This window comes from Paenibacillus sp. J2R1T-4 (assembly GCF_059692235.1).
In genome coordinates this window covers 1-57,671 of the sequence record NZ_JCAUBA010000013.1, presented here as the reverse complement: position 1 = coordinate 57,671, position 57,671 = coordinate 1, and the positions used below count along the sequence as shown (strand labels likewise).

The 57,671-nt window shown below is 45.1% G+C and carries 57 protein-coding genes, 1 pseudogene and 1 riboswitch; of the genes and pseudogenes, 7 read left to right on the top strand and 51 right to left on the bottom strand.

The annotated features are described in order from the left end of the window. Window positions 1-178 precede the first annotated feature (178 nt). The 14 genes and pseudogenes from AC58QD_RS20890 to AC58QD_RS20825 all read right to left on the bottom strand — a co-directional run bounded on the left by AC58QD_RS20890 (window position 179) and on the right by AC58QD_RS20825 (window position 17,441). Window positions 179-1,681 carry a restriction endonuclease subunit S gene (locus AC58QD_RS20890; RefSeq protein ID WP_497336858.1) on the bottom strand — a complete coding sequence of 501 codons (1,503 nt, stop codon included), beginning with the start codon at window positions 1,679-1,681 and terminating at the stop codon, window positions 179-181. A 1-nt stretch (window position 1,682) separates the two neighbouring features. Further along, the gene (locus AC58QD_RS20885) at window positions 1,683-3,152 is read right to left on the bottom strand and encodes a class I SAM-dependent DNA methyltransferase (RefSeq protein WP_497336856.1); all 1,470 of its coding nucleotides are present in this window, start codon (window positions 3,150-3,152) and stop codon (window positions 1,683-1,685) included. A gap of 34 nt (window positions 3,153-3,186) precedes the next feature. Then, the gene (hsdR, locus tag AC58QD_RS20880) at window positions 3,187-5,541 is read right to left on the bottom strand and encodes an EcoAI/FtnUII family type I restriction enzme subunit R (RefSeq protein WP_497336854.1); all 2,355 of its coding nucleotides are present in this window, start codon (window positions 5,539-5,541) and stop codon (window positions 3,187-3,189) included. A 304-nt stretch (window positions 5,542-5,845) separates the two neighbouring features. Next, window positions 5,846-6,856, bottom strand: a complete 1,011-nt coding sequence (locus tag AC58QD_RS20875; protein WP_497336852.1) for a hypothetical protein — start codon at window positions 6,854-6,856, stop codon at window positions 5,846-5,848. Further along, entirely contained in the window at window positions 6,853-7,278 is a 426-nt protein-coding gene (locus tag AC58QD_RS20870) for a DUF6508 domain-containing protein (RefSeq protein ID WP_497336850.1), read from the bottom strand. Before AC58QD_RS20870 ends, AC58QD_RS20875 begins: the two co-directional genes overlap by 4 nt. Before the next feature lie 341 nt (window positions 7,279-7,619). Continuing rightward, a complete protein-coding gene (locus AC58QD_RS20865) occupies window positions 7,620-8,849 on the bottom strand; it encodes a chloride channel protein (protein ID WP_497336848.1) in 1,230 nt (409 codons plus the stop codon). 166 nt (window positions 8,850-9,015) lie between these two features. After that, entirely contained in the window at window positions 9,016-9,204 is a 189-nt protein-coding gene (locus AC58QD_RS20860) for a recombinase zinc ribbon domain-containing protein (protein ID WP_497336846.1), read from the bottom strand. Continuing rightward, complete coding sequence (locus AC58QD_RS20855; protein ID WP_497336844.1) at window positions 9,128-9,448, bottom strand: recombinase family protein; 321 nt, start codon at window positions 9,446-9,448, stop codon at window positions 9,128-9,130. Before AC58QD_RS20855 ends, AC58QD_RS20860 begins: the two co-directional genes overlap by 77 nt. A 196-nt stretch (window positions 9,449-9,644) precedes the next feature. After that, window positions 9,645-10,382, bottom strand: coding sequence for a pyruvate formate-lyase-activating protein (pflA, locus tag AC58QD_RS20850; RefSeq protein WP_497336842.1), 738 nt, complete (start codon window positions 10,380-10,382; stop codon window positions 9,645-9,647). Between the two features lie 36 nt (window positions 10,383-10,418). Beyond that, window positions 10,419-12,689, bottom strand: a complete 2,271-nt coding sequence (gene pflB / locus AC58QD_RS20845) for a formate C-acetyltransferase (RefSeq protein WP_497336840.1) — start codon at window positions 12,687-12,689, stop codon at window positions 10,419-10,421. A 135-nt stretch (window positions 12,690-12,824) separates the two neighbouring features. Next, window positions 12,825-13,267: pseudogene (locus AC58QD_RS20840) on the bottom strand (bifunctional acetaldehyde-CoA/alcohol dehydrogenase); the annotation flags it as partial. A gap of 622 nt (window positions 13,268-13,889) precedes the next feature. Further along, window positions 13,890-14,591, bottom strand: coding sequence for a CPCC family cysteine-rich protein (locus AC58QD_RS20835; RefSeq protein WP_497336838.1), 702 nt, complete (start codon window positions 14,589-14,591; stop codon window positions 13,890-13,892). A gap of 81 nt (window positions 14,592-14,672) precedes the next feature. Continuing rightward, on the bottom strand, window positions 14,673-15,335 hold the full coding sequence (locus tag AC58QD_RS20830; protein ID WP_497336836.1) for a DUF3986 family protein: 663 nt from the start codon (window positions 15,333-15,335) through the stop codon (window positions 14,673-14,675). Window positions 15,336-15,515: 180 nt separating this feature from the next. Continuing rightward, window positions 15,516-17,441 carry a DNA cytosine methyltransferase gene (locus tag AC58QD_RS20825; protein WP_497336834.1) on the bottom strand — a complete coding sequence of 642 codons (1,926 nt, stop codon included), beginning with the start codon at window positions 17,439-17,441 and terminating at the stop codon, window positions 15,516-15,518. 212 nt (window positions 17,442-17,653) lie between these two features. Here AC58QD_RS20825 and AC58QD_RS20820 point away from each other — a divergent pair, with 212 nt between their 5' ends. Then, window positions 17,654-17,902 carry a hypothetical protein gene (locus AC58QD_RS20820; RefSeq protein WP_497336832.1) on the top strand — a complete coding sequence of 83 codons (249 nt, stop codon included), beginning with the start codon at window positions 17,654-17,656 and terminating at the stop codon, window positions 17,900-17,902. Here AC58QD_RS20820 and AC58QD_RS20815 read toward each other — a convergent pair. The 3 genes from AC58QD_RS20815 to AC58QD_RS20805 all read right to left on the bottom strand — a co-directional run bounded on the left by AC58QD_RS20815 (window position 17,899) and on the right by AC58QD_RS20805 (window position 20,721). After that, on the bottom strand, window positions 17,899-18,735 hold the full coding sequence (locus AC58QD_RS20815; RefSeq protein ID WP_497336830.1) for a recombinase zinc beta ribbon domain-containing protein: 837 nt from the start codon (window positions 18,733-18,735) through the stop codon (window positions 17,899-17,901). The two genes, AC58QD_RS20820 and AC58QD_RS20815, sit on opposite strands and share 4 nt — an antisense overlap. Before the next feature lie 353 nt (window positions 18,736-19,088). Further along, window positions 19,089-19,448, bottom strand: a complete 360-nt coding sequence (locus AC58QD_RS20810; RefSeq protein ID WP_497336828.1) for a hypothetical protein — start codon at window positions 19,446-19,448, stop codon at window positions 19,089-19,091. Between the two features lie 85 nt (window positions 19,449-19,533). Beyond that, entirely contained in the window at window positions 19,534-20,721 is a 1,188-nt protein-coding gene (locus AC58QD_RS20805) for an HNH endonuclease (protein ID WP_497336826.1), read from the bottom strand. Between the two features lie 234 nt (window positions 20,722-20,955). On the opposite strand from AC58QD_RS20805, the gene AC58QD_RS20800 reads away from it, so the two are divergent. Continuing rightward, window positions 20,956-21,261, top strand: a complete 306-nt coding sequence (locus AC58QD_RS20800; protein ID WP_497336824.1) for a hypothetical protein — start codon at window positions 20,956-20,958, stop codon at window positions 21,259-21,261. A 68-nt stretch (window positions 21,262-21,329) separates the two neighbouring features. On the opposite strand, the gene AC58QD_RS20795 is transcribed toward AC58QD_RS20800, so the two are convergent. From AC58QD_RS20795 to AC58QD_RS20750, 10 genes are all read right to left on the bottom strand, one after another. After that, entirely contained in the window at window positions 21,330-21,734 is a 405-nt protein-coding gene (locus tag AC58QD_RS20795; protein ID WP_497336822.1) for a DUF7662 domain-containing protein, read from the bottom strand. A gap of 45 nt (window positions 21,735-21,779) precedes the next feature. Then, the gene (locus AC58QD_RS20790) at window positions 21,780-22,139 is read right to left on the bottom strand and encodes a hypothetical protein (protein ID WP_497336820.1); all 360 of its coding nucleotides are present in this window, start codon (window positions 22,137-22,139) and stop codon (window positions 21,780-21,782) included. A gap of 34 nt (window positions 22,140-22,173) precedes the next feature. Beyond that, on the bottom strand, window positions 22,174-22,476 hold the full coding sequence (locus tag AC58QD_RS20785) for a hypothetical protein (RefSeq protein WP_497336818.1): 303 nt from the start codon (window positions 22,474-22,476) through the stop codon (window positions 22,174-22,176). A gap of 149 nt (window positions 22,477-22,625) precedes the next feature. Beyond that, on the bottom strand, window positions 22,626-22,763 hold the full coding sequence (locus tag AC58QD_RS20780) for a hypothetical protein (protein WP_497336816.1): 138 nt from the start codon (window positions 22,761-22,763) through the stop codon (window positions 22,626-22,628). A 41-nt stretch (window positions 22,764-22,804) separates the two neighbouring features. Beyond that, window positions 22,805-23,182, bottom strand: a complete 378-nt coding sequence (locus AC58QD_RS20775) for a hypothetical protein (protein ID WP_497336814.1) — start codon at window positions 23,180-23,182, stop codon at window positions 22,805-22,807. Between the two features lie 130 nt (window positions 23,183-23,312). After that, complete coding sequence (gene rlmD, locus AC58QD_RS20770; protein WP_497337055.1) at window positions 23,313-24,974, bottom strand: 23S rRNA (uracil(1939)-C(5))-methyltransferase RlmD; 1,662 nt, start codon at window positions 24,972-24,974, stop codon at window positions 23,313-23,315. Window positions 24,975-25,080: 106 nt separating this feature from the next. Beyond that, window positions 25,081-25,989, bottom strand: coding sequence for a diacylglycerol kinase (locus AC58QD_RS20765; RefSeq protein WP_497336812.1), 909 nt, complete (start codon window positions 25,987-25,989; stop codon window positions 25,081-25,083). Window positions 25,990-26,030: 41 nt separating this feature from the next. Next, window positions 26,031-26,819, bottom strand: a complete 789-nt coding sequence (locus tag AC58QD_RS20760) for a sirohydrochlorin chelatase (protein ID WP_497336810.1) — start codon at window positions 26,817-26,819, stop codon at window positions 26,031-26,033. 194 nt (window positions 26,820-27,013) lie between these two features. Continuing rightward, on the bottom strand, window positions 27,014-27,163 hold the full coding sequence (locus tag AC58QD_RS20755; RefSeq protein ID WP_497336808.1) for a hypothetical protein: 150 nt from the start codon (window positions 27,161-27,163) through the stop codon (window positions 27,014-27,016). A gap of 44 nt (window positions 27,164-27,207) precedes the next feature. Beyond that, window positions 27,208-27,498 (bottom strand): YerC/YecD family TrpR-related protein, encoded by a 291-nt coding sequence (locus AC58QD_RS20750; RefSeq protein ID WP_497336806.1) that lies wholly within the window; start codon window positions 27,496-27,498, stop codon window positions 27,208-27,210. A 330-nt stretch (window positions 27,499-27,828) separates the two neighbouring features. Here AC58QD_RS20750 and AC58QD_RS20745 point away from each other — a divergent pair, with 330 nt between their 5' ends. Next, on the top strand, window positions 27,829-28,335 hold the full coding sequence (locus AC58QD_RS20745) for a tyrosine protein kinase (RefSeq protein WP_497336804.1): 507 nt from the start codon (window positions 27,829-27,831) through the stop codon (window positions 28,333-28,335). 530 nt (window positions 28,336-28,865) lie between these two features. On the opposite strand, the gene AC58QD_RS20740 is transcribed toward AC58QD_RS20745, so the two are convergent. From AC58QD_RS20740 to AC58QD_RS20710, 7 genes are all read right to left on the bottom strand, one after another. Further along, window positions 28,866-29,366 carry a hypothetical protein gene (locus tag AC58QD_RS20740; protein WP_497336802.1) on the bottom strand — a complete coding sequence of 167 codons (501 nt, stop codon included), beginning with the start codon at window positions 29,364-29,366 and terminating at the stop codon, window positions 28,866-28,868. A gap of 31 nt (window positions 29,367-29,397) precedes the next feature. Next, window positions 29,398-30,657 carry a Glu/Leu/Phe/Val family dehydrogenase gene (locus tag AC58QD_RS20735; RefSeq protein ID WP_497337054.1) on the bottom strand — a complete coding sequence of 420 codons (1,260 nt, stop codon included), beginning with the start codon at window positions 30,655-30,657 and terminating at the stop codon, window positions 29,398-29,400. Between the two features lie 220 nt (window positions 30,658-30,877). Beyond that, window positions 30,878-31,783, bottom strand: coding sequence for a TIGR01777 family oxidoreductase (locus AC58QD_RS20730; protein ID WP_497336800.1), 906 nt, complete (start codon window positions 31,781-31,783; stop codon window positions 30,878-30,880). Between the two features lie 202 nt (window positions 31,784-31,985). Beyond that, a complete protein-coding gene (locus tag AC58QD_RS20725; RefSeq protein ID WP_497336798.1) occupies window positions 31,986-32,621 on the bottom strand; it encodes an SdpI family protein in 636 nt (211 codons plus the stop codon). Beyond that, window positions 32,618-32,896 (bottom strand): autorepressor SdpR family transcription factor, encoded by a 279-nt coding sequence (locus AC58QD_RS20720; protein ID WP_497336796.1) that lies wholly within the window; start codon window positions 32,894-32,896, stop codon window positions 32,618-32,620. The genes AC58QD_RS20725 and AC58QD_RS20720 overlap by 4 nt, the downstream gene beginning before the upstream one ends. Window positions 32,897-33,129: 233 nt before the next feature. After that, complete coding sequence (locus tag AC58QD_RS20715) at window positions 33,130-33,252, bottom strand: hypothetical protein (RefSeq protein WP_497336794.1); 123 nt, start codon at window positions 33,250-33,252, stop codon at window positions 33,130-33,132. 45 nt (window positions 33,253-33,297) lie between these two features. Then, window positions 33,298-34,395 (bottom strand): ParM/StbA family protein, encoded by a 1,098-nt coding sequence (locus AC58QD_RS20710; RefSeq protein WP_497336792.1) that lies wholly within the window; start codon window positions 34,393-34,395, stop codon window positions 33,298-33,300. Between the two features lie 190 nt (window positions 34,396-34,585). Between AC58QD_RS20710 and AC58QD_RS20705 the strand changes: the two genes are divergently transcribed. After that, window positions 34,586-35,626, top strand: a complete 1,041-nt coding sequence (locus AC58QD_RS20705; protein WP_497336790.1) for a peptidoglycan DD-metalloendopeptidase family protein — start codon at window positions 34,586-34,588, stop codon at window positions 35,624-35,626. After that, window positions 35,626-36,078, top strand: coding sequence for a bactofilin family protein (locus AC58QD_RS20700; RefSeq protein WP_497336788.1), 453 nt, complete (start codon window positions 35,626-35,628; stop codon window positions 36,076-36,078). The genes AC58QD_RS20705 and AC58QD_RS20700 overlap by 1 nt, the downstream gene beginning before the upstream one ends. A 506-nt stretch (window positions 36,079-36,584) precedes the next feature. Here AC58QD_RS20700 and AC58QD_RS20695 read toward each other — a convergent pair. Genes AC58QD_RS20695 through AC58QD_RS20685 form a run of 3 tightly spaced genes read right to left on the bottom strand, consistent with a single transcriptional unit; the run spans window position 36,585 to window position 37,927 of the window. Beyond that, window positions 36,585-37,367 carry a dioxygenase family protein gene (locus AC58QD_RS20695; RefSeq protein ID WP_497336786.1) on the bottom strand — a complete coding sequence of 261 codons (783 nt, stop codon included), beginning with the start codon at window positions 37,365-37,367 and terminating at the stop codon, window positions 36,585-36,587. Window positions 37,368-37,424: 57 nt separating this feature from the next. Further along, window positions 37,425-37,583 (bottom strand): hypothetical protein, encoded by a 159-nt coding sequence (locus tag AC58QD_RS20690; RefSeq protein WP_497336784.1) that lies wholly within the window; start codon window positions 37,581-37,583, stop codon window positions 37,425-37,427. Then, window positions 37,580-37,927, bottom strand: a complete 348-nt coding sequence (locus AC58QD_RS20685; RefSeq protein WP_497336782.1) for a winged helix-turn-helix transcriptional regulator — start codon at window positions 37,925-37,927, stop codon at window positions 37,580-37,582. Before AC58QD_RS20685 ends, AC58QD_RS20690 begins: the two co-directional genes overlap by 4 nt. 168 nt (window positions 37,928-38,095) lie before the next feature. Here AC58QD_RS20685 and AC58QD_RS20680 point away from each other — a divergent pair, with 168 nt between their 5' ends. Together AC58QD_RS20680 and AC58QD_RS20675 are read left to right on the top strand one after the other, a co-directional pair. Next, window positions 38,096-39,304, top strand: a complete 1,209-nt coding sequence (locus tag AC58QD_RS20680) for an MFS transporter (protein WP_497336780.1) — start codon at window positions 38,096-38,098, stop codon at window positions 39,302-39,304. A 92-nt stretch (window positions 39,305-39,396) separates the two neighbouring features. Further along, entirely contained in the window at window positions 39,397-39,522 is a 126-nt protein-coding gene (locus tag AC58QD_RS20675; protein WP_497336779.1) for a hypothetical protein, read from the top strand. Window positions 39,523-39,589: 67 nt separating this feature from the next. Here the strand turns inward: AC58QD_RS20675 and purD are convergent, their stop codons facing one another. The 14 genes from purD to AC58QD_RS20605 all read right to left on the bottom strand — a co-directional run bounded on the left by purD (window position 39,590) and on the right by AC58QD_RS20605 (window position 57,234). Continuing rightward, a complete protein-coding gene (purD, locus tag AC58QD_RS20670; protein ID WP_497336777.1) occupies window positions 39,590-40,858 on the bottom strand; it encodes a phosphoribosylamine--glycine ligase in 1,269 nt (422 codons plus the stop codon). 49 nt (window positions 40,859-40,907) lie between these two features. Further along, window positions 40,908-41,636 (bottom strand): IMP cyclohydrolase, encoded by a 729-nt coding sequence (locus AC58QD_RS20665; protein ID WP_497336775.1) that lies wholly within the window; start codon window positions 41,634-41,636, stop codon window positions 40,908-40,910. A gap of 70 nt (window positions 41,637-41,706) precedes the next feature. Continuing rightward, the gene (locus AC58QD_RS20660; RefSeq protein ID WP_497336773.1) at window positions 41,707-42,900 is read right to left on the bottom strand and encodes a phosphoribosylaminoimidazolecarboxamide formyltransferase; all 1,194 of its coding nucleotides are present in this window, start codon (window positions 42,898-42,900) and stop codon (window positions 41,707-41,709) included. Window positions 42,901-43,823: 923 nt separating this feature from the next. After that, complete coding sequence (gene purN / locus AC58QD_RS20655; protein WP_497336771.1) at window positions 43,824-44,501, bottom strand: phosphoribosylglycinamide formyltransferase; 678 nt, start codon at window positions 44,499-44,501, stop codon at window positions 43,824-43,826. After that, complete coding sequence (purM, locus tag AC58QD_RS20650) at window positions 44,498-45,538, bottom strand: phosphoribosylformylglycinamidine cyclo-ligase (protein ID WP_497336769.1); 1,041 nt, start codon at window positions 45,536-45,538, stop codon at window positions 44,498-44,500. The genes purN and purM overlap by 4 nt, the downstream gene beginning before the upstream one ends. Before the next feature lie 641 nt (window positions 45,539-46,179). Then, complete coding sequence (purF, locus tag AC58QD_RS20645; protein ID WP_497336767.1) at window positions 46,180-47,667, bottom strand: amidophosphoribosyltransferase; 1,488 nt, start codon at window positions 47,665-47,667, stop codon at window positions 46,180-46,182. After that, window positions 47,652-49,895, bottom strand: coding sequence for a phosphoribosylformylglycinamidine synthase subunit PurL (gene purL, locus AC58QD_RS20640; RefSeq protein WP_497336765.1), 2,244 nt, complete (start codon window positions 49,893-49,895; stop codon window positions 47,652-47,654). Before purL ends, purF begins: the two co-directional genes overlap by 16 nt. Beyond that, on the bottom strand, window positions 49,873-50,565 hold the full coding sequence (gene purQ / locus AC58QD_RS20635; RefSeq protein ID WP_497336763.1) for a phosphoribosylformylglycinamidine synthase subunit PurQ: 693 nt from the start codon (window positions 50,563-50,565) through the stop codon (window positions 49,873-49,875). The genes purL and purQ overlap by 23 nt, the downstream gene beginning before the upstream one ends. Before the next feature lie 71 nt (window positions 50,566-50,636). Continuing rightward, window positions 50,637-50,888, bottom strand: a complete 252-nt coding sequence (gene purS / locus AC58QD_RS20630; protein WP_497336761.1) for a phosphoribosylformylglycinamidine synthase subunit PurS — start codon at window positions 50,886-50,888, stop codon at window positions 50,637-50,639. 84 nt (window positions 50,889-50,972) lie between these two features. Beyond that, the gene (locus tag AC58QD_RS20625; protein ID WP_497336759.1) at window positions 50,973-51,866 is read right to left on the bottom strand and encodes a phosphoribosylaminoimidazolesuccinocarboxamide synthase; all 894 of its coding nucleotides are present in this window, start codon (window positions 51,864-51,866) and stop codon (window positions 50,973-50,975) included. 39 nt (window positions 51,867-51,905) lie between these two features. After that, window positions 51,906-53,201 carry an adenylosuccinate lyase gene (gene purB, locus AC58QD_RS20620; protein ID WP_497336757.1) on the bottom strand — a complete coding sequence of 432 codons (1,296 nt, stop codon included), beginning with the start codon at window positions 53,199-53,201 and terminating at the stop codon, window positions 51,906-51,908. A 64-nt stretch (window positions 53,202-53,265) separates the two neighbouring features. Beyond that, entirely contained in the window at window positions 53,266-54,468 is a 1,203-nt protein-coding gene (purK, locus tag AC58QD_RS20615) for a 5-(carboxyamino)imidazole ribonucleotide synthase (RefSeq protein ID WP_497336755.1), read from the bottom strand. Then, the gene (gene purE, locus AC58QD_RS20610; protein WP_497336753.1) at window positions 54,465-54,950 is read right to left on the bottom strand and encodes a 5-(carboxyamino)imidazole ribonucleotide mutase; all 486 of its coding nucleotides are present in this window, start codon (window positions 54,948-54,950) and stop codon (window positions 54,465-54,467) included. Before purE ends, purK begins: the two co-directional genes overlap by 4 nt. Window positions 54,951-55,219: 269 nt before the next feature. Further along, window positions 55,220-55,321, bottom strand: a riboswitch (purine riboswitch). A 116-nt stretch (window positions 55,322-55,437) separates the two neighbouring features. Then, the gene (locus AC58QD_RS20605) at window positions 55,438-57,234 is read right to left on the bottom strand and encodes a polysaccharide deacetylase family protein (protein WP_497336751.1); all 1,797 of its coding nucleotides are present in this window, start codon (window positions 57,232-57,234) and stop codon (window positions 55,438-55,440) included. Window positions 57,235-57,671 lie beyond the last annotated feature (437 nt).

Sequence of the window (57,671 nt, the reverse complement as noted above, 5' to 3'; positions counted from 1 at the left end):
AATTGAGAATTGAAAAGAAAGAATAGCGGCGGGTTTAGAGAGAGGCTGTTGCTGGTTCAAGTGGATAAATAGCTGGTGTAGGTATTACCAAATAAGCTGGATTAAAAGAGTGTATCCCCCTCACGTAATTCTACAAATTATTAAACAGAGGGGGACAGTCATCATATTGTAGCTTGTACTACTTTACTAACTGCTGGCAATAAGGCATTAATTCTACTATCTTGGCCACAATACGCTTCTGTTCTTCAAGTGGAGGAAGAGGCACTAGAATATTTCTGATTTTATCCAAGTTCAGGTTCGGTTGTGCTGATCCCTCAGCTCCTGTACGTGACATGTCATAATTATACATTTGGAAATATAGTATATACTCTCTAAGATTACTATCACTATAAATATTTTCTAATGCAGCACACGCTTGATTAATCGCAGCATCTATTAACAATTCAGAAATTTGACCTCTTGTTTTCCCTTGTCCGTACATTGCTATTAGTAATGTATGTTTAGAATAAATTTTTAAACTGGTGCTTTCAATTGCAAGTCTTGTTATAAAATTATTTGCTTTTTTTATTCTCAACTCACCTGTTTGAGAACTTGTTATCCATGGAATAACACCTTTTTCATGAAACAATGGATTTGTTTTTGACGGTGTCATTCCAGTTGAAACGTTAAATAAATTGCCTAATCTAACCCACTTCCAACTGTCTGGAATCTCAAAAGGAATCTCATCCTCTGTTATTTCTAGCAATGGTTTTTCTCTCTTAATCTTGCCTTCATAAATCAGTTTAGCTTTTTCTGCTTGAATCTGCTGATACAGTTCTTCGGCAGGACCCTCTTCATCTCGTTGTTCAACCAGTTTTCCTTGGATAGCATATTGCAAAATGGATTTCTGCATATCCCTTGGAAACTTCTTATTAAACATCTCTAATTTAGAATAGGCTTCATCGTATTTTTCAACATAGGGCATTAACTCTTCAGTCTTTGCTACGATTCGCTTTTGCTCATCGAGTGGAGGGAGTGGAAATATTACGTTTCTTATTGCATCTATAGAAATACTTTCTTGCGCTGTTGCTTTTTTATATTTAGTAAGCTCTTTATACCCTGCCTTACTTCGTAAAAAGAGCAAAAGGTACTCTTCCATAATATACAATTTGGGATTATTATATATTTCAATTTTCCCAACATTCGAGCCTAAATGTGCTTTAAAATCACCTTCAAAAATCGCAATATTTCCTATACTCCCAACATATGGAGTTAATAAACATTTCCTTGTAATTTGACTTCTTTGCAATTCATTGGATACTAGTTCTGGAATAAATGATTCAAATTCTAATACCAAATTACCATTTTGAACATTTTTGCCTTTAAACAGAGGTATTCCTTCCATGGATAAATTGGGTGCTATATTTTTTGTATACTCAAAACCAGCAAGTTTAGTAACAAATGCAACTTCATTAATGTATACCCATTCCCAACTCTGGGGGATATCAAACGGTATCTCATCCTCATTAATTACTGGCAGTGGCTTTTCCTTCTTTATTTTTTTATCCTTTATAAGCTGCTCTTTTTCCGCCTTTATCTGCTCTAGCAGTTCTCTTGCAGTGCCCTCTTCTTTTCTCTGTTCAACCAGCTTCCCTTGCATGGCTAATTGCAATATACTGTGTCTCAAGTCCTGTGCATTCATCTTATTTACCTCCAAGCAAAGAAGTAATCTGCTCTAGCACATGGTCGATTTCAGCATTTAAAGAAGCTTTCTTTTCTTGATACTGATGAATAAGATCCATTGGCTCTAAAATCACTTCTTCCTCATGGGGAAATCCGCACAGGTCAATGTTATAGTTTAAGGCCGCTATCTCACTAACTGTATATTTCTTAGCTTTTGGGAATCCATCGACTTCGATTTCTTCTCGGTTATCCCACCAAGCTAGGGCTGGATTGAAATGCTCCAGCTTCATCGGTTTCGTCTTGGAAAAGTTCTTATAGCCTTCTGGAATATCAAGACGATAGAACCATGTTTCCTCCGTTGGGTGCGTGTTGTCAAAGAACAAAATATTAGTTGTAATCGACGTATAGGGAGCAAATACGCTATGAGGCAACCTCACAATCGTGTGGAGATTGAACTCGCCGAATAATTTCTTCTTAATATTGACTTTGGCATTATCTGTGCCAAACAGGAATCCATCGGGCAGGATAATTCCACACCTACCGCTTTTCTTCAGTCTGAACATGATGATATTCATGAACAAGTCGGCAGTCTCAGAGCTTCTAAGGTCTGATGGAAAATTGGCTTTGACGCTGTCTTTTTCGTTGCCACCATATGGAGGATTCATAAGAACCACATCGAACTGTTCCATTTTTCTATATTCTTTGTAATCCGTTTCTAACGTGTTACCATGAATGATATTGGGATTGTCAATATCATGCAGAAGCATATTGGTGATACATAGGATGTGTGGGAGGGCCTTCTTCTCAACACCGTAAACAGAGTTATTATAAATCTCTCTGTTTTCAAGGGAGTTTCCAACCTGCTTCTCTAAAGCATTTAAAGCAGAAACTAAGAATCCACCCGTACCACAAGCAAAGTCCCCTATTTTTCCACCTAATATTGGCTTAATCACTTCTACCATAAAATCGGTTACCGCTCTTGGTGTATAGAACTCCCCTGCATTTCCTGCACTTTGCAGGTCTTTTAAGAAAGATTCATAAATCGTACCAAAGGCATGTCGTTCTTCGTATTCTGTAAAATCAATCTCATCAATGATATTTATAACTTGCCGCAGTAACACGCCATCCTTTTGATAGTTGTTAGCATCTTCAAATGCATATTTCACAATGACCTGGTTCATAGGCGTTTCATCATCAATTTCAAGATTCTTAAGGGTTGGGAATAGCGTATTGTTTACAAAGTATAATAAGGCATCGCCAGTAAGTGCTTGCCCATCTTTCTCATCTACAGCCCAATCTCTCCATTTTAAGCCTTCGGGAATAATCGATTTGTAATTATCATCATACAATTCCCATGCTTCTTCTTTTGCATCATATATTTTTAGAAATAGAATCCAGACGATCTGTTCGATCCTTTGAGCATCGCCATTAACCCCTGCATCATTTCTCATAACGTCTTGAATTCTTTTTACGAAATTGGTTATTGCCATTCTTTTTTACCCGCCTCATGTGTTGGTTATAGTTTTATGCGTAATAAATCTCGTTCTCTAATTCCTGAACCGCCTTTTGGTAAGCTTCCTTCCCACCAAAAGCCTTGACTATTTTCATCGGGCTGCCAAACTTAGAAAATTCCTTAAGTTGAAGAACTTTGGTTTCTTCAATTTCCTTAATGCCTTCATTGGCATACTTATCAAGCAGTGTTTCTAATACCTGCTGTGCTAATTCAGAGTACTTGTAAAGATAATGACGTTTTTTTACATTGTTTGCTCTTTCAGCCTTGGTTAGAGGTGGTTTGTCATAGGCTAAATGACAGATCAAATCAAAATCATCCAGTTCTGTTTTGCCCAGTTCTTCTCTTACCGCATCCAGCAAAACGCCTTCATCTTTTAATTCGTCAATGATGGCTTGCTTTTTCTGAGCTTTTGTCCAAGTTCTAAGAAAATCATCCAGTCTTTCATACTGTTGCAAGATATTTTTCTTAGTATAATCAATAAGGCTCTCGGTGATTAATTTGCCATCCTTATCCATATATTGAACTCTTTCTGAAAGGACTTTTACGCAAACATCGCCAATGTAATACTTTTTAGGCTTGTCGTCATCATCAAAACCATCCGTATTGTAATCCCCTTTTGTTTCCCTAACGCCACTTTCATTAGTGTTACTCCCTGTATCTACAGGACTATCTCCGTTTGGCTCCGTTACTGGCTCATCTCCATTGATGTCTAATACAACTTCTGGCTTCCCATCAAATGTTGGGTCAGCAAATAATCTGCTGGCATTACGAAAATCCATAATGGTGAAGTAGGTCTTGCCGTATTCTTCTAGAAGCCTCGTTCCTCTACCGATAATCTGTTTGAATTCAGTCATGCTATTAATATTGTTTTCCAACACAATCAATTTGCACATTTTAGCATCCACACCAGTGGTCATTAGTTTGCTGGTAACTGCAATAACAGGGTATGTGCTTTCTTCGTCTATGAAATATTCTAGTTGTGCTTTCCCTTCATCATTATCTCCGGTGATCCGCATGATGTATTTATTATTTTCTGAATATAAATCCTTGTTTGCGTTGATGAGCGCCTGCCTCATCCGCTCTGCATGTTCAATATCCACGCAGAATACGATGGTCTTACTAAAACGGTCTGTTTTCTTCAACAACTCCGTAATTTTAGATGCAACCACCCGGGTTCTGTCATCAATAACCAGATTTCTATCATAATCTTTGACATTGTATTCCCGATCTTCAATCTCATAACCATGTTTATCCATCTTGCCAGCTTCGGGTCGGTAGCCTTCAAGGTCTTTATCTAAACCGATTCTGATGACTTTGTAAGGGGCTAAATAGCCATCATCAATGCCTTGCTTAAGGGAGTATTCATAAATAGGTTCACCAAAGTAGGTTAAACTAGATGCTTCTTTAGTTTCAATGGGCGTTGCCGTACACCCGAAATGAGTTGCCATTGAAAAGTAATCGAGAACTTTTCTCCATGCTGACTCTTCTCTGGCACTTCCTCTGTGGCACTCATCAATAACGATTAAATCAAAGAAGTTCGGCTGGAACTGTAAATAGGCTTCTTTACCGTCGTCCCCTGTAAGCTGTTGATAAAGCGCTAAATAGATTTCATAGGAGCTATCGAGATTTTTGTTTGTGACTTTTGTCATCTTGCCACTAAAGGGTTTGAAATCTCCGGAAATGGTCTGGTCAACCAGCACATTCCGATCTGCCAAGAATAAGATCTTTTTCTTGATTCCCGCTTTCCATAACCTGTAGATAATTTGAAAGGTTATAAAGGTTTTACCGGTACCAGTAGCGCTGACTAAAAGCACACGATTTTGTCCCTTGGCAACTGCATCTACTGTTCTATTTATAGCGACTCTTTGATAATATCTTGGCGTTTTGTAATTCGGAATATAGTAATAAGGCTCAAGCAGTGCCTTTTCTTCGGTTTGAGTAATGCCTTTATCGATTAAATATCTTCTAAATAAGTCCTCTGGAGAGGGGAATTCCTCAAGGCTTAATTCTCTTACTTCACTAGTGATCAAATTTTGCTCAACAAAACCATCACCATTTGAAGCATAAACATAATAAACATCCAATACTTTGGCATAGCCGATGGCTTGTTGTAATCCGCCACCTATCGGATGATTATTGTCTTTTGCTTCCACAATCGCTAAAGGGAAATTACTTTTATAAAAAAGGACATAATCCGCTCGCTTCTGTTTACCCCTTGCGGTTATGTTTCCACGAAGAATAATACGTCCTGCTGTAAAAGCGTATTCTAATCGCACTTGTTTTTTAATATCCCAACCTGCATCAGTGATTGCTGGTGTAATATATCTGGCTTTGATATCTTCTTCAGACAAATCCCTCTTTCCCATTGGTTCAGTCCCTTTCCCTGATTTTATCTAAATAGAGAATTACGAGTTCTTGTCGAACATGCTATATTAGCCAACTATTGAAACCATTTTATTGTTTGTTAGCCCAAAATAGAATTTCATTAATAATCACTTCGAAAAGCAGCCTGAATAGTCCTTTAGACTTATTCCACAATTAAACTAGAAATTCCTTTATCCGACAGGTAATTTCCATTATTATACACGACACCATTGACACCAACCTGTCAGCAAACATATGTTCGCAAGAAAAAGCCCGCCGCATGATGAGTGATGGGCTGAGGAATCGTTATTGCCACGTTCTACCGTTTAGTAATCCAGCAATATTTATCGATGATTTTTCAACTTTACTTCCTAATATCTCATCGATATCAAAGAATTTTGTGCCCTGCAATGGATACTTACTTGATTTAACAAAATTTGTCTCAGCAAAATCATCAACGCAGAAAAACTTATGATCCTTTTTAACATCCCAACCATAGCTCTTCGAACTATAAATCGCACCTATTATATTTTGTTCTTGCTCAGAGGTTACTGGAGAAGTCAGTGATTTTATTATTAATTGACCATTCACTTCATCTGCCTCAATAATATTGATGATTTTCCCAACAGCTCTAACCGCCTTGTCTTTATACAACCCTAAATATCCATGATCCGAATAGCCCCTAGCAGCGGGGTCATAGTAAAGTTTATATTTCAAATTATCATTGAATGTCATTCCCACGGTAACTGCTCTCATCATTCGATCTCTGTTAGTCAACAAACCTTCATGAGAACAATACTCTCGATAATCATCTAGAATATCGTTGAACTCAAAATCGCGGTAATCAATTACATCGCTTATAAGGGAAATAATCCGTTCAAAAGTTGAATGTATATGCTTTATATTTTTCCTAAATGCATTATTTTCCATTTCAATTGCGTTCTTGATTTCAATTTCCTGCTTACCCGACATCGGGAATGGGCTAAGAGTGAGCATGATTTGATAGTCTTCATTTTTGAAGGTCTTCAAGTGGTTACTCACTTGTGTAATATCGAAGTCTTTTCCTAGCTTGGTTTCAATGACGATATTAAAACTGTTTTGATTAATTTGTCCATCAGGAACAGAATGTTTACTTTTGAATTGCATGTCGAAAATGATTGCACTTTCAAAGTTTTGAATTTCTTCCCCAATTAAACTCTTCAGGAATGTGTGAAACTTGCTTGAAGAGTAATGATATAACCTGGAAAACAGTAACATTGTATTGCCGGTAGATACGTTTTCTTTAGAATGATACCTCTGGAAATAATGTATCTTCATAATGATGACTCTCCCTCTGCTTGTTCTTTGTAATGCAATAATTCCCTAAGCTTGATTAATATCCAGTGAAACGCCTTGTTCTCAGCGGCCTTCGCCCATGACCCCTCGCAAAATCTTTCTGCTCGAACATAATAGGTCAGCACCGCCCTTGCTGTATCCATATCAGCGATATCATTAATCGACTCGATTGGGTCACTCTTCAAATCCAATACTCCGTCTATTCTTTCCATGTAATCTTGCAGCATAATGCTGCTGTCGTATACATCTCGAATGAAGTTTAGTAATCCATTCTGATAAACAGGATAAGCCATTGGATATGTATCTCCATCAAATTTCTCATTGGTTTGCCAAGTACAATAGCTTACGGGTTCATTTTCAAAGTAGTCGATATATTTGATTAACGTGCAAAATTGATCCGCCACAGTGTCACCTCAGTCTATTTGACGATGGTAATTGCCCTACCACTATTATAGGCTATTAAGATCGCAATAGTCTGTCTCCGAGTATATGTTCGCAAGAAAAAAACGCTGGGGGATATTACATCCAACCAACGTTCGAATTTTTCAATGTTTTCAACTCAAGCTTCGTAAACATCCTTCCGATATATCCTTACCACGCACTCCACATGTGTCGTATGCGGGAACATATCCACCGGCTGCACGCATTCGGTGCGATGCCCTCCGTCCTCGAACAGACGGAGGTGCGGGCTAGTGTCGATGCGTTTCACGACACTTATTCTGATCTTGTCCCCAAATGCGCAGCCTTAAGCTATTCTCTGCTTCATCTTTAATAAAAATATTGGTAAATATGCTGCAATTAACATTGGTATTATTAGCTTTACTTGGAATATCATAATCAGAAGTAAAAACACTGCTAATGGTTTTCGGAGTACTGCACTTGTGAGTGAAGTCGTGACAATGGCAACGGATGTTACAGGATCTATTGGAAACAACATTGCAAGTCCATATCCTATACTTACACCTGCAAAAATAATAGGAAAAATATGTCCTCCACGCCAACCAGATGCTAAACAAAATTCTGTTAAAAATAACTTCACAATACCTGCTGCCAATAATAAATAAATAGACATATCAGTCCACTCTGCAGCTAATTCTGTTAACCCATGTTCCCCGGAAAATAAAGTACTAGGAAGAACAGTACCGATTAATCCTAGTACTAATCCACCAATAACAGCTCTAATTATTTTATAATTTTCAAGCGGTTTGAACACATTGTGCAAGGAATTCCTAAAAAAACCATATAGTTTAGCAAGCGATATTCCTATAAGGATTAGCGGGATAATGGCTATTATTTCATGAACGCCTATCGTAGCTGAACCAAAATCGGCTAAAGCAAAATTTCTGTTATCTATTTTGGATAAAAGTATAAATACACCAAAACCTGCAGCAGTAGTTATTGAATATACAATTGTCTTTATCCACTTTATATGTTTTGGATCTTTTCTTTCTTCAACGAATGTATTTGCTCCAAATAGTGGTGCCCTAAAAACCATGCCAATTGCAGTCTCAATACTATACTCTATGATGATATCTCCATGCTCATTTAATACAGATTTTTTCTTAACTATAGATTTAATAAGATCTCCTGCCCATGTTGAAAGGCCACCTATAACGCCAACTAAAGCGGCCTCGGGACCAAGACTGGCTCCAAAAGAAAGAACAATAATTGCTATTATTGCGCTTTTATGCACTGATTTGTAATCAACTCTTTTGGTTTTCTTGAATTCTGCTAATACCTCATCCGTTAAACGCGGGTAATTACCAATGTATTTTTGGCATAAACCTATCAAAACGCCTCCAACTACACACACGATTATGGTCCAATTTCTAACATCAATCACATTCGGTAAATAATCCCATAAGAAGTGAGTCGTTAAAGAAAGAACAGCGAGAAAACTCCATGTCAGAAGTCCTATGAACCCTCCTATAACGATGCTATATAGAATAAAAGTACCTGCTCCTAAAAACTTCATTCCCTTATTGCCCCACTTTCCTAATAAGCACAGATCCTGATGCATTAATAATTTCTGACGTTGCCACAGGCAGGGTTCGTTACAGTTTAATTATTTCTTATCAATACCGGTGTTATACGTCTCAGCAGAGCGATAGTTTGTGTCGAACGCTGAGTGTAGCACTCTTCTATAAAAATAAAACCGCCAAAAAAATGCGCTTGAGTTCCACCAACGAGTCCCGATCCAGCGCATTCACCAACAATTGACGCAAATCCGCTAACACGGACTCTTCCAACTCGTCATGTCGGATGAAATGAGAAGGGCATCCCTTGCTGCCGCGCTTCTGATAAGTAGCGCAGACAGCCTTCGCGGTCATTTTTATAATTCATGCCCTTTCCACAATGAGTACAGTAAGCAAGGTGGGCAAACAACGACTTTTTACCCCGACCGCCAAACCCTGTTCTAGCCTTGAACGCCATCCGTTCCTGTACAGCGGTGAACTCTTCGCGTGAAATAATCGGGGGATGCGCAATCTCTACGACAAACCATTTGCCTTCATCAATCTGCTGACGTAACTTATATCCCTTCTCCTGATGAAACAGTTTATTGTCCCTGTCCACACTGGAACCGTCCCTGTACCAAGATAAGATTAACACAAATGATAAAAGCAAGGAACTTCGTCTTGGATACCTCTGACTTCGCTTCATCTTTCATCCCCATTTCCTAGGTTTAAATGATTTTAAGATAATGCGTGCCTCTGGGCACGCCACATAAAAAAAAACGCGCAATTGTTGCGCGTCTTAGATAATACGGTAACTATGAACGATATGACGCAAGTTTTCGAGCGTCCTCGATTATTTGCCCTGCAAGTTCGACTTCCCGATCGCTCGGCGTTGGTACTCCTTCTAGCTCATAAACCCGTCCAAGCTGCTGCCATTTATATACGCCCATACGATGATATGGCAGTAATTGGAATTTCTCAACATTAGCAAGCTGTCCCATAAATTCACCTAATGCGATCAAATCCTCAGGTTGGTCTGTAATACCCGGAATAAGCACATGCCTGATCCAAGCCGGCTTATTACGCTCTGACAACCATTTAGCGAATGTTAGTATCCGATCGTTAGGCTGTGTAGTAAGCCACTCATGCTTTTCTTTATTGATTTGCTTCAAATCAAGCAATACAAGATCTGTATAATCGATAAGTTCGGAAGCGTTAGTCGTATCGCAATATCCTGAACTATCCAATGCTGTATGCAAGCCAAACCTTTCCTTGCAAGCTTTAAACAGTTGAGCGACGAATGGAGCTTGAAGGGTTGGTTCTCCTCCTGTAACTGTGATCCCCCCGCCAGAACCCCTGTAGTAAGGTAAATAGGGCTCTATTTCCTGGAGGATTTCATCGACAGTTACTTGTCGCCCTGTTGCGGTATCCCATGTGTCAGGGTTATGGCAAAACCGGCATTGCAGTGCGCATCCCTGCATGAACAGGACAAAGCGCATACCGGGGCCGTCCACAGTGCCGAACGTTTCCATGGAATGAATGCGACCTTTCATGCAGGCCACGCTCCTTTCGATGATAGATTCAAGTTATTAGATTTCCCCATGGAACGTGCGGCTAATGACATCCATTTGTTGCTCTCTTGTCAACTTAATGAAATTTACGGCATAACCCGATACACGTATCGTAAGCTGAGGATAATTTTCTGGATGCTCCATCGCGTCCATAAGCTGCTCTCGATTAAAGACGTTGACATTGAGATGATGACCGCCGCTTATCGCATAACCGTCCAGCATTGCAGCAAGATTGTTGTAGCGTACATTGTCTTCTTTGCCGAGTGCTTTAGGAATGATCGAGAATGTATTCGAAATACCGTCCAAGCTGTGTTCATAAGGAATTTTTGCGACCGAAGCCAGTGAAGCGAGCGCCCCTTTTCGATCACGTCCGTGCATAGGGTTGGCACCTGGAGCAAAAGGCTCACCAGCTTTGCGGCCGTCTGGCGTACTTCCCGTTTTCTTTCCGTAAACGACGTTTGAAGTAATCGTAAGCACTGACAATGTCGGAATCGCATTACGGTACGTTTTATGCGTGCGGAGCCGGGCCATAAATCCTTCTACCAGCCCAATAGCTATTTGGTCAACACGGTCATCATTGTTGCCATATTGCGGGTATTCACCTTCGATTTCGAAGTCAATCGCAATTCCCTTTTCATTACGAATAGGACGAACTTTCGTGTGGCGTATGGCGCTTAAGCTATCGGCTACAACTGATAATCCTGCTATACCGCATGCCATCGTTCTTACGATATCTCTGTCGTGAAGTGCCATTTCAATTCGCTCATAGCAGTACTTATCATGCATGTAGTGAATGACGTTCAGTGTATTCATATACAGCTTTGCAAGCCAATCCTGAACGATCTCGAAGTTTGCCTTCACTTCTTCATAATCGAGCACTTCCGACGTTAATGGTTTAATAGCCGGACCGATTTGAACGCCAAGTGTCTCATCTACGCCACCGTTCATCGCATAGAGCAGTGCCTTAGCAAGATTGGCACGTGCACCGAAAAATTGCATTTGTTTCCCGATACGCATAGCAGATACACAACATGCAATTCCATAATCGTCTCCAAAATGCGGACGCATAAGATCATCGTTTTCGTACTGGATCGAGCTAGTTTCGGCCGAGACGCGTGCACAATACTTTTTGAAGCTATCTGGCAACGCTGTTGACCAAAGAATCGTCAAGTTAGGTTCAGGCGCAGGTCCGAGATTGTAAAGCGTATGAAGGAATCGGAACGAGTTGCGCGTCACATGTGATTTCCCGTTTAGCCCCATGCCGCCGACAGCTTCAGTTACCCAAGTTGGGTCTCCGCTGAACAACTCATTGTAATCTGGCGTACGTAGAAATTTCACAATTCTCAGCTTCATAACAAAATGGTCTACTAGCTCTTGAGCATCGTGTTCTGTTATTGCGCCTTCTTGTAGATCACGTTCGATAAAAATGTCTAGGAAGCTGGATACACGTCCAAGACTCATCGCTGCTCCGTTTTGTTCCTTAACTGCGGCAAGATAGGCAAAGTATAGCCATTGTACAGCTTCATGCGCATTGGCAGCAGGTACAGCAATATCGTAGCCATAAGTAGCAGCCATTTGCTTCAATTCGGCTAAACTGCTTATTTGCTCGGAGAGCTCTTCGCGAAGTAAAATTACATTCTCTATCATAGCGTCTTCTTCTAATTGGAGAAGTTCTTCTTTCTTAGCTTTAACGAGGCGATCAACACCATATAGTGCAACTCTGCGATAGTCCCCGATAATCCGACCACGACCATAAGCGTCTGGCAAACCTGTGATGATACCGGCTTTACGCGCAGCGCGCATATCAGTCGTGTAAGCATCGAAAACACCTTGGTTATGCGTTTTCCGCAGTTTGGTAAATATGCGCTCAATCTCTGGCGATAGCTTATAACCGTAAGCTTCACAAGCATCAGCTGCCATTCTTACTCCGCCAAATGGCTGAACGGCACGTTTCAATGGAGCATCGGTTTGCAATCCAACTATCTTTTCTTTAGCCTGATCAATATATCCGGGTTCATGCGACGTAATGCTGGATACTGTATTGACATCAATATCGAATACGCCGCCTCTATCCCGCTCCTCCTTGAGCAGTTCACTAACCTGTGCCCACAGCGCTACAGTATTTTCCGTTGGGCTTGCTAAGAAGCTTTCGTCACCTTCATATGAAGTAATGTTTCTTTCAATAAAAGATTGGACGTCGACCTTTCCCTGCCAGTTTCCTGCTGCAAAACCTCGCCATGCCACTTGTGTTCCAGTCTGCTTCATGATTTCCTGTTCTGTCTTAGCCATGACTTAGCACCTCCATTTTGTACATCAAGATTGATACTGAGATAAGCGATAATAATCGTTCTTGTCATGAATAGTTCGGGTGAAATGACAATCGATTCCATGCTCGTTAAAGGTGGATTCTCTCATCTTCAGCCGATGAAAGGCAAAGATGATCGGATTGCGCGTTTTCGTTGCAATAAGGGCTTTATACATCGTAGTTGAAGTTGGGTTTGTAGCAGGCGTTACCTCAGCAATTATTCCGACAAGCTCAGCTACAAGGCGGTAATTTCCGAATGCGTTCTCCTCAATTACACCAACTGTTTTGTTGTACTTGATGCTATGGTAAATATATTCCGTCGCAGAGCTGTTTTTCGTTATTTTGTCTTCATAAACTCCACGGCCAGTTTCGTCAACAGACATCTTCGCAAGCAACATATGTTTATCCAGTCCGGCAAGCGCCATGGATTGGACAACCCGGTCGATCTGCTCCTGATTCATAGATAGGAACGCTTCCTGTGCAGCTCTTGCTTGCGAGACTAGTCGGTTCACTGTTCTTGTGCGGAACTTTCGCAGTCTAATTTGACTACTTTAACAGCCATCGACTTCTCCTCCTTGGAGATCTTCTTAGGCATCTTGCATCCTTGATGGCTTAATGATATCGAAATCACTATTTGCCAACCGTGACATTTATCACAATGAACTGTATTTATCTGCAAAAAATATATTTATGAGAAGAAATAGTCCATATTCGTTCAAAATTTGTTCAAATGGAGATTTAGAACGAAGTACTGCCACAGTGGGGAAAGCAGAGAAGGCTAAAAGACGAGTTGAAGAAAAAAGACGGAGTACGCCACGTATAAGCATGGTTATGTTTATCTTCGATGTATATCTGTTAGCAGGAACAGTGAGAGGAGCAAATCTGTAACTGATTTGCGGTATCCCATCTGCTGTAACTTTGATTCTTTCAACCAATCTATGAAGCATATCGGAAGTAAGGCTACACCGTTTAATGATGGTAACTAACCATTTTACAGTTCTCCCTAGTCCGTCTCTTAACAGGAATAGGTTATAATTTTAAAGCATTATTGTACGCACAAGACTTTAACAAAAAACTAATACAGGGTCGATAATGGTTATACTGACTGAAGATGCGAAATTGGGCTTAATCGTCACCCACCCCCTCAATAAAAAAACGCCTCAGAGATAATCCCTGAAGCGTGATTACTTACAAAACATTTTTATGTCATCTAAAGCTGAATGAGCATGTCCTCTAACAAATTTACTCTCATCATTCAATGCATCATTAATAAGTGGAATAATCAGTTCCTTATTAACCGTTCCATGTATCCTCGCAATATGACCAAAACAAAGAATTGCTATTCCTCTAATATTTTCGTTTTTATGCTGACTATATCGGACCATCAGGTCTTGTACAAAATCTCCATCGTCCGCATTTAATGCTAGTGAAAGTAAGCCTTTTACTATTGTATCGGGTTTATCGGAATTAATTTGGTTTATTATTTCTTGATTTTTCTCTATGTTGTTGCTGTAGAGTTCTGTACTCTCGTGAACAATATCATCCAATACCTTCTCAAGAGAAGCAACTTCATTCCATTTGTGTTTAACTGATTCATCAGTAACAGCATTCAGTTTCTCAAACTCATTTATTAAGGCTTTCTTAGTCAATATTTCTTTCTCTGATTGCCTTAAGATGTTTCTACTATCTCTGTACATTATGTAATTTTTTTTAAAATTTTCCCTAGCCTCCGTTAAGGAATAATCAGCATTTGGACCGCCCCAAACTTCGTCTGCATGGGGGTCATCTTGCCCATCATCCTCCCAATTACATAAACAACAAATTTCCCAACCTCGTCTTTCTTCTAGTGTAGGATAACCACAACAGGGACAATTAAATCGGTTCATATTAAATGCTCCTTTTTATTCACCTATCCAAACATCGCATTCTTTTAGATTAAATGTGGAATCGAAAGTGGAATTACCATATTATTGTCCTTCAAATAAATTATTTGAACTATACGGAGAGTACCTCTTCATAACCCATTCATGAAATACTCGAAAAGCCGAACTTGAATCAGATACAGAAAAAATAAACGCGCCCTGTACTTCTCTACGGCTTAACTTTGAATCGACAAGAAATTTGTCATCCTCTTCATTTAAGAATATATCATAAGTTCTATCTTTATTTTTGAATCCCACAGCATGGATATCAAGCCCCTCCTTAAAAAAGCCTAAGTGAATTATGGACGGCTCTAATTCAACTTTTTCTTTGAAGAGTGGATTTTGTAGTTCTTCATCAAAGTTGCTTACATCAATTAGATACCCTTGAAAATATCCATCTACCAAGAAACTAAGACGCTCAATTATTAAATTTAGTTTGTCGAATGGAAAATTTTTAATTTGCCCTAAATTATTATCAGAATACTCCCATATGATATGTTCTAAGATTTTTGCATGCGTGTAGCTAATTGCTCTAGAGATTTCTCTATCTAAAGGTTTATCAAGAGTTTCTTTGATTACTACCCTCACACCATTGTAGTAATCCCAAAATAATGGAAAATCAAAAAAAGATTCTTCGCTCAATTTATGTATAAAGGTGTTATCTACGCAGTTATAGTTATTCATTAGTACTTGTAATTCGTTCTCCATAAAGCCCCCTCCGATTTTTTTACTCTATATAAAAATTCCACTCAAAAATGAAAAACCCTTCCAGTCAAAGGAAGGGTCTGAGCACCGATACATCTTGTTATTAATCTCTCCTCACGAGTAGTGAACAGCTCTCCACATGTGTGGAGACGGTAAAAGGGATATAAATGAAACCCAAACTAATCATGATGAAATAGTTATTGCACTTTTTTCATTATATTCGATTGTTGATTTTATTATTGAATTTCTAACAATTTCATCTTCTAAATAATTGTTATTAAACAAGCCTTCTGGTTTTATTTTCCCTTTCATTAAATCTATTATTATAGGGTAATAATTTCTAAGTTCTTCAATTGCATCTAGATCAATTACATTTACATTAATAAAATCCTTGCCAATTTCAACGTCAGCTCTTATGGAATATAATCTATTCGCTATTTCATCAAAATCATTATTTATACCAAAATATACCATGGGGACTTCATATCTATTTATCAATAAGTCTTCAAGTACATAATTTTTTCCTTTTGTACTAACTTTAAGTTGTAGTCCTGCACTAACACCTCCACCTCCATTTGTATTTTTATTTATCTGAAGCAACTCCGACTTCGGATCATTTTTATTAATCCATATTATGTCTCTTTGAGGATTACTTGAGTCAAATTTTGTTCTGTGTTTTTCTCGTGTAGTAAGCAAACCTGTTCCAATAGCAGTATAATTATCAAGTGATTTAACTTTGCTATTTCCCTTACGTCCTATGGTTGCCCACTTTCGATTAATTTCCTTATATGTATTACATCTCCTCACAATTATCGCTTCAGCAATATTCCCTAATAGTCTCGTGGCAGTATTTATTGGATTTTGTTCAGCAATATATCTTAAATTAAGTATTCCTTCATCATTTAATTGAATATAACCAAGTTCGTCTTTAAGTATATCAAATAATTTTCTACCATAAATGGCATTTGAGATTGATGGGTTTCTATTACCACTTATCCAATCAGAGTATAATTGGATATGATTTGGAGAAATTGTCCCATCAATGTGTTGGATTGCTACGACTAGTCTTCTTTGGTTAGGAACTTCAATATTTCTAGTTATTATTTGCTGTCCAGTCCTAACAAGGCTATTTTTTTCAATTCCTTCATCCTGTATTTTTGAAAACTTCATTTTCAATACATCAATTATATTAATTGCAAGTCTTTTGATTACAGTAACTGAGGAAGATAATTCAATAAGTTTAAATAATTCATATAAACTCAAATTATTAGGAAAGAAATAGTCATTAAAATTTCTTAATAGTAAATATTCATCAATTGTTAGTGTTCTAACGCCGTAATTATCTCTTAATAAGGTAATACTGCTGTTAAATGGCCTTACAGAAGACGGGAGTACAGCCTTACCTCCAATACTATATTCCAAAAGTTTTAAACCTTCTTTTTCTTTTTTAACTTGATAAATAAAATATTTCTTTACAGTTGCATCGTTAATAAAAGAATATTCTCTAGGCAATCGATAAAAACGGTCTTCTTTTTTTTCCATTACGTCAACTATATCCCAAATTGTTTGTTTTAAAAATAAAGGATCTGGAAAGGAAAAATTTTCACATAAATCTTTATTGTCAAAACCGATTATATATAGTCTTTTCCTATTTTGAGGAGTATTACCATATTCCATATCATTTAAAACTTTATACTGTATATAATAACCACAATATTCCAATTTCCGCTTAATATCTTCAAATCCTTTTCCTTTAACTAATGATAAAATCCCTTCTATACTTTCCAATAATAATGCTTTTGGTTTTTTTAACTGAATAATATTTATTAGTCGATCAAACAGATTATCTCCTTTATTAAGTTCATTTCTGCCTGAAATGAAAGGTTGAGCAGGTAATGATGCAGTTAAAATATCAAAATCCGGAACATCTTTAGTGCATACCTCATTAATATCCTTTTCCAATAAAAAAGTATAGGGGAAATTAGCCCTGTATATCTTACAAGTATTCTTATTAATTTCATTTGCCCAAATGACTTGTGCCCCTGCCTCTTTAAAACCTTTAGAGATCCCACCTATTCCAGCAAAAAAATCAACTACCTTATACCCCACTTCAAAAACCCTCCTATAAAGTTATATAGAGAGATATGCAACCCTATTTACGACACTTTACTAAGTGTACTCTTATTTGCTAATAGTTCCAATTAAACTTTATTAAATTCATCAACTCCCGTAAAGCAAATCCAAAAATTTATTATAACTTGCCATCCCTCCCTATCAGAGTTAACATACACACACTCGAACAATGGGAAGGAGACAGCACTATGGTAGATTGGCCTGAATGGTTTCAGAAAGCATTAAGCAGAAGGTTTGATGAACACGCGAACAATTCAGTGAAGAACCATGACATCCATAAAGTCAGACAGAAGCTAGATCAAATAACGGAAGAATTGAAGAAGCAGCTAGAGCCAGATATGTTTTTAAAATTTTCAGAATGGGAAGAAACGGTTAACCATGGAGTTTACCATGCCATCTGTCGGAATAGGGATACTATCATTCTATTTGGAGACTAGCCGATATGTTCCTCAATCTCCAACCCGCTTTTCAATGTAAATACAAAATGCGTTGGCGAGAGAATAGTTATCTTCTCTACCAGCGCATTAAAAATTTCATCATCAAATTGTTCTAATAAATCCTGCCGCACATTTATTACTTGTATAATTTCGTGTACCCGTTGTGTAACTTTTGCTTTTTGATCATTATCTTTCTCCAGCATCGCTTTCTTCTGCCGGAGTTTGTCTAACTCATGGGATATTCTTACATTCTCCTCATTGTAAACCGTCTCATCAATATTATCCCGAAGCTTCAGGTTTACCAATCCCTTGAGATCCGCTTTTAATTGTTCGATGTTCTGTTCTACTTTAATCAGCGCCTCATGCCCTTCCCTTTTGGAAAGTATCGCTTCAATGTTCATATTCAAGGTTCGGATAAATCCATCCTTGTTTTCATGCATCCTATTGAATACCCGTACAAAGGCATCCTGTAACACATATTCATCTACCGCTTTGGCATCACAAGCTTCTTTGCCTTCGTTAACATAAGTTCGGCATTGCCATACTACTTTCTTGGATATGTTATTGCTGTTCCATGTTCGCCTTTTGAAATTAGCTCCGCAGCATCCGCAGAATACTTTGCTGCTAAGCGCATACTTGCTGGAGTATTTCTTTCGGTCACCCATGATATTTCCTTTTAATAATGCGCGGCGTTCTTTTTCATTTTGTACCAGTTCGAACATCTCTTTGGGTATGATCGGCTCATGGTTATCCTCGATCAAGTATTTCTGTTCCTGGCCATGGTTCTTAACTCTCTTATGGCTTAGAAAATCGACTGTTACCGTTTTTTGCATATGAGGGAAAAAGTGATCAACATCTGCTAAGTCTTCGGATAAAGGATCAATTGTAATATCATCAAAGCAATAAAAGCATTTTCTTTTTTGATAACCGTTAAGCGCATCACGTCCTGAAGTGACATCTATCCTTCGCAGATTATTGTTAATGTAAAAGAGATTCGAATTTTCTTCAAATTTAACTTGTATAAGTGACGGTGCAATCCCTATTGACCATGCAGTTTCAACTAATCTCCATCTGGCTTCAACTTCAAAATTGAAATTAGTAAATTGATTGGTTTCCTGAAGTTTGAATAAATCATCTGTTATGACAATGCCCTTTTGCTTTGTCTTCCTGTCACTCTCGAAAAATTTTACTGGGATTCCCCTTGGTTCACAACATGGAATGCATCCAGAACATTTACAAAACCATATTTTACGGTTTGCTGGATCAGTTGCTCATATGTAATTTCTCCATCAATAAATTGCCGACAAGCATTGAGCATAGTACTCGATTGGGAAGTGGTTTGTTTCTCATTAAGCTTCAAATGTTCAATGAGATTATTAGAAAATGGAACTGCGAGTTCTTCTAAAGTGATGAAGGACTTGCCACTTGGAATTAGTTCAATTAATGATTTAGCCATTGAAAATTTATACGATGCGCTATTTCTGCCGAACAGAATTACTGCTCTCCAGAATGATTCTAAGGAAGGATATTCTTCTTCAAATCTCAAAATTGATCATCCTCTATTAATTTATCAATGACTTGTTCCGCTATCCAATTGAAAATTTGTTAAGAGATTGGTTTATGTAACTGATTCAACAGATTACATTTTTACAGGCATTTATCATGTTACTTAACTCTTCAATACTAAGCTCCGGTTTATGCTTGTGAATGATAGCGTGACAATTGGCACATACTGGTCTTAAGTCTTTAATAGGGTCTAATTTATACGTTTTTCTAATAGAATACAGCGGAACCAAATGATGTACTTGAATAAAACCACGTCCAACTTCTCCATAGAAAACCTCGAAATCAAAACCGCAAGCGATGCATTTTGCTCCATGATGGGCAATACATTTTTTACGAGCCTTGGCATTTCGTTCGTATTTGTTGATATGTATTTTCTTTACTGCCCCTTCGAAGTAATCTTCTGCATTCATTACTTCCTCGGGAGTAATAACATCCAAATAGATAGTACTTTTTGATTTATTGTTCTTTTTCAGAAATGCTGTCCACAGTTCTTCTAAATGAGGCAATACTTCATCATGTATTGAGATACCAGAGGACATGCTGCTCCAGTTTACCTTAGACAATACTCCTTCCTCTAAAATTTCCCTTGGTAGTATAGGTTCCTTGGCATAATTAAGAATCACTTCAAAGTCTACATCGATATAAAGTGCTGTCTCTCCGTGTTTCGCCCGTTGCCGATCCCAGTGAACATCATAATAACATTTACTAGTTGCTCTCCCCGATGCAAAAATGCCTCTTGGTTCTTTACCAAGTTTTATAATAAAGACTCTGTCTCCGATCTCGATTCTCTTTGTATTTCCACAACTCCATCTACCAACGAACTTTCCTGTTTCGTTTAATTCATTAATGCACTCATCAATATCAGACCAAGTCCAGTTTTCCGGATTCCAAGTCAATAAGTATGCATTAAACGATGCTATTACGGCATTTTTTGTAACCATATTTTGCGAATCATCTGAGATATTGTTTCGAGAATATCTTAGTGGAATTGAGATGTTCGTATCTTTTAAAACAATATTAAAACCAAGTTTGATTAAAGGACCATTCGTATGTTTGCCTCCTGAAAAATCATTAAAATTTCTTCTTCCAGCTATTTCATCCGCAAACCTAAGTACTTCTTTGGGAGGATATCTTCTATTTTCGTATAATAAGTCATAACCAGTAGAACTTTTTAATTCGTCTTCAGTTAGTCTACCAATTTCTTTCAGAGCGCTAAGAACATGATCTATTTTGATATGCTTAAATGTAGCCACCTTGTTTATCCACCGATCCATTGAAGAGATATACATATTTATTCCACATTCTAACTGAATTTTCCTTTATTCGACATTTTATTTCCATCATTATACACCCTCCTACCGACATTAACCTATCAGCAAGCGTATGTACGTGAAAATAAGAAAACCTATGACTACATATCGCCAATATTGTATAATTATTAGGAAGATTAAGAGGATTTTCAGGTTGCAGAGATAGGGGGATATAATATGGATAGACTTATCTGTGAGGCTATAAAAAACATGCAGATCATCATATTCGAATACGATATGGGAGTTAGAACAGTTGAACCCTTTCGTCTTGGAATATCAACTCAGCAAAATAAAGTACTTCGTGCATTTCAATTGAAAAACTCGAATAAACCTTACATTGAACAGAACTGGAGACTCTTCGATCTTTCAAAAATAAGAAAGATAGAGTTGACAGGGGATTTGTTTAGTGTAATAAGACCAGGATATGGTGCCGAGGATAAAGAAATGATTAAGCCATATTTTTGTGAAGTAAATAGATATTAATTATGAGGAGTTCTTTATTCGATTGTATTGCTAATAAACTATACATTAAGCCAATCAAATTTGACCATTTATCTTCTTTTAACTAGCGATTTTGCATAAGATAATGACTCTACAACATTTTCTGCTTTTTCACCTGCTAGTACTTTTTCAAGCTGTTCGATTAACCACCACAGTGAATTCTTTAAATCGTTGTTTTCCTGAAGCAATGAAGCATTTCTATAGTATCGATTAATTACAGAATCATTAATGAATGTTACACTTTTACCAAGTTCTAAAGACTTAATTTTCCATCCTGCCATTAACCATGAAAAGGGCTGTACCTGATTATGAGAAGATCCATTATCCCACCAACCTCTGTTCTCATAAGCGGTAGGCGGCAGGTCATCATTTAATATTTCTTCAATTTCTTTATATGAGAGCGTAATAGTAACATCATCTCTCAAATATTTGTTTAATGGATCATATTTGCTCATAGAATCCCCTCCTGTATATGAAAGTGAACTTTTAACACCTATCCCTTAAATTAATCTGCTAATTGCTCCGACTAATACAACAATTCCCATTAATAATATGATCATCGGTGCACATCCACTTTTTTTCTTATTTTTATATGCATTCTTTTGGAGCGATTCCTTGTACGCACTACTTGAATAATAATTATTCTCGCCTTTTGAATTGTACTCGTTGAGACCTACTTGATATCCCTTTTCATAATCCCTGTAAAAATTTTCACTAAACCCTTCAACTAAGTATTTTCCTAATTTATACCTACCATCATGCCATCCTACCTCCCAACCTTCTCCTTCGTAAATAATCCTGTCTTGTTTTAAGACATTTACCTTTGTACTCCATCTTCCTCGTTGAACTTTTTTTGTCATGGTAACCCCCTTTGAATGTCAGTTTTTATTTGCTTTAAAAATCTGAATCATCGAAATGATCAATTTGTATTAAAAGTGAGACTATATCCTTTGCTATTTGACAGCCCTCATCAATTGTTATTGAGTTAAAATGTCCAGCTTTAAATCTGCCTTCTTTTACAGGTCTCATAATAATTTCAAAAAGTTCTTTGGATCTTTCACTCTTAAAATCATCTACTCTTAACGCTATTAAATGAGAGACATAAACATTTTCTAGACGATGTATAATTCCATGATCATAAACTGCCAATCCCTCGACTGCTAAATATACTCTTTCCCACGCTGGATGATGTTTCATATGATAAATTCCTCCATTATTGTAAGGTCATGAAGCTAGTATTTTATTCAATGTCTGTTCTTTGTTCTTTAAAGTGTTGCAGTTCTTCTTGTTCTCGACGTATCAATTCTTTACTTACTTTACCTATTTCGCTATCAGGAATATCACATTCATTCATTCATGAATGCCTCTAGCTGCATTCTCAGATAATTTTCTCGAATTCTTCTAATCTTAGGATTTTGAATTCGACTTATTTCTTCTTGGTTCAACACTTCTTTAAATTGATCTTCATAACTTAAATAATCCATATTCGCAAAAACCTCCCATTGACGACTCCGTTTTATTTTCATTAGTAAAGCGCTTCTTTAAGTTCAACTATCTTCATTTGTAACAAATCATAAACAGATCCATAAAATATTCTCTCTCCAAACACTTCACTTTTTTTACTATCACAATACAATTTCTTTGTCTGTAATTCTTCAAGCATTCTAATTGTATTACTAACGTATTTCTTACTCATTTCGTTAAACTCAAACATTTTCCCATACGGATCAATCCAGTAACCTTCCGGCATATTTTTAAAATTCCCGTAATCCTGAAGAAACCTGTCCATTTTCTTATCTTGTTTAACCGTTCTAATTTCACCAACTTCTTGAATCGATGTAACTTCGACCTTTTTACCAATATCGATTTCGTTCTGACTCTTAACACTAACCTTAATCTTCATTCGACTATCCCCTATAAAATCTGAATTTCACTACATTAATCATACCAATTTTCACCAAATTAATACATAAATAATCCAATTCTCTACAAAAAAGAACCTCCTCAAAAGGAAGCCCTCATTTTAAAATTATTCAATCCTCCCGATATATCCTTACCACGCACTCCACATGCACCGTATGTGGGAACATATCCACCGGCTGCACCTCAACCGTGCGGTACCCGCCGTCCTCCAGCACGCGCAAGTCGCGGGCGAGCGTAGCTGGGTCGCAAGAGACGTAGACGACGCGCTGCGGGCGCATCGCGACGATCGTCTCGAGCAGCCGCGCGTCGCAGCCTTTGCGCGGCGGGTCGACGACGATCATGTCGCCCGCAATCCCTTGCTCCCGCCATGCCGGGAGCACTTCCTCCGCTTTGCCCACGGCAAAGCGCACATTGCGAATGCCGTTCAACTCGGCATTCATGCGGGCGTCGTCGATCGCCTCCGGCACGATCTCGACGCCATAGACCTGTCGCGCGTGACGCGCGAGGAAGAGCGAGATCGTCCCGATGCCGCAATAGGCATCGATGACGGTCTCGCTCCCGGTCAACCCGGCATAGCCGAGCGCTGTGCTATACAGCGCTTCGGTCTGGATCGGGTTGACCTGATAGAACGATCGGGCCGATATCGCGAAGCGAATATCTCCGATCGTGTCATAGATGACCTCGCGGCCCCAGAGGACTCGGGTCTGTTCACCGAATATCAACGAGGTCCGTTCGGTATTCACATTCATGCAAATACTCACGACTCCTGGCACCTCTGCCCGAAGCCGCTTTATCCACTCCTCTTCATGAGGCAGACTATCACCATTCACGATCAGGACTACCATAAGTTCACCGGTCCCAGCAGCATACTTTACCACGACATGCCGCAACAGCCCCTGATGAGAAGAGGAGTTATACCCTGTAACACCCAACTCTCGGGCAATTGCTTTTACACGTTCAACCGTGTGGTCACTTGCTTCATGCTGCAGCAGGCAGCGCTCCATCTCAACAATGCTGTGGCTGCCGCGCTTATAGAAACCGCCGACCAAGCCCGCTTCCTGCTGGCCGAAAGGCACCTGCACCTTGTTGCGATAGCGCCATGCATCCTTCATCCCCAATGTCGGGTGCACGATCACACCCTCTTCTTCCCACTCTGTCCTGCCCTCATGGGTTGCCCCGTTTCCACCCCGCACCCGCAGCTTCCCAATCCGCTCCAACTGATCCACAACCTGCTGCCGCTTCTGCCTCAGCTGCGCCTCATAGCTTAGGTGCTGCAGTTGGCAGCCGCCGCATTCTTCGTAGATCTCACATGGTGGTGCGACCCGATCAGGGCTCGACTGCAGCACCTCTAACAAATCCGCTCTTCCATAATTCTTCTTCAGCTCCGTAACCCGCACTCTCACGCGCTCACCCGGCAGCGCCCCATGAACAAAAAGGGTATAGCCATCCACACGGCCAACCCCTTCACCTTCATGCCCAATGCCAAATACTTCAGCTTCATACTCTTGATCCAACTCCAATGGGAGCGATGAACGCCATGCAGCCGGAGCACCTAATCTTTCCCCGCCTTTAGCCGTGTACTGGCTACTTACTGCTCTGACTCCCGCCGACTCTCCCTCTGATCTCCCATTTCTTCTCTTGTTATCCGAGCTCTTCCCTACTCTGCTATCCAAGTTTTCTGGGCTCTTCCGCGCTCTTCTATCCAAATTATCCGATCTCTTCCCCGATTTTTTCCCCGAAGTACCCGAACTCGTCCCCGATCTTCCATCCATCTTACCCGGACTCTTCCCAGCTCTTCTATCGCTACTCACTGAATACACTCTCCTGCTGTATACTACTATTACTAACCATCATGCTACCCATGATGCACATTCCACTCTACTTATAAGAAGACAACCCATACTCATCCACGAACACTTGTAAATGACTTGGCAACACCGAGAACGAGCAAGGCAGCGTACCGCCGAACTCGCCATCCAGGTTAATTTGCACATAGTCTGACGTGGTCACTTCCAGTCGCCGTGTCTTGAAATGCACGACATGCGGATCGTTCAGGTGCTCACCGCGAGTAGCCGCGGATACGATGCGGATGAACTCCGCCAAGTTGCATTTGCGCAGGATGAACACATCGAGCATCCCATCTTGCAAGCTGGCGTCTGGTGCGAGCTTCTCGAAGCCGCCTACGGAATTGCTGTTGCAGATGAGGAACATCATGACCTCCTCATTCATGTTCATCTCTTCAGACCGGATGATAAGCTCGACTGGCTGGAATCTCGGCAGCATCTCGAAGCCTTTAATATAATAAGCCAACTGGCCGATCATGGTCTTCAGCTTGCTAGGCACTTCATAGGTCAGCTCGGTCATCGACCCGCCGCCCGCTATATTAATAAAGTAACGGGAATTGATCTTCCCTACATCGATCGATTGCGTGTATTGCTGCAGAATGAGATCGCAAGCGAACTCCCAGTTCCGCGGAATACCCAACGCTCTAGCAAAATCATTCGTAGTCCCAAGCGGCAATATCCCCAGCGCAGGCCGATTCTTCTTCTCGGCGATCCCGTTGATGACTTCGTTCAGCGTACCATCCCCGCCCGCGGCAATGATGATATCGAAGCCCCGCTCCACTGCGTCTGCCGCAGCCAAAGTCGCATCGCCCTCACCCATAGTGGCATGGGTAGACGTCTCTAATCCCCCTTGCTCCAGACGCTGCAAAATATCGTGCAGACGCTTCTTCATCTCTTCCCTGCCTGATGTAGGGTTGTAGATTAATCTTGCTCGTTTGCTCATACACCCAGTCCCCCCGATTATAGCCTTCAACGATCATCTTATTATTGCTCTTTACCCGTTTCTACTGCTTCTAACTCTTTAATCCGCTCCGTTATTTGCCGCTCCATCCATTTCGATACAAGCGGATGCGGCAGCATAGCCTGACCATTATACCGATATGTATACCCTTGAAGCCGCTTTGGAATGACTTGATCTGTAAAATAACCTGCACTTAAGAAAAGGGGAGCTACCAGCACGTCCGCATCTTCGCTCAACCTTTCCATATATGGTCCCGTCTGATCCGGCAGCAGCATGGCCCCTTCGGCTCCTGCGAACCCGCCCAGCTTCCTAAGCCGCTCAGCAATTCGATCCAATCCATGCCTCCACTTGTGATGAAACCCTTCCTCCGCACTGCCATGACCCACGACCATTATGGTCTCCCGTTCCGGCTGAACCGATAAGGTGGCGATTTTATCCATCAACATCCTGGCTACGAGATCCGGGTCACCATCCATGGTTTCTCCAAAATAAACCCGCGCCTGCACACGGAACAGCTCCAAATCAGTCTCTAAGGAAGCCTCTGCTATAACGCCAAGCGCAAACTGGATTTCATCTATATGCGTACTTCCTGATGAGACGAACAACGGGACTACAAGCAGATCCGTCACGCCCTGAGCCTCCAGAGCATCTATCCCGTCCTGAATCAATCGATCTTCCACAATCTCTAGAAAAGAGCAATAAATCAGCACCCCATCCGGCAGTTCAACCGATTGAACCGCATCGTCGACAAGCTCTACCCATTGCTGACTGCGCGAACCGTGGCTTATGACCAACACACCGAATTTCCGCAAACAGCACGCCCCCTATCTTCCTAACTGCCGTCCTCACCCTTTTCACACCACCACAACAGCCGAGCCTTGCACCCAAACGAGCTAGTCAACCGCCTCTGCAGGCTTTGATAGCAACACTTTTGTTACCCTTGTAGTCCATCCTCAATCTGCCAATCATTCTGTTACCTTCATGCTATCGAAACGGCACACCAAAGTCAATTTTCCTCATACAGGTCACTATCTTCCAGTCCGCTTTCGCTCTCACCATGCAGCATTTCCTGCTCACCGTCTACACAAAAGTCCATACCCCGGCATACAAAAAAGGGCTGCGGCCATCTTTCCACCGCACACCCTATGCATTTCAAGTACATCTCCTACCCAGTCACCTGCCAAAAAGACACTTACAACTCTACCTTCCCAAACGCTCCAAAGCCAGTTTATAGCCATCATTCCCATAGTTCAAGCAGCGCTTGACGCGGGAAATCGTCGCCGTGCTAGCCCCAGTCTCCGCTTCAATCTGGTTGTAAGTGCTGCCCTTGCCGAGCATCCGTGCTACCTCTAACCGCTGCGACATAGATTCAATCTCATTCACTGTGCACAAGTCATCGAAAAAAACATAACATTCCTCAACCGACTTCAATGTAAGAACGGCTTCAAATAACTGATCAACGGATTTATTGTTAAGTTTCTTTAATTGCATGTTCTCAGCCCCTGACTCTCTTGAACTTTCTTTGCTAACCTTTTCGACACTAACTGCTATATTCCTTCCTTTAGCTGAGCATAACGTTAAAATACTTCTGCGTTACCAGACTAAATCAAGCCCGCCTGACAAGAAGCCGTTCCTGGGGAAATCCCCATTTTTTCTAGGGCAAATCTCACGAAAAACGGGCATTCGTCCAATCCATCCATCTGCCTATCACATACAGTATAATAAAATATTGTTGCAAAGTGAAGCAAGGCCTTCTACAGAGTGGAACCATTAACCTTTGGGAAGACCCTGAAAAACTAATAAAAAAGGGTTGTGAAACCAGTGAGTGACAATCAGAATCAATATATTCACGGCCACGGCAGAGGGTACAATAACCAGCAAATGCATCGCAACAGCTACCCTTCTTATCCCGGCAGGCCCAATCTAGGTCCAGGCGGCGCCCCCTTCGAAAGCCAACTGCCTGCGGTCATCCAGCCGCAATCCTTAGTTCCCATTTCCTCTCCCGCTCCAACAGGCGGCGGTGGACTTGGAGGAATGCTTGGCAATCTGAACCTAAGCAACTTCAACTTCAAAGATATCAAAGGTGTCATCGACCGTATGGGCGGAATCGAGGGCGTCGTATCCACGATGGGGAAAGTACAGAAGATCATGTCTCAGCTCCAACAGATGCAACCGATGATCAAACTGCTATTGAACTCCTTCTCCAAAGCCAAATCAACAGATAGCAATGACGACGATGCCCCCAAACGCCGCCGCAGACGCAGAAGACGCCGCCGCCTTTCAAGACCTCTCAATCCAGCCAATAGCAAAAGACGATCAAGGAAATAATCACGCCGCATTAGCCGAACTCTGTACACACAACAATCAACATAACAGCTTTTTGGAAAATAGTGGAACTGGCTTAAGCTGGCTTCCGCTATTTTTGTCTGATAAGCGCTTAATCGCATTGGGGCAAAATGTGTTAATGCCATTTAGCACTTCCGAGGTATTCCAAGGTACTCAATCGGCAGATTTACTCCATTTTCAGCTGTTTACTCTCACATTTAAGTACCTCCCAGGTACCTATTCGACTACACCTGCTGCTATGAGCTTCTATTAAGTACTTCCGAGGTACTTATTCGGTGGATTTCAACCTATTTCAGTGGATACGCTCACCGTTAAGTACCTCCCAGGTACCTAATCAACTGCTCTGGCATCCTTTTGCATCATTTAAGTACCTCCGAGGTACTTAAGTTTAGTTCTTAAAGCTCCAGTGCACCCAAAGCGAGTGCCGCGACCTATTATAAATGCAAAACCTACAGTTATTTTACCGGGGATTGAGCATTTTACAGAAATAACTGTATTTCATACAGTTAACTTTAGGAAAACTCGCACATTCCAGCAAAATGCAGATAAATAAATGTAGGTTTTACAGTAAAAATTGAAATAGCTACCGACTGGAGAGAATTAGCTGCAGGTTTTGCAGTTACTACTCCTTTGTTAACCCGGGAGCTACATCGCCCCTCACTTTCCCGATCAGCCCAATAATCGAGTTGCAAAAAGAAAGCCAGAGGACCATTAGTCCCCTGGCTATTCCCCGCAACTGCGCTCGCACTGCACTTGCCCTGCTCTTGCTGCTCTCGCACTGCTCCTGCACTGCTCTTGCCTTGCTCTTGCACTGCTCTTGCACTGCACTTGCCCTGCTCTCGCACACACTGCTCTTGCTCTGCACTTGCAACTACCCTCGCACTGCACTTGCCCTGCTCTTGCTGCTCTCGCACTGCTCTTGCACTGCTCTTGCTCTGCTCTTGCTCTGCTCTTGCACTGCTCTTGCTGCTCTCGCACTGCTCTTGCACTGCTCCCACACTGCCCCTCGCCATACCCTCGCACTGCTCCAACCCTACGCCTATCCTAAACCCAACCGCGCAAACGGCTGGCTTCCGCATACTTCTGCACGCCGACCATATATGCGGCAAGGCGTGGAGTGATTTTGCGGGACTTGGCCATGTTCAGCACCTTGTGCACCGCTTCAACCATCTTCAGCTCCAGCTTGCGATTCACTTCTTCTTCCGGCCAGTAGTAGCCCTGATTGTTCTGCACCCACTCGAAGTACGACACGGTAACACCGCCCGCATTGGCGAGAACATCAGGGACGACCATTACGCCCTTCTCATGAAGGACAGCCGATGCCTCGAGTGTCGTAGGTCCATTAGCGGCTTCCACGATCATCTTAGCTTGGATGTTGTTCACATTATCGATTGTGATCTGATTCTCCAGAGCCGCCGGCACTAACACATCACACGGCAGAGCTAGGAACTCTTCATTAGTCAGACGATTCGGGAACAAGCTGGTCACGCTGCCGAACGAGTCACGACGGTCCAACAGGTTCTGGATATCGAGCCCATCCTGGTTATAAATACCGCCGTTCACATCGCTAATCCCTACTATCGTCGCTCCCCACAGATCCAGAATCTCAGCCAAGTAGCTACCGACATTACCGAAGCCCTGGATGCAGACCTTCAAACCCTTAAGTCCCAATCCTTGTACGGCAGCAGCTTCACGCAGCGCAATAGCTACCCCAAGCGAAGTAGCTTTCTCCCGGCCCTGGGATCCGCCCAAAACGAGCGGTTTACCCGTGATAAAGCCTGCGGAGTCATATTCGCGAATACGGCTATATTCATCCAGCATCCATGCCATAATTTGTGCATTTGTATATACATCCGGAGCCGGAATATCTTTGTTCGGTCCTACGATCTGACTGATGGCGCGCACATAACCGCGTGCTAGTCGTTCTACCTCAGGCAAGGACATTTGGCGCGGGTCGCATATGATCCCGCCTTTACCTCCGCCGTATGGCAGATCGAATATCCCGCACTTCAGCGTCATCCAGAGTGACAATGCCGATACTTCCTCGGCCGTCACGTTAGGATGGAAACGAATGCCGCCCTTAGTCGGTCCTACAGCATCCGTATGCTGGGCACGGAAGCCAGTGAACACCTTGGACTTCCCGTCATCCATCTTCACTGGAATGCGAACCGTCATCAGCCGAAGCGGCTCCTTCAACAATTCATAAAAGCTTTCATCGAATCCAAGTCGGTCAAGTGCCTCATGAATGACACTCTGGGTAGATTGAAGCACATCATTGCTTAATGCTGGCTTACTCGCACCCATTACAATACGTTTGTTTGCCCCACTGCTCATCTCTTCACCTTTTTTCCCAATAATAAGTAACTATCCATCTGGTAGGCGTGCAACATAAGTATAATTCCTACACTACCAGTTAACGATACCTCACATGCTATGTCAAGTGCATAACGATTAATTCCGCTTCTGAACAGTCTTTCGCAGACTTCCACGGTATTCCACGGTCTTAGTGTACCCAGCGAATCAACTAATATAAGTCTCGCAAAGCATCGTCAATAAAAGGGAACTGAAAGGTGAACCCACGCTCCTGCGCTACCCATGGCAGTACCTTTTGCCCGGTAAGCACCAAGACTGACATCTCGCCGAACAATAACTTAAGAGCCGCCGACGGTACGGGCATCCAATGCGGCCGATGCATGGCGCGTCCAAGTGCTTGCCCGAACTCATCATTACGGACCGGATTAGGTGCAGTCGCGTTCACCGGACCTGAGATATCCTCCCTCTCAATACAGTGGCGAATGAGTCGCGACATATCCTCGATATGAATCCAAGACATCCATTGCCGACCAGCGCCTACACGTCCGCCTACACACATTTTGTAAGGAAGCGCCATCTTGGGCAAAGCCCCTCCATCCGTTCCGAGCACTAGCCCCACGCGAAGCTTGACCAGACGTGTCCCGCGAATATGATCATCTGCTGCCTGCTCCCATACTTCAATAACCTCCGTGAGAAAATCAGTCAGCCGCATCGGACTTCTCTCATCATATGTATCAGTCTCCGAGCTTCCGTAGATCGACATGCCGGAACCGTTAATTACTACCTTCGGCTTCACCTGCAAAGCTTCGACCAGCTTGCCCACTCGCTCCGCAGCATCTAATCGCGACTGGATAATGCGCTGTTTGGCGGCTTGCGTCCATCGCTGATTGATCGTTTCCCCTGACAAATTCACGATGGCGTCGAACCCTTCTAACCGATCCTTTTGAGCCAGCAGATCATTCCACGTAATTACTGGTATTTCATTGCGCCTGTTCCCGATTGCATCATGACCTTTATGGGATCTTGAGATGAGCACGACTTCATCGTTTTGCTCCATCAAATAACGAATGAGATGAGTCCCTATAAACCCGCTTCCTCCAGCAACCGCTATCTTCATGCCTCCACCGCCTTTGGCTCGAATATGCTGCTTCACCCCTTCAGTGTACCATATATTCTCAATTCGTTAGTTAGGCGAAACCGTGACAAAGCTCGCAAACCTACACCAGCCTGCCTCCCCTGCGAAAATAATAAAAGCCCTGAAGACCTCTGTTGCAAGGTGTCAGGACTTAGTATCCTATAATTTTATAGACGGATGAAGCCTATTTCAACGCCTTATAGAAGTAGTACGACATAGCGATGGTCGACACCGGAATGGCAATGATGATGACAAAAGTAGCAGTTGCCACGTACTCTGTAGGAAGCAAGGCCGTCGCGGCCAGGAGCAACCCTCCGAAGAAAAAGATTTTACCGCTTACCGCATGGGTCTTGATCCATACTTGTTCATTAGCGAGCGTCCACGGGGTACGCACCCCAACAAAATAATTATGCTTGAATCGAGGCATCACATTGCCGATTACAACGAACAATCCTCCGACTAACAGGGGCACGACTCGATCCATAGGAACGTCATACCCAATTGCGTAAGCCAACATCATCCCCTGTACGGCCATCAACAGCACCATCGAAGCAATCATCGTGACATCCAGTCCGCTCTGGAAACGGACGTAGTTCTTTTTCTTCGGATCGATCTTCGGCAATAGGCGCATTAACAGATAGAGCACGATCATCAGAGCAGGAGCGAACGAAACGGCATACCCTCTAGAAGCGAAGCCATCCGGCTCCCCATTAACTCCCCAGTGAATCGTCATCTCTTCCGGCAATTCAGGAAAAACCCACGCCGTAAAACCCACCGTTATAAGCAACAACAGCAAAGCAATCCAGTCTTTTCTTTTCATTGAACATCCTTCCCCTCTTTGTTAAATTGAAGCACCCACTTCAGCAAATCCTGGAAAACCGTAGTGTTGAGCGAATACATCATATGCTGACCCTGCCTCTCGTCCCATACGAGATCTGCTTGCTTCAGCAAGTTCAAGTGATGTGAGATGCTGGGCTTACTCATCTGAAAATGATCGGCAATTTCTCCAGCCGTCATATCCTTCTCCTTCAGCAGATCGAGAATTTTGCGCCTGGTAGGATCAGACAGTGCTTTGAACGTATCATTTAAGGCCATACTGCCCTCCTCCTCCTCCCGATCATTCTCATTCACAATCACAATTGCAACCCCACTCATTTATATATTTAGATAATTATTTAAATATCTATCTATAGTTAATCATGTTCCTTATTTACGTGTCAAGCCGTTATTGTCCTTTTCGGTCAAAATAACAAAAAACCGCAGCAAGACCTTAACAGTCTCAGCAAACGGTTTGTAACTGCCATTCTACGTAAAAGTGCCTCATCATCCTATTGGACAACGAGCTGCAGAAAATCCAGGATCGCGGCGATTCCTCCGCCAACTGCGATAGCAACGATCGAATACATGTTGAACCAACCCCTTACTTCGGCTAAATGTTCGGTTTGTATCAATTAGTATGCCCTGAATTTCAGCCCATTAGTCCATTGCAGCTTGCTTTAACTGACGGCTGTAGACGGATTGCTTTTGCTTTTCGCCAATTTCAAATAGCCGTAGACGTTCTGCATTTCACTATCCTCCACGAACCGCAGGCGAATCGATCCGGACGCTTCCAGAATGTATGATTTCAGTGCGGTTGCGCCCCCGCCGATTACGAAGAAGCATTGGATGTCCGGGTACTTCTTCCACCGCTTCTTGATCAACTCTACAATACGGTGGGCCGCACGGGAAAAGTATTGATCCACGATCGGTTTAATGTCTGCTTGACCTTCGCCAATACGTTGGATCGTGAATTCCCGCTTCTTGATTCTCTGCACCAGCTTGGCGCGGCTCTGGAAGCGATACCCGTACTGATCCTCCACGTCTCTCATGATGGGATCCAGGTATGTAGCCAGCCCCATTTGCTCTCCTGTGCTGAATTGATTATCGATGCTCATGCGTTTCAATACCGGAAAATCCGTCGTAAGCGCGCCCATCTCACATATTCCGATACAGCCGTAATATAGCTCTTCGTCCTTCACTTGCAAGTTATCATAAGTGGCCATATTATACAGGGCGGCTGCCCCTTCAATCGATACAATCGCCTGGCGGATGATCACTCTAACCTTGCGACCCCGAAGCTGCGGAGTGGACAAGAAGGTAACTTCATGTTCGCCCACCAACCGTTCTTCAAAAGCCCGATGAAAACGAGCATAGGTCCGTACAGGTAGACCCGTTCCTATTATGTATTCCACTTCATCAGTCGAGCTGAACCCGGAGGTACCGAAGGACTGGGACATAAGTCCCGCATAAGCAAGTGCTGTCAATGCAACAATTAGAGATTGATCCGACAACGCTTTATTATCTGTCTCTTCGAGCTCCATACTGTCGTCGTTCTCTGTTGCCAGCAATCCGACGAAATATCGTTGGTTGTTCTTTGCTAGCCGTGGACTGTGGATCATTACATCCATCGCTTTGAGCGGGGAATCCTCTTCCTGCAAAATGTGCCGTTCGTAGCCCGGAGCCACGATATTAGGGACCACAATCGGCTCCTGAACACCGTCCAAAGCAATCTTGATACTATCATTTCCGACATCTATACCCGCTAGCTTAATCATGAACTATTCTTCCTCTCACGGAATATGCCATAGTACTTACTTGCATGAACATTTCGACTATTTATAGGGAAAATCCTCTTTTATTCGCCAATAAATAACAAAAATAGGTCCTAAGTCAGGGAGGGTTTTCCAGTCCAAATGACGAATACAGAAGTCAAGCTAATTCATTTATCCAGCATGGAGTTGAACGATGAAGAAGAAACGACTGAAATGGCTTTACATGCGACTTACCTTTATGGTTCTAGCCGATGCTACAAGCAAGGTTGTTCGCTTTCGCATACCGGTTTGGACATTTATTGCAGTGGGTGTTGGATTAACCGCCTTAATATCTATGACACTTGCTTTCTATACAGGACAGACACGCAGCATCGACACGAATCAACGGCTCAAAGGGCAGTTATCGGATCAACGGCAAGAGTATCAGATCACCGTATCCGAGAAAAATGAAACGATCGAGCATTTGCAGCAGGATCTGATCCGGTTATCCCAGCAGGCTGAGGATGTTAAAGGCAAGATCGAACAGCTGAAGAAGCTGGAGAATGAGATGAAGACCATGACGGGTGGAGTGGCGCAGGGAGGGACTGCTACAGGCTCTGGTTCTACAGGTACCGTGATAACCTCCTCTGCAGCACAACTTGTACCTAAAGAACAGGTTCAGGGAATAGGCGGCGATTCCAGATCGGTTACGAACCATGATATAGATCATCTGGTGTCCGCTGCAACAGAGAGCTTCGTGAACTTGAACTCGGAGATGACTGGATTGTTCGGCAGCATTACCCAGACCCTCCATCTGGTGGAAGAAGCCCAGCAGAAACTTGCCGTAACCCCTACGATCTGGCCGACAGCATCGCAGAAGATTTCCTCCGTGTTCGGGATGAGAATAGACCCTTTCACCCGCACACCAAGCTTTCACAACGGAATTGATATTGCCGGCGGCTATAACGACCCTGTGTATGCTGCAGCCGATGGAGTAGTCGTGTCGGTCGGGTGGGACTCCACAGGCGGTAACAATGCGATTATCGAACATACAAGCGAGCTGCGGACTCGTTATATGCACATGAGCAAATACATAGTCTCCAAAGGAGACATCGTTAAGAAAGGCCAGCAGATTGGATATGTAGGTTCGACCGGGCGAAGCACCGGCAACCATCTTCATTACGGCGTCATCAAGAACGGTGAGACGATAGATCCACGCCCCTACTTGAAAACAGCGAGAAAGGAAGAATCCTGATGTTCAAGAACAAATCATCGAAGATGAATCCTAATACTACGGATACTTTAATCGGCGAAGGCAGCGTATTCGAAGGTAAGATCAAATCTGACGCCAGCATCCGCATCGAAGGCCAAATTACAGGCAATGTGGAGAGCGCTGGGGATGTCACCGTGGGGGAGAAAGGTGTTGTGAAGTCGAACATCACCGCTCGCAATGTGATCATTGCCGGTACCGTGCACGGCAATCTGCAGACCAAGGGCAGCGTACGCATCATGTCGTCAGGCCGGCTGTACGGCAATACGACCTCGCATTCCCTCGTTATTGACGAAGGCGGCATCTTCCAAGGCAACAGCCGCATGGACGTGAAGTCAGGCGAGGAGGAGCGCACAAAGACTGTGGAGCATCAGCACCAGCCTACGGCAGCGCCGGGATTCTCGTCGAGCTACAGCAGTTCGCCTTCGCCTTTGTAAGTGATAATCAAGAAGCCTCCGAACCCATTGGAATTAGTGGATTTGGAGGCTTTTATATAGAGTATAGAAACTTAAAGTTTCTGGAGTTGAGCCGAAGGTGTTTAATTTTTGTACAGTAGAGCGGAAAATCCGCTTTAGAGGTGACTCAGAGGGCGGAGCGATCGCTATAGAGCGGAAAATCCGCTTTAAAGGTGACTCAGAGGGCGGAGCGATTGCTGTAGAGCGGAAAATCCGCTTTAGAGGTGACTCAGAGGGCTGAACGTGCATAAATCGACTCGAAGACAAAGCGCAGGTTGTACGAAATCGTAACTCTGTCCAGAACCATCAAACAGAAGAGGGCAGGAAGGTGGAGTGGAGAAACGAAGTGTTTGCCTCCCGCGTTTGGAATCCTACCTCTAAAAGTATAATCAAAGGAATCCAAACACAACAACAATCGTAGCCCACCTTCATGCTCTCTACGCGCCAAACTTAACTCAACCACTAAGTGTCGTTTTTTTCCTGCAGAACTACCCAAACTTCCACCCGTTCAAGCTCAAGCACCCATGCTGATACCCTTTGTAGATGCGTCGTCCTCGCCGCTCCGCTTCCCCAGAACCCATACAGATCAATAGCGGGGCTAAGTGAGCTTTACATGGTGTCGCTTCCTTCACGAATGGGGCACGCTTCTCATAATCGAACAACCCCTCCAGATCCCAGAGCTGGATCCTCTCCTCCAACCAATCATCGAAGCGAATCGCTTCAGCCTGCATAGATTTGCTTGCAGGATCAAAAGCTCCCGCCGGCTGCTTGGCTGTCACCGTTCCACCTGAACCTATAAGGAGTACACCCTGATTCCTCAAGCCGCGAAGAGACCGACCCGTCCGATAATGCTCCTCCGGCACCAGTCTATCGTTCACAGATAGAGCCACAATCGGGATATCAGCAGCTGGATACATCAGGCTCAACAAAGTCCACGCCCCATGATCCAAGCCGCGTTGATCGTCGATTTCGGCCCGTATACTGGCTGCTTCTAGCCGCCTCTGTATATCGAGACTCAATACAATGTTACCCTTCGCCGGGTATTTGAAGCTGTGTAACTCTTCTGGAGCCTGTTCATAATCATGAAGCGTCCTGAGCTGGGCGGCCCCTGATACTTGTTGAACCGGATTCTTCCAGTGGGCGCTTACAATTATGATGGCTTTTGGTTTGGGAAGTCTGGCAGACACATTCTTAAGAAACTCAGTGTACCGAGTGCGCTCCAATATGAGAGATGGTGTCCCATGCGTGAGGAATAACGACGGCATCGACATTGTATGGTGAGCAACTCCTTTTCAATCCCGCTGTTTGCTTCATTCTATGCTCTTTGATTATTTTTTGATAAGTTTCAAGCTAAGCGCTTGCTCCTCTGTTAATATAAATTCCTCTTGAGGCCAAAATTCCTCCTCTTTATCTCTACCAAAAAGACGCATGATCTCCGGCCATACCCCTTTTTCCATTGCTTCCGAAACTGTAATCATAATCTTCAACTTGAAACACCTCCCGTGGTTACTTTTGTAGCTTCATCGGTTTGGTTAATATGCTGCTCACCCCAAGCGCACATTACATCAAGTATCGGCTTGAGGGACCAGCCGTAGCCTGATAGCGAGTAAACCACCTTCGGCGGTACCTGGTCGTAGCTCGTTCTATTGACCACGCCGTCCTGTTCCAGCTCGCGTAGTTGCTGTGTAAGCATCTTCTGTGTAATGTCAGGCATTAACCTTTTTAACTCGCTTGTCCGTTTCTCCCCTTTGTCCAAATGACACAAGATGACGACCTTCCATTTACCGCCGATCACATCAAGTGTAGCTTCAACCGGGATATTGTATGCCATGGTGTGCCTCCTTAAATAGGAACTTTTAAGTACCTATATACCTTTATAGTATCTATATCACTTCAAAGTACGTACTTACCATTATGTCCGTACGCATCTATAATAACACTCAGACATCGAAAGTAAAAGTGGACTCCGGTTCACTTAAATAATAATTAGGAGGATATCATGAGCCACTCAGTAGCAAATTCAGCATCTATACAAAAAGAAAGGCTAAATACAGGAAAATGGGCGCTTCTTGCCCTTACCATTAGCGCATTCGGCATCGGAACAACGGAGTTTGTTCCAGTAGGCTTGCTTGCCTCCATCGCAGATGACTTAAGTATCGGAATCACACTCGCCGGTCTTCTTATTTCAGGATATGCCATTGGGGTTGCGCTTGGAGCACCGATCCTCACCGCGCTTACCAATCGCATGAGCCGCAAGTCTTTGCTTATATCCCTGATGGTTATATTTATTATTGGCAATGTTGTCGCTGCACTCTCGTCGTCCTTTGAATTATTGCTCATTGCCCGATTTATTACCGCGTTCTCACATGGTGTATTTTTCTCCATTGGCGCCACGATCGCTATACAGCTTGTACCGCCGCACAAAAAGGCCAGCGCAATCGCCCTTATGTTCACTGGGTTAACCGTTGCAACAGTCACAGGTGTTCCACTCGGGACCTTTATCGGACAAGCGTTTGGTTGGAGAGCGACTTTTTGGGGAGTTGCTTTACTGGGTGTTATTGCTATCGTTGCAAGTGCCGCACTTATTCCTAAGAATCTGAAACAATCTCCTCCCGCCAAATTCTCGGATATGCTTCGACTGATCATGAATAGCCGATTGCTACTTGGCTTTGCTATCACGGCACTAGGTTATGGAGGAACGTTTGTTGCTTTCACTTATTTAACTCCGATTCTGCAGGATGTAACTGGGCTTAGTCACAAGGTTATTAGTATTGTCCTGCTCGTCTACGGGATTGCTGTGGCAATCGGTAACTCGGTCGGAGGCAAATGGGCCAACCATAACCCGATACGTGCATTATTCTGGATGTTTGTTGCTCAAGCGGCCATCTTGATTGTATTGACATTCCTGATTCCATTCAAAGTGGCGGGCTTGATTGGCGTGTTTCTTATGGGACTTCTTGGATTCATGAATGTACCTGGACTTCAGTTAAATGTCGTCCAACTCGCTGAGAAATACGTTCCTTCCGCAGTAGATGTGGCATCGGCGCTTAATATAGCGGCTTTTAACATCGGTATTGCAATTGGCTCCTTAATCGGCGGAGTAGTTATCGACACCATAGGACTTGTGCATACTCCATGGATTGGGGGCTTGATGGTTCTGGCAGCCGTCGTACTCACTGCTGTTTCTGCCAAGCTTGAAAGGAAATGATCATTCGATACCAAACACTGACATGAATTGTCGGCAAAAAGCGCAACCTAAAGGCAGGATAGTATTCCGTCAGACGATCAAGGAGGTTCACGATGAACGCAATAATCAGCTTTCTGGAGCGATATTGGTTGTCGTTAGTGCTGATTGTGTTAGTGGTGATTGCAATATGGTACGTGTATAAAAGAAAGAAGAAGTTTGAGCATAATCATTTTGAGTGACATCGCCTGACAACTATATAAAAAAGAGGCACAGGATCCAGTTGCTGATCCTGTGCCTTGTATTCTTTTACACTAAAGCTTTGAGAGCTATATCCGTCCGGAATTGCTTGCCAGCGAATTGAATGCGATCGACATCTGCGTAGGCACGCTCGCGCGCTTCCGCAATAGATGATCCTTTTGCCGTTACACCAAGTACGCGACCACCGTTAGTTACAATCTGACCATCAGATGAAGTCGCCGTACCAGCGTGGAATACGACGGAGTTCTGAACGTTGTCCAGCCCTTCAATAGGCAATCCTTTGGGATAGTTACCCGGATAGCCTTCTGATGCCATTGCCACACATACTGCCGCGGAATCCGTGCTCCATTCAATCTCAATGTCCGCTAATTTACCTTCTACAGTAGCCAGGAATATATCAAGCAGATCTGTATCAAGCAAGGATAGGACAACCTGCGTCTCAGGATCGCCGAACCGTGCATTGAACTCGATTGTCTTCGGACCGGAATCAGTCATCATCAGTCCTGCGAACAGAACGCCGCGGAATGCACGCCCCTCGCTGACCATCGCTGCTGCAGTCGGTTTGATAATCGTCTCGATCGCTTCATCGATCATAGACTGGGGAATATGCGGAACCGGGCTGTACGTGCCCATTCCTCCGGTATTCGGTCCTTTGTCGCCGTCATAGATTTGCTTATGATCCTGGGAGGGCATCATAGGTCTTACAACAGCACCGTCTACGAACGATAGTATCGACATTTCTTGTCCGCTCAGGAACTCCTCGATGACCACTTGATCCCCGGTTTTGCCGAAAATTTTGTCGACCATAATTTCCTTTAACGCCTGCTCGGCTTCCTCGATGGTTTGCGCAATAATGACACCCTTGCCCGCGGCCAGTCCATCCGCTTTGATCACGATGGGAGCCTTCGTTTGCTTGTGCAGATAAGCTAATGCGGCTTCATAATTGTCGAAGGACTCATAGGCTGCCGTAGGAATATTGTAGTCCCGGAACAATTGCTTCGTGAATACTTTGCTTCCCTCAATGATCGCAGCTTTCTCGTTAGGGCCGAATACCTTCAACCCCCGCGCCTCCATGTAATCGACAATGCCGTCGCACAAAGGATCCTCCGGACCAATAACAACCAGATCTATCTCTTGCTCCGTCGCGAATTTGCTCAATTCCTCGAACTGACTTACTTTCAAATGGATGCATTGTGCCATAGCCGCGATGCCTGCATTTCCTGGAGCACAATACAGCTTGGTAATGCGAGGGCTTTTCTGAAGCGCCCAGATGATGGCATGCTCTCTTCCACCGCTTCCGACTACTAGAACCTTCACAGCGTCATCCTCCATTACTCCGATGGATAGAACCACCGGCAGTGTATATTTATTTGTTGATTACTTTCAGTTCGGTTTGACCATCGCTTAGGCGAATGGATTTCACCAGCAGCGCGATACGATTCTCTTCATTCAGCTTATTCCAGTAGGATGCAGCCGTCTCTTCGATACTGTCTTGCAGCGGAACGAGCGTAGGTTCACCTTGGAAAGAAGGCAATGGATTACCGTCAGCAGAGTACGTATGGATCAGATGCCCATAGCCCGCAATCGCATTCTCATATGTGAAAAAGTGGCGCAAAGTCTGAGCCTCATCACCCGAGTTCGACTTCAGGATCGACAGCTTGTAAGAAAACTGGTTATCCTTCAGATCCACGATCCCAGAGATACGCGGAGTGAAGTTAGGAGCATCCGGCTCGTAAGTGCGGGTAGCGAGAGCCTGTTCGAACGTACCTCCAGACGTGATCGCATCGTAGATCGTATCCGTCTGGTCACCATTCGTAACAATGTGCGCTCCGTTTGCGTGTTTGAGCGGGTAGTAAATAATAAGGGACGGATCAGTCAGCTTAGCGGGATCCTTCGCTTCCGTGCGCAGGTACCCGTTCTCCTCGGCGATGAACACGCGGTTGCGGCTGTTCTCGCTGCGGCCCATAATCCAGTACACTTGCAGAAGGCGTGTGCCGTCTGGTGTAAGACCGATAATGATCCCGCGTCCAGGATAGCTGTTGGCTTGCAGTTGTTCTATATGACTCTGAGCAATAGCGCTCCAATTGGTAGCCATTCAGGTGTTGCCCCTTTCGTAGTTAAGTCGGTGAGGGTGAGGTTACTTCAAGCTGAGCTGTACGATGTTCCTAGTGGTGGAACAGACGGACGCCTGAGTAACACATGACCATATTGTAATCGTTAGCTGCTTTCACAACTTCTTCATCACGCATGGAGCTGCCTGCTTGGATCACATATTTGGCACCGCTTCTGCTGGCGCGATCCAGATTATCACGGAACGGCAAGAAAGCATCGGAACCGTAGGACACGCCCGTTAATCCATTCAGCCATTCGCGCTTCTCTTCACGAGTCAGACGGCGCGGCACTTCTGCAAAAGCTTCCTTCCAGCTTGCGGCTTCTACTGGTGTCAGCTCATCTTCGAGCCACAGGTCGATCGCATTGTTCTTCTCGGGACGGGAAACCCCTTCACGGAATTTCATAGTGAGCGCGATCGGATGCTGACGCAAATACCAACGATCCGCTTTGTCGCCGGCTAGACGCGTGCAGTGGATACGGGATTGTTGACCTGCGCCTATGCCGATTGTCTGGCCGTCGAGGGCGTAACAGATCGAGTTCGATTGCGTGTATTTGAGCGTGATTAGTGCGACCAACATGTCGCGCTTAGCCGACTCCGGCAAGTCTTGGTTTGCTGTTACAATCTTCTCGAATACGGAAGCGTCGATAATTCCATTGTTCCGTTCCTGTTGCATTGTAAGGCCGAACAGGTTGCGGCGTTCAATTGCTTCCGGCACGTAATCCGGATCAATCTCCAGAACGAGGAACCCGCCGTTTTTCTTCGCTTTGAGGATTTCCAGTGCTTCTGGTGTGTACCCAGGTGCAACGACCAGGTCAGACACTTCACGTTTGAGCAGCAGGGCGGTGGATGCATCCACTACGTGGCTGAGCGCTGCGCAGTCTCCGAACGAAGACATCCGGTCAGCACCGCGAGCACGCGCGTAAGCATTAGCAAGCTGGGACAGCTCCAGGCCTTCTACGAAGTAGGCCTTCTCCAGCTCAGGCGATAGCGGAGCGTATACAGCTGCGCCTGCCGGGCTTACATGCTTGAACGACGCAGCAGCTGGCAAGCCGGTCGCTTGGCTGAGCTCGCGCACAAGCTGGAAGCTGTTCAGCGCATCTAACAGATTGATGAAGCCAGGATCGCCGTTCACGACACGAAGCGGAAGCTCTCCGTATTCGTTGTAGATCTTCGCTTGCTTCTGGTGCGGGTTCATGCCGTAACGAAGCGACAGTTCTTGCTTGGTTGAATTAGATGGAGCTGTCATCTTATCATTCACGTCCTTAATGGTTTAGATGGTTTACTTCGTTTGTTTGTTAGGAGAGTTGAAATTAGTTGCAAAAAAGCAATTAAATTTGCACTTTCTGCCAAATGAGGTGAATTAGCTGCAGAAAAGCAACTAATCGTGCCTATTGAGCCGTGGTACGTGCTGAACCGAGAATTTAGTTGCTTTTTTGCAATTAAATTCATGAACTTAGGAGCGAGGCCGACTATTAGTTGCTTTTTCGCAATTAAATTCATGAACTTAGCAGCAAGGCAGATTATTAGTTTCTTTTGCGCAATAAAATTCATGTACTTAGGAGCAAGGCAGACTATTAGTTTTTTGCGCAATTAAATTCATGTACTTAGGAGCAAGACAGACTATTAGTTGCTTTTGCGCAATTAAATTCATGTACTTAGGAGCAAGACAGACTATTAGTTGCTTTTGCGCAATTAAATTCATGTACTTAGGAGTGAGGCGGACTATTAGTTGCTTTTGTGGTTACTACTTAGGTCTCGATTGCTCGAATTTGTTGTCAAGTCCACCTTACTCAAGCACAATATAGCTGTTTTTCCTCATCCACTTCTGCTTATTGTGGCCAGTTTGGGTTATAGTGGCAAGCCATTTACACATAAGCCATCTTACTACTGGCTATTTGAGCCATTTCATCGCTCATGCACTAATTAGCCAACCTGACTATCCCCTATTTCCGCATTGTTACCCGATTTTCCTCAGAACCAGGCTAATAACCAGTAGTAAAATAGGCTATCCCATAAAAAACTGTCTTCTCCACAAAATAACCTATACTAGCAATGGCTATCAATCTCCACAGGACCTGACTAGTAACTTTTCTTGCAGCTAATGCTTCGGAAAAAGCCCCGGCTTGGCTTAGCTTGATCAGCAATTGCCAGCCCCTTACTAGCCCCTTACTACCGTACAGACACGTGTCTGCCTTCAAGCTCTACTCGGCCTTCGCGAATCGCAGCCACGACTGCAGGGTACAGCTCGTGCTCAACACGATGAATCTTGACCGCTAAAGTGTCTACCGTGTCATCATTCGCCACTTCCACAGCACGTTGCGCTATGATTGGCCCCGTGTCCATGCCTCCATCTACGAAATGAACGGTGACTCCAGTCACCTTCACGCCGTGTTCAAGGGCATTTCCAATTCCATTGACGCCCGGAAAGGACGGCAACAGCGATGGGTGAATATTGATGATTCGTCCATAGTAAGGCTCGATAATAGTCGAAGTAATAATCCGCATATAGCCAGCCAGCACGATCAAGTCGATCTGACGCTCTTGCAGCTGCTGCATGATGACGGCCTCATACGCTTCCTTAGAAGCGTATTCCTTGGGCCGAAACACGAAAGCATCTACACCCGCCTGACCCGCTCTCTCGACTACTTTTGCCTGCGGCTTGTCGCATACAAGAAGCTCGATGGTTACATCGAGCTTGTTTGCGGTCACCGCATCGACCAGCGCTTGAAAGTTGGAGCCGCTGCCCGAGGCGAAGACCGCAATGCGAAACGGTTCTTTCCGTTTATCTGGAGCTATCTGAGCCTGGCTGGAAGCTTGAGGCTCAGCAGCTGATTGGCTCTGTGTCATACCACCGCTCCGTTGAAGGTTACTACTTGTTCGCCTGGTGTAACCGTTCCGATGCGATAGGCCTTCTCGCCTTGGGCTTCGGCGATACGGATCGCTTCTTCGGCTTGCTCGGCTGGAACGACGATAACCATCCCAATCCCCATGTTAAAGGTGCGGAACATATCGTTATTGCTAACGGAACCGGCTTGCTGCAACAGGTTGAAGATCGGCAGAATCGGCCATGAGCCGTATTCGATAGCTACGTTCACGTTAGTCGGCAGCACACGAGGAATGTTCTCGATGAAGCCACCGCCTGTGATGTGAGCCATTCCTTTGATGTTCACTTGCTCAAGCATCGCGAGCACTTGTTTCACATAGATGCGCGTTGGCGCCAGCAGTACATCGCCCAGCTTGCCGTCAAGACCTTCTACAGGCTCTTGCAGGCTGTATCCTTTGTCTTCAAGCAAAAGCTTACGCACCAACGAGAACCCGTTGCTGTGTACACCGCTTGAAGCCAAACCAATTACAGCATCGCCAGCAGCGATTGTAGATCCATCAATGATATTCTTCCTGTCGACGATTCCGACTGTGAAGCCTGCGATGTCATACTCGCCTTGGCTGTACATACCCGGCATCTCTGCCGTTTCTCCGCCAATCAGTGAACAGCCAGCTTGTACGCAGCCGTCTGCGATCCCTTTGACGATGGCTTCGATCTTCTCCGGTATGACTTTGTCACACGCCAGGTAGTCGAGGAAGAAGAGCGGCTCTGCGCCTTGCACGACAACATCGTTCACACACATGGCGACCGCATCGATTCCGATCGTATCATGCTTGTCCATGGCAAAAGCAAGCTTCAGCTTCGTTCCTACTCCGTCCGTTCCGGATACGAGCACGGGCTGCTCATACTTGTCCTTGTTCAGTCCGAACAGCGCTCCGAAGCCGCCCAGCTCAGTCAGCACTTCTGGACGGAACGTCTTCTGGACGTGTTTCTTCATGCGTACGACCGCTTCGTTACCTGCTGCGATGTCCACTCCCGCTTGTTTGTATGCGTCCGACATTGGGATTACTCCTTTGGGGAGCCGCAGATTCACTTTTGTTGGAAAAATGTTATGAGGCTGGGGTCGCTCAGAAAGTTGAAGGCCTCCGCGCTCCGTTGTAGCTGTCTTCTTCTGATTGTATAAGGCCCTTTATCGGTTAGAAGACATCTACAAAAGTCGCCACTCCGGCTCTTCAACTTCCTTCGCCATAGCCTCGGCTTTTTCCAAAGAAAGGTGAATCCTGCGGCTCGGGATTTTTATAGTTAACTCAGGATGATCGCTATATAGCTATCATCGCAATATAATTGCTTACTGCGGCTTAGTACACTCGCTCCAAAAGTTGAAGGCCTCCGCGCTCCGTTGTAGCTGTCTTCTCTCTGATTGTATAAGACCCTTTATCGGTTAGAAGACATCTACAAAAGTCGCCACTCCGGCTCTTCAACTTCCTTCGCCATAGCCTCGGCTTTTTCCAAAGAAAGATGAATACTGCGGCTTAGTACACTCGCTCAGAAAGTTGAAGGCCTCCGCGCTCCGTTGTAGCTGTCTTCTCTCTGAATGTATCAGACCTTTATCGGTTAGAAGACATCTACAAAAGTCGCCACTCCGGCTCTTCAACTTCCTTCGCCATAGCCTCGGCTTATCAAGCTACAATACAAACCGACTTATTTATACCAATCACTACCGAAGGCGACGGCTTGAGGATCGCCTACTTCGGTCGGGAATTGATTGTCGAAGCAAGCGGTGCAATGTCCGGCATTGAGCTCGTTGCCGGGACGGCCGATGCTCTCCAGTAAGCCGCGCTTGCTCAAGAAATGCAAAGAATCGGCATTGATGGCCGCGCGAATCTCTTCAACAGACTTCGAAGAAGCGATAAGCTCCTTGCGGTCCGGCGTATCGATGCCGTAGAAGCAAGGATTCTTGAACGGCGGCGAAGTGATCCGCACGTGCACTTCCTTCGCGCCAACTTCACGCAGCAGGTTCACGATGCGAAGCGAGGTCGTACCGCGGACGATGGAATCGTCGATCATGACGACACGCTTGCCTTCCACTACCTTGCGCACCGCGCTCAGCTTCATCTTCACGCCCTGCTCACGCAGCTCTTGGCTTGGCTGGATGAAGGTACGGCCTGTGTAGCGGTTCTTGATCAGCCCGAGCTCATAAGGAATCCCGGTCTGCTCCGCATAACCGATTGCAGCAGATGTGCTCGAGTCCGGCACGCCTGTCACTATATCCGCGTCCACGAATGCTTCCATTGCTAGGGTGCGTCCCATGCGCTTACGCGCGCTGTGAATATTAATCGCGTCGATATCGCTATCCGGACGCGAGAAGTAGATGTATTCCATCGAGCAGATCGCGCGCTGCTTCATAGGCGCGTAACGGTCTTCTCTCATCCCGTTCTTGTCGAGCACCAGCATCTCGCCCGGCGACAAGTCACGCACATACTCGGCGCCAACCGCGTCGAACGCGCAAGTCTCGGATGCGAATATATACGCATCTCCCAAGCGGCCCATCACGAACGGTCGCAAGCCGTGAGGATCAAGTGCCGCAATGAACTTGTCGTTGGTGATGAACAGGAAGGCATACGCCCCGTTCAATTGCTCCAACGCTTCCTTGACGGCCAGTTCGATATCGTCATGCTGCGAGCGTGCGATCAGATGTGCTACGACTTCGGTATCGCTCGTAGTCTGGAAGATCGATCCTTGGCGCTCCAGACGTTTGCGAATCTCTGGAGCGTTCACGATATTCCCGTTCGTAGCAATCGCCAGATCGCCCTCGCGGTACTTGAACACAAGGGGCTGAGCGTTGACCAGCTTGCTCTCGCCGGCTGTCGAATAGCGCACATGCGCTATTGCGGTGCTGCCCTTGAGCGACCGGAGCTTGTCGTTGTCGAATACTTCCTTAACGAGCCCCATGTCGCGGTGATAGTGAAACTGATCCTGATCGGTCGTGCAGATCCCGGCGCTTTCTTGCCCGCGGTGCTGCAAAGCGTGCAGCCCGTAGTAACATAGAGAGGATGCGTCCTCGTGTCCGTAGACACCAAAGACGCCGCACTCCTCTCGTATTTTATCGAACATGTTCTCTTGCGTTATGCCTTCGTTATAATACCGTCCAGTCCACAATCCGCTTGGCGTTCTCACTGCATCAAGCATGGAATCGCATCCTTCCAGACTTTCTCTAGCCCTACGACTGGAGATGTTATTGCCGCGCGGCCGTTAACTGTAATGTTAAGTGTGCTTCCTTCTACTTTACCAATTTCAACGACAGGTACACCTTGACCCGCAATCCAGCTCTGCAATTCAGCCGCTTTGTCAGGGGATGCACTAAGAAGAATTCGTGATTGGCTCTCGCTGAACAGAGCATGGTCAGCGCGGAGATTACTCTCCAGGCTAACAACCGCTCCGAGCTTACCGCTGATGCAGCTTTCTGCTAATGCAACAGCAAGTCCGCCATCCGATAAGTCATGAGCAGAAGCAACCAATCCGTTCTGGATAGCTTTTAACACTGTATTCAATAATCTCTTCTCAACACCCAGATCAATGACAGGAGGACGACCTTCAGTTACGCCGTGAAGCACCTTTTGGAACTCACTTCCGCCGAGCTCTGCCTGAGTAGCGCCAAGCAAGAAGATTACATCGCCTTCACGCTTGAAGCCTTGTGTCGTAATATGATCATGATCATGCACCAAGCCCACCATCCCAATAACGGGAGTAGGGTAAATCGCACCTTTAGCATTCTCATTATATAAGCTTACATTACCGCCGATCACCGGCGTGTCCAATTGTCGGCAAGCTTCGGCCATCCCGTCAGTCGATTTCTCCAGCTGCCAGAAAATTTCCGGCTTCTCCGGACTCCCATAGTTCAGGTTATCCGTAATCGCCAACGGTTCTGCACCGGAGCAAACAATGTTGCGTGCCGCTTCGCTTACCGCGATCATGCCGCCAACTTCTGGATCGAGATACACGTATCGGCTATTGCAGTCCGTAGTCATCGCAAGCGCCTTGCGAGTCCCTGGCACGCCAACTACAGCAGCGTCTGAGCCTGGACGCACATAAGTTTCCGTACGAACCATGTAATCGTACTGGTTGTAGACCCACTCCTTGCTCGCAACCGTCGGAGAAGCCAACACCTGCTTCAAAGCATCATCCAGGTCTATCACTTCTACATAACGCGTTGTGTCAATGGAAGCACTATTCTCATAATAAGCTGGCACTTTAGAAGGCTTGTTGTATACCGGGCACTCATCTACCAATGCCTTAACCGGCATATCTCCCACTATCTGGCCACCGTGGAACAATCTCAGACGTCCGTCATCCGTAACTTTACCAACCTTCGCACAGATCAGGCCCCAACGCTCGAAAATCTCCTTAGCTTGCGTCTCATGCTCAGGCTTCACAACGAACAACATCCGCTCTTGGGATTCTGACAGCATCATTTCGTAAGGTGTCATGCCTGTCTCACGCTGCGGCACTTCATCGAGATACAACTCGATCCCGTTACCAGCCTTACTCGCCATCTCAGCACTGGAGCAAGTCAAGCCTGCCGCTCCCATATCTTGAATACCGACCACGATGCCGGAATTAATAAGCTCCAGACATGATTCAAGCACAAGCTTCTCCATGAAGGGATCGCCCACTTGAACAGCTGGACGTTTGGCTTCGGACTCTGCCGTCAGCTCCTCAGAAGCAAAAGTCGCTCCATGAATCCCATCCCGACCAGTAGCTGGTCCTACGTAGAAGACCGGGTTGCCTACGCCGCGCGCGACACCCTTCTGGATCTTATCATGGTCGATCAAACCCACACACATAGCGTTAACGAGCGGATTCCCCTCGTAGCTCTCATCGAACATCACTTCGCCGCCAACCGTCGGGATCCCGATACAGTTACCATACCCTGCAATCCCGGACACTACGTGCTCGAACAAATATTTCACACGATCATTCTTAAGCGATCCGAAACGAAGCGAATTCAGCGATGCTATCGGACGTGCGCCCATTGAGAAAATATCACGGATAATCCCGCCCACTCCAGTTGCAGCGCCTTGGAAAGGCTCAATCGCAGAAGGATGGTTATGACTCTCAATTTTGAACACTACCGCTTGGTTATCACCGATATCTACGATACCAGCGCCTTCACCAGGACCCATCAGGACGCGAGGCCCTGTAATCGGGAACTTGCGAAGGACAGGCTTCGAATTTTTGTAGGAACAATGCTCGGACCACATAACGCTGAATACGCCGATTTCCACATAGTTCGGATTCCGGCCAAGAAACCCGCACACCAGCTCATATTCGGCATCCGTCACGCCCATCTGCTTGTATATCTTCTGCTCGGCAATCTGCTCCGCCGTAGGCTCCTTAACCGACAATTGCTGTGCCATGTTTCTCCCTCCATGCGTTCAAGATCGATGTAAACATCCGCTTCCCGTCTTCTGAACCTAGCAGCTGATGAACCGCGCGCTCTGGATGCGGCATCATACCCAGTACATTGCCCTGCTTGTTACAAATTCCTGCAATATGGTCAACTGAGCCGTTAGGGTTGTCCACCGCATAACGGAACACAATCTGATTGTTAGCCTTAAGCTCTGCCAATGTATCCACATCGCAATAGTAGTTTCCTTCACCATGAGCAATCGGAATATCAATTTGCTCACCTGCGCTATATTGTGTGGTGAAAGGAGTATTCACGTTCTCTACTTGAAGAACCGAAGAATGGCAGCGGAATTTCAAAGTCTGGTTGCGCAGCATAGCTCCTGGCAGCAAGCCTGACTCTAGAAGAATCTGGAACCCGTTGCAAATCCCAAGCACATATTTCCCTTGCTCAGCAGCCTTCACCACTTCATTCATAACAGGTGCAAATCTCGAGATCGCCCCGCAGCGCAGGTAATCCCCGTAGGAGAATCCGCCCGGCACGATAATCGCATCATATTTGGATAAATCCGTCGTTGTATGCCATACATATTCAACCGGCTGACCAATCGTTGCTTCCACCGCTTTATAACAGTCGATATCGCAGTTCGAACCAGGAAACACGAGCACTGCAAAGTTCATTTTTGAATCCTCCTTAGATCTTTTACCATAGGGTCCGTCAAGCAACAGGGGTTAACTTCGACAGCTTGCCTTTACTTTTGGGAGCTGAGCTCAAACCGGTAATCTTCAATAACTGTATTCGCCAGCAGCTTCTCACACATAGCCTTCACACGAGTTTCCGCTTCTGCATGGTCCTCTGTGTCCAGCGTAAGATCCATGTACTTTCCAATGCGAACCTTCCCAACCTCCGAGAATCCCATCGAGTGCAAAGCGCCTTGTACGGCGTTACCCTGAGGGTCCAAAACGTTTTCCTTTATCGTTACGAATACAGTTGCTTTAATCATCGATTAGTCCTCCTAATGGATCCCATAAAGTGTGAAGCCTTCATCCAACAACATAGCTTGTTTCAATAAACGTGCCAACCAACCTTACCCCTGTACCAACCGGTTCAAAATATCTCGGTAACGCCTGGAAGTTTCTTCAACAACCTCAGCAGGCAGCGGATCTGGCTCACTGTTCTTATCCCAGTCCGATTGCGACAAGTAAGTCCGCACCGGTTCCTTGTCCATCCCGTCAATCTCAATGTCCAGCGCATACTTCTCTTGCGCCCAGAAGCGCGATGAATCCGGTGTGAATACTTCGTCGATCAGAATAACCTTGCCGTCTACAATCCCGAACTCGAACTTCGTATCGGCTAGAATGATGCCGTGTTTTGCGCAATAATCATGCGCGTATTGGTACAGCCTCAAGCTTTTCTCACGAAGCTCAGCTGCTAGCTCGGCGCCAACCAGCTCTTCCATCCGCTCAAAAGGAATATCTTCGTCGTGGCCTACATCATTTTTGGCGGCGGGGGTGAAGATCGGCTCTGCAAACCGTTCGTTCTTACGTAAGCCATCGGGTAATTGAATGCCGTTAATCTGGCCTGTTTGCTGGTATTGTCTCCAGCCTCCGCCAGTAATATAGCCGCGCACGACACATTCGATATCGATCCGCTCCGCTTTCTTGGTGACCATGAAGCGATTCTTGATCACATCGGCGCTTCCTTCAACCAGAACATCTCCCAGCTTCTCGACATCTGTATGAATGACATGATTCGGCTGGATTCCTGCTGTCTCCTCGAACCAGAACTTGCTGATCTGATTGAGCACATTGCCTTTATCCGGCACCGCTGGCGACAGTACATAGTCAAACGCTGAGATCCGATCCGTAACTACGATCAAATAATGCTCGCCCAAATCATAAATTTCCCGTACCTTACCCTTATACTTCAGCGGAGCTTTGATATATTCAGCCGCTGTGGAAATGGCTAGTGTAGCGCTCAAGATCATCGCCTCCAATATGAATCTGATTCCGCCTGCAATTTAACCTAGTTCAAGACGTTTAAAGATCGTATCCACATGCTTCAGATGCCAGCTAGGATCGAAGCATTCCTCAATCTCTTCCAGTGACAAATGCTCGCGGATGCCAGCATCGCCTTCTACGATATCGCGGAATGAGCGCTGCTCTTCCCAGGCTTGCATCGCTTTGGGTTGAACCGTGTCATAAGCTTGCTCACGACTGAAGCCCTTGTCGATCAGCTTGGTCAATACGCGGCCCGAGAATGGAACGTCGAAGGTGCGTTTCATGTTGCGCAGCATGTTCTCCGGGAACACCGTCAAGTTCTTGATGATCGTGCCCAATCGGTTCAGCATATAGTTGATCAGAATCGTCGAATCCGGAATAATGATACGTTCTACGGAGGAGTGCGAGATATCGCGCTCATGCCAGAGCGGCACGTTCTCGTAAGCGGAGATCATATGTCCGCGGATTACGCGGGACAGACCGGAAATGCTTTCGCAGCCAATCGGGTTACGCTTGTGCGGCATGGCCGAGGAACCTTTTTGACCTTTGCCGAACGGCTCTTCCACTTCACGGAACTCACTTTTCTGCAAAGCCCGGATCTCCGTAGCGAACTTATCAAGCGATGTGGCGATCAAAGCGATTGTAGCGATATATTCGGCGTGACGATCGCGTTGCAGGGTTTGCGTCGAGATTGGAGCTGCCTTGGTTCCTAATTTCTCACACACATATTGCTCTATGAAAGGATCGATATTGGCATAAGTACCAACCGCTCCGGATATTTTACCGAACTGAACGCCGTCTGCCGCATGGCGGAAACGCTCCAGGTTCCGCTTCATTTCTTCATACCATAGTGCCATTTTGAGGCCAAAGGTAGTCGGCTCTGCATGTACACCATGCGTTCTGCCCATCATCGGCGTGTTTTTATATTGAATCGCTTTGTTGCGCAAAATTTCGATGAAATTAATAATGTCTTTCTCGATAATCTTGTTAGCTTGCAGCATCAAGTAGCCCAGCGCCGTATCTACAACATCTGTAGAAGTCAGTCCGTAATGCACCCATTTCCGCTCAGAACCGAGAGTCTCAGACACCGCGCGCGTGAAAGCAATGACATCATGACGTGTTTCTTCTTCGATCTCATAAATCCGGGGAATATCGAAGCCGGCTTTCTCGCGAAGCGCCTGAACGTCTTCCTTGGGAATCACTCCTAGCTCCGACCAAGCCTCACACGATAAAATCTCAACCTCGAGCCAAGCATTAAACTTGTTCTCTTCTGTCCAAATGGCCGCCATCTCTGGACGACTGTAACGCTGCAGCATGTTGGTTCCTCCATTTATTGAATGTAGTCTAACTGTATCTTAACGGGCTTTATGATTAATGCCCTTAGCTTTTCCAAATCACACTATCATTTACCCATTGAATGGCTCGTTCTACATCCGGGGTCAGAAGATTTATATGCCCCATCTTACGCTTCGACTTCGCTTCGTGCTTCCCATACAGGTGCAGCTTGGCTGTTACACCGTCAGGCAGACCCGCTTGCTCCGGGAGCCAGTCCAATACAGGCTGAACATGCTCACCTAACAGATTAACCATCACCACGGGTGTCAACAAGTCAACCGGTCCAAGCGGCAAATTGCAAATCGCTCTCAAATGCTGCTCGAACTGCGAGGTTTGGCAGGCTTCCATCGTATAGTGACCCGAATTATGCGGACGAGGAGCTAATTCATTGACATATAGGTCGCCATCTGGCGTCAGGAACATCTCTACCGCCAGCAGACCCGTCATCTCCAGCGACTCGGCAATCTGAATCGCCATCTGCTCGGCTGATCTCAGCACCTCTTCACTAACAGCTCTCGCAGGCACAATGGAAAGATGTAGAATATTGTGCACATGGATATTCTCAGCAGGCGGGAAAGCCTTCGTCTCACCGCGAGGACTCCTCGCCACGATAACAGATATTTCCTTCTCGAACGGGATGAATTGCTCCAATACCAGCTCCGTCTTCGCTTGGCTCAGGGACTCGTAAGCATCTGCTGCTTCGTCAGCCGAGCGCAGCACCCACTGCCCTTTCCCGTCGTAGCCTCCGGTTGCGGTCTTGAGCACGCAAGGCGTGCCTAAGACCGCGATTGCTTCGCGCAGCTCGTCTACGCTGCGAATCTCGCGGTATGGAGCCACCTTAACGCCGGCGGCTTCGATCGCGCGCTTCTCGCGGATGCGGTGCTGCGTCGTGTGCAGCAGCTTGCTTCCCTGCGGCACGTAAGACTCGCTCATCAGCATCTGCGCCACGCCGGCATCGACATTCTCGAATTCGTACGTGATCACGTCCGACTTCTCGGCCAATCGGCGGGCAGCCTCCGCGTCATCGTACGCTGCCACAATCTGCTCCGCCACCTGCCCGCAAGGCGCGTCCGGTGTCGGGTCGAGCGTGACGAAACGGTAGCCCATGTTCCGTCCCGCTATAGCGAGCATGCGGCCTAATTGCCCGCCGCCCAGCACGCCGATCGTGCTGCCTGGCAGAAGCGTCCGCACACCCTCATTCCATCCTGCCGCTTGCCTGCTGTTGCTGTTGGATGGGCCGTTACTCATAGCTGATCACTGCTTTCCAACACCTTGAGACGGGTGTTCTCCTTGCGATCGCGCAGTCTCTGTTGCAGCTCTGGGTCAGTGACGCCCAGAATCTGCGCAGCCAACAACCCCGCGTTCGTTGCTCCCGCATTGCCGATCGCGACCGTAGCCACAGGCACTCCACCGGGCATCTGCACGATGGACAAAAGCGAGTCCAGCCCGTTCAAGCTGGACGACTTCACAGGTACTCCGATTACCGGGAGCACCGTCTTCGAGGCCACCATGCCGGGCAAGTGCGCGGCACCGCCAGCCCCAGCGATAATGACGCGAATGCCGCGTTCTATCGCCGTTTCCGCATATTCAAACATCAGATCAGGCGTTCTATGCGCCGATACGACTTTTTTCTCATAAGGAATGTTCAGTTCATCCATAATGTCACATGCATGCTTCATGGTTTCCCAATCCGAAGTGCTGCCCATAATAATCCCGACTAGCGCGGTCATATGTGAGTACCCTCTTTCTTCTTCTTCTGAAATCAAAAAAAGTCCAGCGCGAGACATCTGCCCTTCTTCATTAGGATATAGCCTAGTGAATGGACCTTGTCAAATTCGTTGGACATCTAACCAACGAAGATGACAGGGATCATCCCGTTGGACGCAAGCCGCATCCCGCCTAATCTTCTGCAGAGGCTCTCGATACTACCGTTCCTACTGCAGAAGAAGGCGAAAAAAAGGAAGGCCGATCTGCGCACATGCGGATCAGGCTCATTCCTTCTACTTATCAGCTTACTCGTAGTCCAAAAATTTGCGGTTCTTGGGTAGAAACTTACGGGCCATATCCCCGCGAATATACGAGAAAAATTCATTAAAAGATGAATTGCTTATTATACTTTCATTTTATAAGGTTAACATGGCCATGTCAACTTTAAAAGGCGAACATTTTTGTGAAGTTTAGACATTAAAGTTCGCTTTTTATAGTAATTTACCAGAATTAGTTCTTGACAGCCGCATCAGCTAACGGAATAATGGTTACTCCAGCAGGAACGTCCATAATAATCTCTAGCAGCATAATCCCATAACGCTCAACCTGTTTGGTACTGCGCAGCCGAACCGGACCATTCTCCGAAATAACCGGAATCTGGTTGCCTGAACATACGAACGTCAACCCTTCGCAAGCTTGCTCTGTTTGAATACGCAGCCCCGCTCCTGCCGCGTTGCCGTTATCGGAATTAGCTACCGCGCCCAACTCTTGCTTCGCAGCAGCCGTTACCGTAACTCCGCGCTTTACTTGCAGCCAGTTGTAGATCTGCTCACTCGTCCACCACGGCAGCTGCTTGCCCGTCCCGTATTGCGCCAGCTCTACTAATCCTGGACCTACATTTTCATTTATCAGCAATTGTCCTGGATGCACCAGAAAATGCGCAACACCATATACATCAGCAGCCCGATCGACCAACACCTTCGCTTCCTCCATCGTGCAACGGAGTACATTAGGCGGATCCCAAGCCAGCGTAGGCATAGCGACCACATCCATGAGGCGATTGCGCTCTGCAGCGTTGCTCATCGGTTTGTACGGATGACAGGTTCCTGCTAGAAATCCTTTATTCCCCTGCTTAGTCCCACCCATGCTTTGCTCCACCTTAATACCGGCACGCTCACACCATTGATAGAATGCAACGTCGCCTTCCCAGCGCAAATAGTGGTTTTTATTCGTAATAATCTCAACCTCTTGACCTACTTGCCCCTGCAGCATAGTCAGCTGTGCGAGAAAATGATCTTCCCTCCAAAGGGAGTTTTCTTCCGTCCCAAGCGCATTATAATGAAAGGCTACCTCATGTCCGTCAGACACAATCCGCTCGTAAATCTCCTTGTCGTAGCCAGGCATAATGACACACCAAGAGGATTTCACATGGCCTTCCGCCAATCTGTCCAACAACTGGAGAGCTCCCTCTTTACTATTGCCGTCCGAATCATGCGATATGTGTCCTATTGCCGTAATTCCCTCTGGCCAGAACCATACCTGCGCAAAAGGCAGTCCCAACAGGGTATGATGCTTATGCAGCAATCTCATAAACCAGATACGCATTTCATCTAATACAGGATCCTTGAAAAAAGGAACACCTTGTTCCCCCACCTGCCCCCTGTCTCTCTGCCAATCCAGCACCACGCTATCGTCTGACTTCAACAAATCATCTTGAATAAGAGCCGTACCATCAGGCGCAGATACTCCATCTTTCGTTACAGGCACGCCCTGTTGAATCGTCCGGAACGTTTTGGGAATATGGAACCCGATCATCGCTGCAAAGCCTTGCCCATGCTTCTTAAAAGTGTAAGCAGGCGCCTCCGTGGAAACTCCTGATCTCTTGGTAATGGTCCCTTCCATCTCCGTGTCAGGCAACGCCTTAACCTGAACCCCCCCAAAGAAATGGAACGAGCTTAGTAATCCATCCGCTAACGGAGCATCCTTCCAATCGATCCAGCCTTCCAGCAGTTCAGCTTCTTTTATAACACCCAATAGGGCATCAAGACCATAAGTAGCACCTATAGTGACTAGGCCATTCCCCGCATTACAATAGTCATAAGCGGTTTGCGTCCAGTCGTCGGCATCGTCCAAGCCCAGTACGAAAGTCAGCCCCTTCGGCTGAGAATTCTTCCACTCTTGCGGACTCCAAATCGTAAACGCAACCCCGTTATATTGGAGAAATTCGAACATGTACCCGGTAACATCATCTCTACCTTGCTCCCACGCTTTCTTAGCCTCCAACTCATTCCAAATCACGTGTATCATCTGCAAAATCAACTCCATCGTTTTATGATAATAAGGACCAGTAGTATACCTGTCTTACATCTTGGAGGGTTTCACCTGCATTGTCAATACGTTTCTTCAGTCAATTCCGCTCGATTCGCTTGTCTAGCTGAGCTAGGGTAACGCCGGTTTCGACACTCTAAGCAGACTTTCTCACTCTGCAGCCACACACTACTCCGGTTCCAACGCTCTATGCCGTCTTCTGGCTCTACATCCATACACTACTTCGGTTCCAGCGCTCTATGCCGTCTTCTCCCTCTAACATCCACACACTACTCCGGTTCCAACGCTCTATGCCGTCTATCCCCCTCTACATCCATACACTACTTCGGTTCCAGCGCTCTATGCCGTCTTCTCCCTCTAACATCCACACACTACTCCGGTTCCAACGCTCTATGCCGTCTATCCCCCTCTACATC

What these genes read in the sequence shown, in the direction of transcription:
- AC58QD_RS20680 (WP_497336780.1), top strand. Translation starts at nt 38,096, where the DNA reads ATGAGCCACTCAGTAGCAAATTCAGCATCTATACAAAAAGAAAGGCTA.
- AC58QD_RS20885 (WP_497336856.1), bottom strand. Translation starts at nt 3,152, where the DNA reads ATGGCAATAACCAATTTCGTAAAAAGAATTCAAGACGTTATGAGAAAT.
- hsdR (WP_497336854.1), bottom strand. Translation starts at nt 5,541, where the DNA reads ATGGGAAAGAGGGATTTGTCTGAAGAAGATATCAAAGCCAGATATATT.
- pflA (WP_497336842.1), bottom strand. Translation starts at nt 10,382, where the DNA reads ATGAAAGGTCGCATTCATTCCATGGAAACGTTCGGCACTGTGGACGGC.
- purL (WP_497336765.1), bottom strand. Translation starts at nt 49,895, where the DNA reads ATGGCACAGCAATTGTCGGTTAAGGAGCCTACGGCGGAGCAGATTGCC.
- AC58QD_RS20890 (WP_497336858.1), bottom strand. Translation starts at nt 1,681, where the DNA reads ATGAATGCACAGGACTTGAGACACAGTATATTGCAATTAGCCATGCAA.
- AC58QD_RS20705 (WP_497336790.1), top strand. Translation starts at nt 34,586, where the DNA reads ATGAAGAAGAAACGACTGAAATGGCTTTACATGCGACTTACCTTTATG.
- AC58QD_RS20685 (WP_497336782.1), bottom strand. Translation starts at nt 37,927, where the DNA reads ATGGCATACAATATCCCGGTTGAAGCTACACTTGATGTGATCGGCGGT.
- AC58QD_RS20765 (WP_497336812.1), bottom strand. Translation starts at nt 25,989, where the DNA reads ATGAGCAAACGAGCAAGATTAATCTACAACCCTACATCAGGCAGGGAA.
- AC58QD_RS20750 (WP_497336806.1), bottom strand. Translation starts at nt 27,498, where the DNA reads ATGCAATTAAAGAAACTTAACAATAAATCCGTTGATCAGTTATTTGAA.
- purF (WP_497336767.1), bottom strand. Translation starts at nt 47,667, where the DNA reads ATGCTTGATGCAGTGAGAACGCCAAGCGGATTGTGGACTGGACGGTAT.
- AC58QD_RS20785 (WP_497336818.1), bottom strand. Translation starts at nt 22,476, where the DNA reads ATGAAACATCATCCAGCGTGGGAAAGAGTATATTTAGCAGTCGAGGGA.
- purE (WP_497336753.1), bottom strand. Translation starts at nt 54,950, where the DNA reads ATGACCGCGCTAGTCGGGATTATTATGGGCAGCACTTCGGATTGGGAA.
- purB (WP_497336757.1), bottom strand. Translation starts at nt 53,201, where the DNA reads ATGCTGCAGCGTTACAGTCGTCCAGAGATGGCGGCCATTTGGACAGAA.
- AC58QD_RS20725 (WP_497336798.1), bottom strand. Translation starts at nt 32,621, where the DNA reads ATGAAAAGAAAAGACTGGATTGCTTTGCTGTTGTTGCTTATAACGGTG.
- AC58QD_RS20720 (WP_497336796.1), bottom strand. Translation starts at nt 32,896, where the DNA reads ATGGCCTTAAATGATACGTTCAAAGCACTGTCTGATCCTACCAGGCGC.
- AC58QD_RS20675 (WP_497336779.1), top strand. Translation starts at nt 39,397, where the DNA reads ATGAACGCAATAATCAGCTTTCTGGAGCGATATTGGTTGTCGTTAGTG.
- AC58QD_RS20605 (WP_497336751.1), bottom strand. Translation starts at nt 57,234, where the DNA reads ATGATACACGTGATTTGGAATGAGTTGGAGGCTAAGAAAGCGTGGGAG.
- AC58QD_RS20740 (WP_497336802.1), bottom strand. Translation starts at nt 29,366, where the DNA reads ATGGCGAGGGGCAGTGTGGGAGCAGTGCAAGAGCAGTGCGAGAGCAGC.
- purM (WP_497336769.1), bottom strand. Translation starts at nt 45,538, where the DNA reads ATGTCGGACGCATACAAACAAGCGGGAGTGGACATCGCAGCAGGTAAC.
- AC58QD_RS20815 (WP_497336830.1), bottom strand. Translation starts at nt 18,735, where the DNA reads ATGCAAAAAACGGTAACAGTCGATTTTCTAAGCCATAAGAGAGTTAAG.
- AC58QD_RS20790 (WP_497336820.1), bottom strand. Translation starts at nt 22,139, where the DNA reads ATGACAAAAAAAGTTCAACGAGGAAGATGGAGTACAAAGGTAAATGTC.
- AC58QD_RS20735 (WP_497337054.1), bottom strand. Translation starts at nt 30,657, where the DNA reads ATGGGTGCGAGTAAGCCAGCATTAAGCAATGATGTGCTTCAATCTACC.
- purK (WP_497336755.1), bottom strand. Translation starts at nt 54,468, where the DNA reads ATGAGTAACGGCCCATCCAACAGCAACAGCAGGCAAGCGGCAGGATGG.
- purS (WP_497336761.1), bottom strand. Translation starts at nt 50,888, where the DNA reads ATGATTAAAGCAACTGTATTCGTAACGATAAAGGAAAACGTTTTGGAC.
- AC58QD_RS20700 (WP_497336788.1), top strand. Translation starts at nt 35,626, where the DNA reads ATGTTCAAGAACAAATCATCGAAGATGAATCCTAATACTACGGATACT.
- AC58QD_RS20780 (WP_497336816.1), bottom strand. Translation starts at nt 22,763, where the DNA reads ATGGATTATTTAAGTTATGAAGATCAATTTAAAGAAGTGTTGAACCAA.
- AC58QD_RS20660 (WP_497336773.1), bottom strand. Translation starts at nt 42,900, where the DNA reads ATGACAGCTCCATCTAATTCAACCAAGCAAGAACTGTCGCTTCGTTAC.
- AC58QD_RS20875 (WP_497336852.1), bottom strand. Translation starts at nt 6,856, where the DNA reads ATGAAGATACATTATTTCCAGAGGTATCATTCTAAAGAAAACGTATCT.
- AC58QD_RS20835 (WP_497336838.1), bottom strand. Translation starts at nt 14,591, where the DNA reads ATGAACCGATTTAATTGTCCCTGTTGTGGTTATCCTACACTAGAAGAA.
- AC58QD_RS20695 (WP_497336786.1), bottom strand. Translation starts at nt 37,367, where the DNA reads ATGTCGATGCCGTCGTTATTCCTCACGCATGGGACACCATCTCTCATA.
- pflB (WP_497336840.1), bottom strand. Translation starts at nt 12,689, where the DNA reads ATGGCTAAGACAGAACAGGAAATCATGAAGCAGACTGGAACACAAGTG.
- AC58QD_RS20830 (WP_497336836.1), bottom strand. Translation starts at nt 15,335, where the DNA reads ATGGAGAACGAATTACAAGTACTAATGAATAACTATAACTGCGTAGAT.
- AC58QD_RS20775 (WP_497336814.1), bottom strand. Translation starts at nt 23,182, where the DNA reads ATGAAGATTAAGGTTAGTGTTAAGAGTCAGAACGAAATCGATATTGGT.
- AC58QD_RS20730 (WP_497336800.1), bottom strand. Translation starts at nt 31,783, where the DNA reads ATGAAGATAGCGGTTGCTGGAGGAAGCGGGTTTATAGGGACTCATCTC.
- purN (WP_497336771.1), bottom strand. Translation starts at nt 44,501, where the DNA reads ATGACACAGAGCCAATCAGCTGCTGAGCCTCAAGCTTCCAGCCAGGCT.
- AC58QD_RS20860 (WP_497336846.1), bottom strand. Translation starts at nt 9,204, where the DNA reads ATGACCGCGAAGGCTGTCTGCGCTACTTATCAGAAGCGCGGCAGCAAG.
- AC58QD_RS20710 (WP_497336792.1), bottom strand. Translation starts at nt 34,395, where the DNA reads ATGATTAAGCTAGCGGGTATAGATGTCGGAAATGATAGTATCAAGATT.
- AC58QD_RS20665 (WP_497336775.1), bottom strand. Translation starts at nt 41,636, where the DNA reads ATGGCTACCAATTGGAGCGCTATTGCTCAGAGTCATATAGAACAACTG.
- AC58QD_RS20865 (WP_497336848.1), bottom strand. Translation starts at nt 8,849, where the DNA reads ATGAAGTTTTTAGGAGCAGGTACTTTTATTCTATATAGCATCGTTATA.
- AC58QD_RS20800 (WP_497336824.1), top strand. Translation starts at nt 20,956, where the DNA reads ATGGATAGACTTATCTGTGAGGCTATAAAAAACATGCAGATCATCATA.
- AC58QD_RS20795 (WP_497336822.1), bottom strand. Translation starts at nt 21,734, where the DNA reads ATGAGCAAATATGATCCATTAAACAAATATTTGAGAGATGATGTTACT.
- rlmD (WP_497337055.1), bottom strand. Translation starts at nt 24,974, where the DNA reads ATGGATGGAAGATCGGGGACGAGTTCGGGTACTTCGGGGAAAAAATCG.
- AC58QD_RS20820 (WP_497336832.1), top strand. Translation starts at nt 17,654, where the DNA reads ATGGTAGATTGGCCTGAATGGTTTCAGAAAGCATTAAGCAGAAGGTTT.
- purQ (WP_497336763.1), bottom strand. Translation starts at nt 50,565, where the DNA reads ATGAACTTTGCAGTGCTCGTGTTTCCTGGTTCGAACTGCGATATCGAC.